Source organism: Streptomyces sp. HNM0645 (assembly GCF_030056615.1).
In the GTDB taxonomy this organism is placed as follows: domain Bacteria; phylum Actinomycetota; class Actinomycetes; order Streptomycetales; family Streptomycetaceae; genus Streptomyces; species Streptomyces marianii.
Map to the genome: position 1 here is coordinate 1 of NZ_JASHLT010000045.1, position 55,309 is coordinate 55,309.

Annotated in this window: 54 protein-coding genes, 1 pseudogene and 1 riboswitch (1 of these 56 cut by a window edge); of the genes and pseudogenes, 27 read left to right on the forward strand and 28 right to left on the reverse strand. The window is 72.9% G+C overall.

Going from position 1 to position 55,309, the window contains the following annotated elements; translation table 11 throughout:
- Positions 1-309 precede the first annotated feature (309 nt).
- The 3 genes from cobC to QMZ92_RS26985 are packed head-to-tail and all read right to left on the reverse strand — an operon-like array spanning position 310 to position 2,671.
- A complete protein-coding gene (gene cobC / locus QMZ92_RS26975; RefSeq protein ID WP_283300109.1) occupies positions 310-1,359 on the reverse strand; it encodes an Rv2231c family histidinol phosphate aminotransferase CobC in 1,050 nt (349 codons plus the stop codon).
- The gene (locus QMZ92_RS26980; RefSeq protein ID WP_283300110.1) at positions 1,356-2,150 is read right to left on the reverse strand and encodes a sirohydrochlorin chelatase; all 795 of its coding nucleotides are present in this window, start codon (positions 2,148-2,150) and stop codon (positions 1,356-1,358) included. The genes cobC and QMZ92_RS26980 overlap by 4 nt, the downstream gene beginning before the upstream one ends.
- Positions 2,147-2,671, reverse strand: a complete 525-nt coding sequence (locus QMZ92_RS26985) for a cobalamin biosynthesis protein (RefSeq protein WP_502962150.1) — start codon at positions 2,669-2,671, stop codon at positions 2,147-2,149. Before QMZ92_RS26985 ends, QMZ92_RS26980 begins: the two co-directional genes overlap by 4 nt.
- A gap of 47 nt (positions 2,672-2,718) precedes the next feature.
- Between QMZ92_RS26985 and QMZ92_RS26990 the strand changes: the two genes are divergently transcribed.
- Positions 2,719-3,462 (forward strand): ZIP family metal transporter, encoded by a 744-nt coding sequence (locus tag QMZ92_RS26990; protein ID WP_283300111.1) that lies wholly within the window; start codon positions 2,719-2,721, stop codon positions 3,460-3,462.
- An 83-nt stretch (positions 3,463-3,545) separates the two neighbouring features.
- On the opposite strand, the gene QMZ92_RS26995 is transcribed toward QMZ92_RS26990, so the two are convergent.
- The 7 genes from QMZ92_RS26995 to QMZ92_RS27025 form a co-directional block, all read right to left on the reverse strand.
- Entirely contained in the window at positions 3,546-4,919 is a 1,374-nt protein-coding gene (locus QMZ92_RS26995; protein WP_283300112.1) for a cobyrinic acid a,c-diamide synthase CobB, read from the reverse strand.
- 19 nt (positions 4,920-4,938) lie between these two features.
- On the reverse strand, positions 4,939-5,547 hold the full coding sequence (gene cobO / locus QMZ92_RS27000) for a cob(I)yrinic acid a,c-diamide adenosyltransferase (RefSeq protein WP_283300113.1): 609 nt from the start codon (positions 5,545-5,547) through the stop codon (positions 4,939-4,941).
- Positions 5,547-7,598: a putative cobaltochelatase gene (locus QMZ92_RS27005; protein ID WP_283300163.1), complete on the reverse strand. Its 2,052-nt coding sequence runs from the start codon at positions 7,596-7,598 to the stop codon at positions 5,547-5,549. Before QMZ92_RS27005 ends, cobO begins: the two co-directional genes overlap by 1 nt.
- Positions 7,599-7,636: 38 nt before the next feature.
- Complete coding sequence (locus QMZ92_RS27010) at positions 7,637-9,190, reverse strand: cobyric acid synthase (protein WP_283300114.1); 1,554 nt, start codon at positions 9,188-9,190, stop codon at positions 7,637-7,639.
- Complete coding sequence (locus QMZ92_RS27015; RefSeq protein WP_283300115.1) at positions 9,187-10,170, reverse strand: cobalamin biosynthesis protein; 984 nt, start codon at positions 10,168-10,170, stop codon at positions 9,187-9,189. Before QMZ92_RS27015 ends, QMZ92_RS27010 begins: the two co-directional genes overlap by 4 nt.
- Before the next feature lie 31 nt (positions 10,171-10,201).
- A riboswitch (cobalamin riboswitch) is annotated at positions 10,202-10,353 on the reverse strand.
- A gap of 136 nt (positions 10,354-10,489) precedes the next feature.
- On the reverse strand, positions 10,490-10,711 hold the full coding sequence (locus QMZ92_RS27020; RefSeq protein ID WP_093653077.1) for a hypothetical protein: 222 nt from the start codon (positions 10,709-10,711) through the stop codon (positions 10,490-10,492).
- A 12-nt stretch (positions 10,712-10,723) separates the two neighbouring features.
- Complete coding sequence (locus QMZ92_RS27025) at positions 10,724-11,980, reverse strand: inorganic phosphate transporter (RefSeq protein ID WP_283300116.1); 1,257 nt, start codon at positions 11,978-11,980, stop codon at positions 10,724-10,726.
- Between the two features lie 396 nt (positions 11,981-12,376).
- On the opposite strand from QMZ92_RS27025, the gene QMZ92_RS27030 reads away from it, so the two are divergent.
- The 3 genes from QMZ92_RS27030 (at position 12,377) to QMZ92_RS27040 (ending at position 16,219) form a co-directional block, all read left to right on the forward strand.
- The gene (locus QMZ92_RS27030; protein WP_283300117.1) at positions 12,377-13,090 is read left to right on the forward strand and encodes a class II aldolase/adducin family protein; all 714 of its coding nucleotides are present in this window, start codon (positions 12,377-12,379) and stop codon (positions 13,088-13,090) included.
- Positions 13,091-13,149: 59 nt separating this feature from the next.
- Positions 13,150-14,277, forward strand: coding sequence for an alpha/beta hydrolase (locus QMZ92_RS27035; protein ID WP_283300118.1), 1,128 nt, complete (start codon positions 13,150-13,152; stop codon positions 14,275-14,277).
- A gap of 571 nt (positions 14,278-14,848) precedes the next feature.
- Entirely contained in the window at positions 14,849-16,219 is a 1,371-nt protein-coding gene (locus QMZ92_RS27040; RefSeq protein WP_283300119.1) for a hypothetical protein, read from the forward strand.
- A gap of 65 nt (positions 16,220-16,284) precedes the next feature.
- Here the strand turns inward: QMZ92_RS27040 and QMZ92_RS27045 are convergent, their stop codons facing one another.
- Both QMZ92_RS27045 and QMZ92_RS27050 read right to left on the reverse strand, forming a co-directional pair.
- A complete protein-coding gene (locus QMZ92_RS27045) occupies positions 16,285-16,689 on the reverse strand; it encodes a VOC family protein (protein ID WP_283300164.1) in 405 nt (134 codons plus the stop codon).
- 129 nt (positions 16,690-16,818) lie between these two features.
- A pseudogene (locus QMZ92_RS27050) lies at positions 16,819-17,109 on the reverse strand (neutral zinc metallopeptidase); the annotation flags it as partial.
- Positions 17,110-17,479: 370 nt separating this feature from the next.
- Between QMZ92_RS27050 and QMZ92_RS27055 the strand changes: the two are divergent.
- From QMZ92_RS27055 to QMZ92_RS27065, 3 genes are all read left to right on the forward strand, one after another.
- On the forward strand, positions 17,480-19,078 hold the full coding sequence (locus QMZ92_RS27055) for an ABC-F family ATP-binding cassette domain-containing protein (protein ID WP_283300121.1): 1,599 nt from the start codon (positions 17,480-17,482) through the stop codon (positions 19,076-19,078).
- A gap of 637 nt (positions 19,079-19,715) precedes the next feature.
- Positions 19,716-19,937, forward strand: coding sequence for a helix-turn-helix domain-containing protein (locus tag QMZ92_RS27060; protein WP_017948860.1), 222 nt, complete (start codon positions 19,716-19,718; stop codon positions 19,935-19,937).
- A 139-nt stretch (positions 19,938-20,076) separates the two neighbouring features.
- Positions 20,077-20,868 (forward strand): enoyl-CoA hydratase/isomerase family protein, encoded by a 792-nt coding sequence (locus QMZ92_RS27065; protein WP_283300122.1) that lies wholly within the window; start codon positions 20,077-20,079, stop codon positions 20,866-20,868.
- A gap of 245 nt (positions 20,869-21,113) precedes the next feature.
- Here the strand turns inward: QMZ92_RS27065 and QMZ92_RS27070 are convergent, their stop codons facing one another.
- Positions 21,114-21,956 carry a hypothetical protein gene (locus tag QMZ92_RS27070; protein WP_283300123.1) on the reverse strand — a complete coding sequence of 281 codons (843 nt, stop codon included), beginning with the start codon at positions 21,954-21,956 and terminating at the stop codon, positions 21,114-21,116.
- Between the two features lie 119 nt (positions 21,957-22,075).
- Here QMZ92_RS27070 and QMZ92_RS27075 point away from each other — a divergent pair, with 119 nt between their 5' ends.
- The 6 genes from QMZ92_RS27075 to QMZ92_RS27100 all read left to right on the forward strand — a co-directional run bounded on the left by QMZ92_RS27075 (position 22,076) and on the right by QMZ92_RS27100 (position 24,835).
- A complete protein-coding gene (locus QMZ92_RS27075) occupies positions 22,076-22,528 on the forward strand; it encodes an Asp23/Gls24 family envelope stress response protein (RefSeq protein WP_283300124.1) in 453 nt (150 codons plus the stop codon).
- Positions 22,529-22,552: 24 nt separating this feature from the next.
- Positions 22,553-22,744, forward strand: coding sequence for a hypothetical protein (locus QMZ92_RS27080; RefSeq protein WP_283300125.1), 192 nt, complete (start codon positions 22,553-22,555; stop codon positions 22,742-22,744).
- A gap of 6 nt (positions 22,745-22,750) precedes the next feature.
- The gene (locus QMZ92_RS27085) at positions 22,751-23,173 is read left to right on the forward strand and encodes an Asp23/Gls24 family envelope stress response protein (RefSeq protein ID WP_502962151.1); all 423 of its coding nucleotides are present in this window, start codon (positions 22,751-22,753) and stop codon (positions 23,171-23,173) included.
- Positions 23,170-23,844, forward strand: coding sequence for a DUF6286 domain-containing protein (locus QMZ92_RS27090; RefSeq protein ID WP_283300127.1), 675 nt, complete (start codon positions 23,170-23,172; stop codon positions 23,842-23,844). The genes QMZ92_RS27085 and QMZ92_RS27090 overlap by 4 nt, the downstream gene beginning before the upstream one ends.
- 5 nt (positions 23,845-23,849) lie before the next feature.
- Positions 23,850-24,428: an alkaline shock response membrane anchor protein AmaP gene (gene amaP, locus QMZ92_RS27095; RefSeq protein ID WP_283300165.1), complete on the forward strand. Its 579-nt coding sequence runs from the start codon at positions 23,850-23,852 to the stop codon at positions 24,426-24,428.
- A gap of 215 nt (positions 24,429-24,643) precedes the next feature.
- The gene (locus tag QMZ92_RS27100; protein ID WP_171053153.1) at positions 24,644-24,835 is read left to right on the forward strand and encodes a DUF6381 family protein; all 192 of its coding nucleotides are present in this window, start codon (positions 24,644-24,646) and stop codon (positions 24,833-24,835) included.
- A 272-nt stretch (positions 24,836-25,107) separates the two neighbouring features.
- Here QMZ92_RS27100 and QMZ92_RS27105 read toward each other — a convergent pair whose 3' ends face one another.
- The 6 genes from QMZ92_RS27105 to QMZ92_RS27130 all read right to left on the reverse strand — a co-directional run bounded on the left by QMZ92_RS27105 (position 25,108) and on the right by QMZ92_RS27130 (position 31,033).
- On the reverse strand, positions 25,108-25,863 hold the full coding sequence (locus tag QMZ92_RS27105) for an SDR family oxidoreductase (RefSeq protein ID WP_283300128.1): 756 nt from the start codon (positions 25,861-25,863) through the stop codon (positions 25,108-25,110).
- Between the two features lie 4 nt (positions 25,864-25,867).
- Complete coding sequence (locus QMZ92_RS27110) at positions 25,868-27,664, reverse strand: glycoside hydrolase family 15 protein (RefSeq protein ID WP_283300129.1); 1,797 nt, start codon at positions 27,662-27,664, stop codon at positions 25,868-25,870.
- A 255-nt stretch (positions 27,665-27,919) separates the two neighbouring features.
- Entirely contained in the window at positions 27,920-28,735 is an 816-nt protein-coding gene (locus QMZ92_RS27115; RefSeq protein ID WP_283300166.1) for an SURF1 family cytochrome oxidase biogenesis protein, read from the reverse strand.
- A gap of 113 nt (positions 28,736-28,848) precedes the next feature.
- A complete protein-coding gene (locus QMZ92_RS27120) occupies positions 28,849-29,082 on the reverse strand; it encodes a metallothionein (RefSeq protein ID WP_017948874.1) in 234 nt (77 codons plus the stop codon).
- A gap of 147 nt (positions 29,083-29,229) precedes the next feature.
- Entirely contained in the window at positions 29,230-30,213 is a 984-nt protein-coding gene (locus QMZ92_RS27125) for a DEDDh family exonuclease (RefSeq protein WP_283300130.1), read from the reverse strand.
- Between the two features lie 193 nt (positions 30,214-30,406).
- Entirely contained in the window at positions 30,407-31,033 is a 627-nt protein-coding gene (locus QMZ92_RS27130) for a TetR/AcrR family transcriptional regulator (protein ID WP_283300131.1), read from the reverse strand.
- A 212-nt stretch (positions 31,034-31,245) separates the two neighbouring features.
- On the opposite strand from QMZ92_RS27130, the gene QMZ92_RS27135 reads away from it, so the two are divergent.
- Together QMZ92_RS27135 and QMZ92_RS27140 are read left to right on the forward strand one after the other, a co-directional pair.
- The gene (locus QMZ92_RS27135; RefSeq protein WP_283300167.1) at positions 31,246-31,917 is read left to right on the forward strand and encodes a VIT1/CCC1 transporter family protein; all 672 of its coding nucleotides are present in this window, start codon (positions 31,246-31,248) and stop codon (positions 31,915-31,917) included.
- A 121-nt stretch (positions 31,918-32,038) separates the two neighbouring features.
- Entirely contained in the window at positions 32,039-33,082 is a 1,044-nt protein-coding gene (locus QMZ92_RS27140) for a zinc-dependent alcohol dehydrogenase family protein (protein WP_283300132.1), read from the forward strand.
- 216 nt (positions 33,083-33,298) lie between these two features.
- Here QMZ92_RS27140 and QMZ92_RS27145 read toward each other — a convergent pair whose 3' ends face one another.
- Complete coding sequence (locus tag QMZ92_RS27145) at positions 33,299-34,837, reverse strand: S8 family peptidase (RefSeq protein ID WP_283300133.1); 1,539 nt, start codon at positions 34,835-34,837, stop codon at positions 33,299-33,301.
- A gap of 275 nt (positions 34,838-35,112) precedes the next feature.
- Here QMZ92_RS27145 and QMZ92_RS27150 point away from each other — a divergent pair, with 275 nt between their 5' ends.
- From QMZ92_RS27150 to moaA, 3 genes are all read left to right on the forward strand, one after another.
- Positions 35,113-35,478 (forward strand): DUF485 domain-containing protein, encoded by a 366-nt coding sequence (locus QMZ92_RS27150; RefSeq protein ID WP_283300134.1) that lies wholly within the window; start codon positions 35,113-35,115, stop codon positions 35,476-35,478.
- The gene (locus tag QMZ92_RS27155) at positions 35,475-37,109 is read left to right on the forward strand and encodes a monocarboxylic acid transporter (RefSeq protein ID WP_283300135.1); all 1,635 of its coding nucleotides are present in this window, start codon (positions 35,475-35,477) and stop codon (positions 37,107-37,109) included. Before QMZ92_RS27150 ends, QMZ92_RS27155 begins: the two co-directional genes overlap by 4 nt.
- Before the next feature lie 214 nt (positions 37,110-37,323).
- On the forward strand, positions 37,324-38,313 hold the full coding sequence (gene moaA / locus QMZ92_RS27160) for a GTP 3',8-cyclase MoaA (protein WP_283300136.1): 990 nt from the start codon (positions 37,324-37,326) through the stop codon (positions 38,311-38,313).
- On the opposite strand, the gene QMZ92_RS27165 is transcribed toward moaA, so the two are convergent.
- Positions 38,296-38,556, reverse strand: coding sequence for a hypothetical protein (locus QMZ92_RS27165; protein WP_283300137.1), 261 nt, complete (start codon positions 38,554-38,556; stop codon positions 38,296-38,298). The genes moaA and QMZ92_RS27165 overlap by 18 nt on opposite strands.
- Positions 38,557-38,758: 202 nt before the next feature.
- Positions 38,759-39,184 carry a DUF3099 domain-containing protein gene (locus QMZ92_RS27170; protein WP_283300138.1) on the reverse strand — a complete coding sequence of 142 codons (426 nt, stop codon included), beginning with the start codon at positions 39,182-39,184 and terminating at the stop codon, positions 38,759-38,761.
- A 215-nt stretch (positions 39,185-39,399) separates the two neighbouring features.
- Here QMZ92_RS27170 and QMZ92_RS27175 point away from each other — a divergent pair, with 215 nt between their 5' ends.
- The gene (locus QMZ92_RS27175) at positions 39,400-39,675 is read left to right on the forward strand and encodes a GlsB/YeaQ/YmgE family stress response membrane protein (protein WP_017948888.1); all 276 of its coding nucleotides are present in this window, start codon (positions 39,400-39,402) and stop codon (positions 39,673-39,675) included.
- Between the two features lie 169 nt (positions 39,676-39,844).
- Here QMZ92_RS27175 and tyrS read toward each other — a convergent pair whose 3' ends face one another.
- From tyrS to QMZ92_RS27190, 3 genes are all read right to left on the reverse strand, one after another.
- Positions 39,845-41,113: a tyrosine--tRNA ligase gene (gene tyrS / locus QMZ92_RS27180; protein WP_283300139.1), complete on the reverse strand. Its 1,269-nt coding sequence runs from the start codon at positions 41,111-41,113 to the stop codon at positions 39,845-39,847.
- Between the two features lie 83 nt (positions 41,114-41,196).
- A complete protein-coding gene (locus QMZ92_RS27185) occupies positions 41,197-42,588 on the reverse strand; it encodes a metallopeptidase TldD-related protein (protein ID WP_283300140.1) in 1,392 nt (463 codons plus the stop codon).
- Positions 42,585-44,108 (reverse strand): TldD/PmbA family protein, encoded by a 1,524-nt coding sequence (locus tag QMZ92_RS27190; RefSeq protein ID WP_283300141.1) that lies wholly within the window; start codon positions 44,106-44,108, stop codon positions 42,585-42,587. Before QMZ92_RS27190 ends, QMZ92_RS27185 begins: the two co-directional genes overlap by 4 nt.
- 201 nt (positions 44,109-44,309) lie before the next feature.
- Here QMZ92_RS27190 and fabG point away from each other — a divergent pair, with 201 nt between their 5' ends.
- The 3 genes from fabG (at position 44,310) to QMZ92_RS27205 (ending at position 46,344) form a co-directional block, all read left to right on the forward strand.
- The gene (gene fabG / locus QMZ92_RS27195) at positions 44,310-45,029 is read left to right on the forward strand and encodes a 3-oxoacyl-[acyl-carrier-protein] reductase (RefSeq protein WP_283300142.1); all 720 of its coding nucleotides are present in this window, start codon (positions 44,310-44,312) and stop codon (positions 45,027-45,029) included.
- A 4-nt stretch (positions 45,030-45,033) separates the two neighbouring features.
- Positions 45,034-45,804 (forward strand): enoyl-ACP reductase FabI, encoded by a 771-nt coding sequence (fabI, locus tag QMZ92_RS27200; protein ID WP_138056042.1) that lies wholly within the window; start codon positions 45,034-45,036, stop codon positions 45,802-45,804.
- A gap of 201 nt (positions 45,805-46,005) precedes the next feature.
- Positions 46,006-46,344, forward strand: coding sequence for a hypothetical protein (locus QMZ92_RS27205; RefSeq protein ID WP_283300143.1), 339 nt, complete (start codon positions 46,006-46,008; stop codon positions 46,342-46,344).
- 254 nt (positions 46,345-46,598) lie between these two features.
- On the opposite strand, the gene QMZ92_RS27210 is transcribed toward QMZ92_RS27205, so the two are convergent.
- Entirely contained in the window at positions 46,599-47,273 is a 675-nt protein-coding gene (locus QMZ92_RS27210; protein WP_283300144.1) for a FadR/GntR family transcriptional regulator, read from the reverse strand.
- A gap of 129 nt (positions 47,274-47,402) precedes the next feature.
- Here QMZ92_RS27210 and QMZ92_RS27215 point away from each other — a divergent pair, with 129 nt between their 5' ends.
- The 4 genes from QMZ92_RS27215 to QMZ92_RS27230 all read left to right on the forward strand — a co-directional run bounded on the left by QMZ92_RS27215 (position 47,403) and on the right by QMZ92_RS27230 (position 50,116).
- Complete coding sequence (locus tag QMZ92_RS27215; RefSeq protein WP_283300145.1) at positions 47,403-48,866, forward strand: CynX/NimT family MFS transporter; 1,464 nt, start codon at positions 47,403-47,405, stop codon at positions 48,864-48,866.
- A 4-nt stretch (positions 48,867-48,870) separates the two neighbouring features.
- On the forward strand, positions 48,871-48,987 hold the full coding sequence (locus QMZ92_RS27220) for an SGM_5486 family transporter-associated protein (RefSeq protein ID WP_267905275.1): 117 nt from the start codon (positions 48,871-48,873) through the stop codon (positions 48,985-48,987).
- 147 nt (positions 48,988-49,134) lie between these two features.
- Positions 49,135-49,488, forward strand: a complete 354-nt coding sequence (locus tag QMZ92_RS27225) for a hypothetical protein (protein ID WP_283300146.1) — start codon at positions 49,135-49,137, stop codon at positions 49,486-49,488.
- A gap of 109 nt (positions 49,489-49,597) precedes the next feature.
- A complete protein-coding gene (locus QMZ92_RS27230) occupies positions 49,598-50,116 on the forward strand; it encodes a SixA phosphatase family protein (protein ID WP_138056047.1) in 519 nt (172 codons plus the stop codon).
- Positions 50,117-50,282: 166 nt separating this feature from the next.
- On the opposite strand, the gene serB is transcribed toward QMZ92_RS27230, so the two are convergent.
- Positions 50,283-51,497 (reverse strand): phosphoserine phosphatase SerB, encoded by a 1,215-nt coding sequence (gene serB / locus QMZ92_RS27235; RefSeq protein ID WP_138056048.1) that lies wholly within the window; start codon positions 51,495-51,497, stop codon positions 50,283-50,285.
- A gap of 726 nt (positions 51,498-52,223) precedes the next feature.
- Here serB and QMZ92_RS27240 point away from each other — a divergent pair.
- Positions 52,224-54,773: an ABC transporter ATP-binding protein/permease gene (locus tag QMZ92_RS27240; protein ID WP_283300148.1), complete on the forward strand. Its 2,550-nt coding sequence runs from the start codon at positions 52,224-52,226 to the stop codon at positions 54,771-54,773.
- A 105-nt stretch (positions 54,774-54,878) separates the two neighbouring features.
- Here QMZ92_RS27240 and QMZ92_RS27245 read toward each other — a convergent pair whose 3' ends face one another.
- Positions 54,879-55,309 carry the 3' portion of a transglycosylase SLT domain-containing protein gene (locus QMZ92_RS27245; protein WP_283300149.1) on the reverse strand. It continues 316 nt past the right edge of the window, so the window shows 431 of its 747 coding nt (coding positions 317-747); its start codon lies beyond the right edge, outside the window — the gene reads right to left on this strand; the stop codon is at positions 54,879-54,881.

Sequence of the window (55,309 nt, forward strand, 5' to 3'; positions counted from 1 at the left end):
GGGGTCGCCCGATCCGGCGACAAGGCGCCACATGGTCGTCGATGAACACGTACAGTGCCGCCAGAAGGGCGTCCAGGTTTGTCTTCACACACTGACCAACGGGCGCCCTTCGCCATGGTTGCGACCAGCACACACATCGGACTCACTCATCTAGCCGCCGCGCCCGCCGGGGCGGGTCCGTGGGGCCTTCCGGGCTCCTCCGATGGGCCCCACGGGGGCGAAGCACACACGCGTCACGCGTCCTCGGCGCAGCCACCCGCACGAAACCGCGACGCCCAGCGACGCCCGTGCCCGCGACCGCGGCGGCGCCTACGTGCCGACGAGGGTCAGTGCCTGGTCCAGCGCCTGGAGGAAACGGTTCGTCGTGGCGCGGTCGCGGACCGCGAGGCGCAGCCAGTCACGGTCCAGCCCCGGAAACGTGTCCCCGCGCCGGGCCGCGAAGCCGAGCGCCCGCAGTCGTCCGCGCACCTCGTCCGCCCGGTCGATGCGGACGAGGACGAACGGGCCGGACGCCGCCGGCACCGCGCGTACCTCGTCGAACTCCGCGAGACCGGCGAGCAGATGCGCCCGGTCCGCCGCGATCCGCTCCGCCGCCTCCGCCGCCTCCGCGAGGGCGTGCGGCGACATGCACGCCTCGGCGGCGGCGAGCGCGGGGGTACCCACCGGCCAGAGCGGCTGGGCCCGTTCGAGCCGGGCGACCGTCCCGGGCTCGGCGAGGACGTAGCCGATCCGCAGCCCCGCGAGCCCCCAGGTCTTGGTGAGGCTGCGCAGCACGACCAGTCCGGGTACGTCGGTCCGCGGTGCGAGGGCTTCCGGCTCGCCGGGGACCGCGTCCATGAACGCCTCGTCGACGACCAGGATCCGCCCCGGCCGGGCGAGCCGGGCCAACTCGCCGGCCGGATGGAGCACCGAGGTGGGGTTGGTGGGGTTGCCGACGACGACGAGGTCCGCGGACTCGGGCACGGCCGCCGGGTCCAGCCGGAAGCCGTCCTCCGCGCGCAGCACCACGCGCGCCACGTCGTGCCCGGCGTCCCGCAGTGCCGCCTCGGGCTCCGTGAACTGGGGGTGCACCACGACCGGCCGGCTCACCCGCAGGGCCCGTGCGATCAGCACGAACGCCTCCGCCGCCCCCGCCGTCAGCAGTACCCGCTCCACGGGCAGCCCGTGCCGCTCCGCGACGGCCGCCCGTGCCGCGCGGCCGTCCGGGTAGGCGGCGAGGGACATCAGCGACGCCGCGATGCGCTCCCGCAGCCACTCCGGCGGGGTGCCGGTGCGGACGTTGACCGCGAGGTCGGTCAGACGGCCGTCGCGTACCTCCGCGTCACCGTGGTGCCGCAGATCGTGGAAGTCGCCGTTCACGGGCGCCCCGCGGGGGCCGGGACCGGCGGGGCGACGGCCTCCCGGTAGCGTTCGACGACCAGATCGGCCAACTCCTCGGCTGCGCCGATCACTCCGGCCGGCCGCACCTCCGTGTCCGGGTGGGCCTCGGCCCAGCCCTCGGCGTGCAGCACGGCCCGTTCGACCGGGCCGCCGTCGAACAGGGCGTACGGGAGGACCACGATCCGGCGTGCCCCGAGCCGTACGCACCGGTCGAGCCCCGTCGGCACGTCGGGCGCGGCCGTCGAGACGAACGCGGTCTCCACCCCCGCGTACCCACGGCCCTCCCAGAGGAGCCGCGCCGCCCGGTACACCTCCGCGTTGGCCTGCGGGTCGGCCGAGCCGGGCGCCACCAGCAGCACCGTCACGTCGGCGCGGTCCCGCGGCGAGCGCGCACCGCCGCCCAGCGCCTCGTCGAGCCGCTGTTCCAGCAGGGCGAGCAGCACCGGGTCGGGGCCGAGTGCGCGGCTCGCGCCCACGGCGAGTCCGGGCCGTTCCTCGCGGACGGCGTCGAGCGCCCTGGACAGGGCCTCCCCGCTCCGCCGGTCCGGTACCAGCGCCAGGGGAACGGCGGCCAGCCGGTCGGCTCCGGCGGCGACGAGTTCGCCCACGGCCTCTTCGATCGGCCAGCGGCCGGTGCCGACGAGGCCGGCCGCGACGGGTATTCCGGGATGGCGGCTGCCCAGGTGCTCCACGAAGTCCAGCAGTGCCGCGGCTCCGGCGTCGTGTTGGACGCCGTCCGCGGCGATGAGCAGGGCGGGCGGGGAAGTCACAGGTTCTCCTTGCGGTGGTGGCGATGCCGCCGGTGCCGGCCGACCGGCCCGCCGTCGTTCACGTCCGAGATCATGTCCGGCGTCACCGGTTCCACGCACGGCGGGACCGGTCCCGGACTCGAAGTATCCGCAAGCCGCACGATGGCACAGGTCACCCCACCGGGTCGCCCCTGACCTCCGGATTTCCGTTTCCCCACCACGAGTTCTCCCCCGTCCGCGAGGGCCGCGGCCTCCGCCACCGAAGGTGTGCCCACCGCGGCCGCCGCCGTGGACGGGTTCGGCACCGGTACCCGGGCGAGCTCCGCGGCGGCGTACGTCCGCAGCGGGACGCCGAGCGCGGCCGCCGCGGCCGCGATGCCCGGTTCGCGCGCCTTGACCGCCACCGTCGCGACCGCCACGACCGAACTCGCCGGCGCCCCCGCCTCCCGCAACGCGTCCCGGACGAGAGCGAGCACCTCGTCCGCGGACGCGCCCCTGCGCGCCCCGACACCGACGACGAACCGGCCCGCGCGGCCGGTCATGGCGTGGCACCCGGTGGCGCGGTGGTGGGATCGGCTAGCAAGAACCCATGGCGGTGTTCGTCGCGCTCGGCGCGTTCCTGATGACGCTGTTCGGCGGCTGGGCGGCGCAGCGCGTCACCGACCGCCGGCACCTCGTGCTCGGCCTCGCCGGGGGACTGATGCTGGGGGTCGCCGGACTCGATCTGCTGCCGGAGGCGATGGCGGCCGCGGGGGAGGAGGTCTTCGGCGTACCGCAGGCGATGCTGCTGTTCGTCGGCGGCTTTCTGCTGGCCCACGTGGTGGAGCGGTTGCTCGCCGGCCGGCAGGCCGCGCACGGGGCGTACAACGGCGGCCGGCACGCCCACGACCACCGCGTACCGCAGGTCGGTATGACCGCCGCCGCGGCCATGGTGCTGCACAGCCTGATGGACGGCATCGCCATCGGCGCGGCCTTCCAGGCGGGCGGCGGGATGGGGCCCACCGTCGCGCTCGCGGTCATCACCCACGACTTCGCCGACGGGTTCAACACGTACACCGTCACCAGCCTGTACGGGAACGAGCGCCGCAGGGCCGTCGCCATGCTGTTCGCCGCGGCCCTCGCCCCGGTGGTCGGCGCCGCCTCGCCCCTGCTGTTCACCATGCCGCCCGAGGTGCTCGGCAGTTATCTCGGCTTCTTCGGCGGCGCGTTGCTCTACCTCGCCGCCGCGGAGATCCTCCCGGAGGCCCACCACGCGCACCCGGCCCGGTCGACCCTGCTGTGCACGGTCTCGGGCGTGGCGTTCATCTGGCTGGTGACCGGCCTGGCGGAGTGACGCGCCGGGGCCTGGGACGTGTGTCGAGAGTTTCGTCTGGGCGGGGGCGGACGACGCTGCTTTCGGAACACGCCCTGGGGCGCCTATACCGCCGCGTCCCACGCCGCGCACCTCTCCGCGAACCGCCGTGCCGCGCCCGGCGCGCCCGCCCAGTGCGTGTGCACATAGCTCGCGTGCACCCCGCCCCGGACGAAGCCCTCCACCCGGGGCTCCGGCTGCCGGAGCCCCCAGGCGGGGTTCGCCCCCGCGCCCGGCTCCGTGACGGTGCGGTGGAACTCGTGGCCGCGCATCCGGGTCCCGGCCTGGGCAAGGACGCTGTCGCTCACTGCCACGGCGTCCCGGTAGCCCAGCGTCAGCCGCTCCGACATCCGCGCGTCGGCGTCCAGCACCCCGCACATGGGCCGGCCGTCCAGGGAGCGCGCGAGGTACAGCAGCCCGGCGCACTCGGCGGCGACGGGTGCCCCCGAGCGGGCCAGCTCCGCGACCGCCTTGCGCAGACGGGAGTTGGCCGACAGCTCCGGCGCGTACACCTCGGGGAAGCCGCCGCCGACGACCAGGCCGGCCGTGCCGGCGGGCAGTTCCTCGTCGTGCAGCGGGTCGAAGGTGACGACCTCCGCGCCGGCGGCCGCCAGCAGCTCCGTGTGCTCGGCGTACGAGAAGGTGAACGCGGCGCCCCCGGCCACGGCGACGAGGGGCCGCCGGTCCCGCGCCCGGACGGCGGGGGAGCCCAGCGCCGTCCCGGGCTCCCAGGGGTGCCCGGGGAGCGGCGGCGCGCTGCGCGCCAGGGCCAGCAGCGCTTCCAGGTCACAGCCCGCGCGTACCTGCTCGGCCTGCGCCGCGACCGCGTCGACCGCCTCACCACGCCGCTCGGCGACCGGCACGAGCCCCAGGTGCCGCGACGGCGTCGCCACCGAGGGCGCACGCCGCAGCACCCCCAGCACCGGCACCCCGGACTCCTCCAGGGCCTCCCTCAGCAGGGCCTCGTGGCGGTCGGTGGCGACCTTGTTGAGGATCACCCCGCCGAGTCGCACCTCCGGGTCCCAGGACGCGAATCCGTGCACCAGCGCCGCCACCGACCGCGACTGCGAGGACGCGTCGACGACCAGCACCACCGGTGCCCTGAGCAGCTTGGCGACCTGGGCCGTGGAGGCCAGCTCACCGGCACCCGCGGCCCCGTCGTACAGCCCCATCACGCCCTCGACCACGGCCAGTTCGCAGCCGCGCGCGCCGTGCGAGAACAGCGGGGCGATCAGCTCCGTGCCGCACATGTACGCGTCGAGGTTGCGGCCCGGGCGCCCGGTCGCGAGCGCGTGGTACCCGGGATCGATGTAGTCGGGACCCACCTTGTGAGGGGAGACGGCGAGCCCGGCGGCCGTGAAGGCCGCCATCAGACCCGTCGCGACGGTGGTCTTGCCGCTGCCGGAGGCCGGTGCCGCGACGACGAGACGCGCTACCACGTTCTGCCTGCCACTCGCTCTACCACTCGATGCCCCGCTGGCCCTTCTGGCCCGCGTCCATCGGATGCCTGACCTTGGACATGTCGGTCACGAGGTCGGCGAACTCCTGCAGCTCCCGCGGGGCGTTGCGGCCGGTGATCACGACGTGCTGGGTGCCGGGCCGGTCGCGCAGCACCTCGATCACCTCGGCCGTGTCGATCCAGCCCCAGTGCAGCAGATAGGCGAACTCGTCGAGCACGTAGAACCGGTACGTCGCGGCGGCCAGATCGCGCTTCACCTGCTCCCAGCCCTCGCGCGCCTTGTCCTCGTGGGACTGCTCGCCCTCGGCCGTCGGGCGCTGGATCCACGACCAGCCCTCGCCCATCTTGTGCCAGTGGACGGTGCCGCCCTCGCCGCTCGCCCCGAGGACCTTGAGCGCGTTCTCCTCGCCGACCTTCCACTTCGCCGACTTGACGAACTGGAACACCCCGACCGGCCAGCCCTGGTTCCAGGCGCGCAGCGCCATCCCGAAGGCGGCCGTGGACTTCCCCTTGCCGATGCCCGTGTGCACCATCACCAGCGGCCGGTTGCGGCGCTGGCGGGTGGTGAGACCGTCGTCCGGAACCACGTCCGGCTTTCCCTGCGGCACTACGCTGCCCTCCTGTTGCGGACCGTGCTGTCGGTTCCCGTCGTCGCCGCCCGTACGTCCCGGACCAGCCCCGCGATGCTGTCGGCGCGCAGCTCGTCCAGGGTGACGGCGGTGCCGCTGAGGTCACGGGCGAGGTTCCCGGCGAGGCCGAGCCGCACCGGCCCCGCCTCGCAGTCCACGACCACCGAGGCCGTGCCCTCGGCCGCGTGCAGACGGGCCGCGCGCCCCGCGACCGCCAGGGCGTCGCCGCCGCGCGCCCCGGTCGCCCGTCCGTCGGTCACGACCACCAGCAGCGGCCGCCGCGACGGGTCGCGCAGCCGCTCCACCCGCAGGACGTCATGGGCCTTCAGCAGCCCGGCGGCCAGCGGCGTCCGGCCGCCCGTCGGCAGTTCCTCCAGCCGTGCGGCCGCGGCGTCCACGGACGAGGTCGGCGGCAGCGCCACCTCGGCGCCGGTGCCCCGGAAGGTGACCAGTCCGACCTTGTCCCGGCGCTGGTAGGCGTCGAGCAGCAGCGACAGCACCGCGCCTTTCACGGAACTCATGCGTCGGCGGGCCGCCATGGAGCCGGAGGCGTCCACGACGAAGAGCACGAGGTTGCCCTCGCGGCCCTCGCGGGCGGCCTGCCGCAGATCGTCCCTGCGCACCACGAGGCCCGGCCCGGAACGGCCGCGGGCCCGCTGGTGCGGTGCCGCGGCACGCACGGTCGCCGCCAGGTGCAGCTTGGTCAGCGCCCCCCGAGGCCGGAGCGCTCCGGTGGTCCTGCCGTGCTCGGTACGGGCCCGGGAGCGGCGTCCCACGGCGCCCTCGCCGAGGCCGGGCACGCTGAGCACCTTCGTACGGAACGGCTCCGCGGCCCGCTCGGCGGCCCGCTCGCCCGTGCCGGCGCTCGCCGCGGGCGGTCCGGCGGCCTCGGACGGCTCGGGCTGCCCGGCGGGCGACTCGGACGGCTCGGGTTGCCCGGCGGGCGGGGCGGAGTCGGGCCCCTGGCCCTGCGGCGGGACGCCTCCGCCGCCGGGGCCGCCGTCCGGGCCGGACGGGTCCGTGTCGGGGTCCGGATCGGGGTCCGGCCGGTCGTCCCCGCCGAACTGCTCCAGCGTCTCGTCGAGTTTGTCCTCGTCGAGGCCGGGCGCGTCGAACGGGTTGCGCCGGCGACGGTGGGGGAGCGCGAGGAGCGCGGCCTGCCGCACGTCCTCCTCGCGTACGTCGGTACGGCCCGCCCACGCGGCCAGCGCCGTCGCGGTGCGGGCCATCACGATGTCGGCGCGCATGCCGTCCACTTCGAACGCCGCGCAGGTGGCGGCGATCTGCCGCAGGGCGGCGTCCCCGAGTTCCACCCGGGGCAGCAGCGTCCGTGCGGCCACGATGCGCTCCCGCAGCGCCGCCTCCTCGTCCGCCCAGCGGGCCGCGAAGGCCGCGGGAGCGTCGTCGTGGGCGAGCCTGCGCCGGACGACCTCCACCCGCTGCTCCGGGTCCCGGGAGGCGGCGACCTCCACCGTCAGCCCGAAGCGGTCGAGCAACTGCGGCCGCAGCTCCCCCTCTTCGGGGTTCATCGTGCCGACGAGCAGGAAGCGCGCGGCGTGCCGTACGGACACGCCCTCGCGCTCGACGTAGGAGGCGCCCATCGCGGCCGCGTCCAGCAGCAGGTCGACCAGATGGTCGTGGAGCAGGTTGACCTCGTCGACGTACAGCACGCCCCGGTGTGCGTCGGCGAGGAGACCGGGCTCGAACGCCTTCACCCCGTCCGCGAGGGCCCGTTCGATGTCGAGCGCGCCGACCAGCCGGTCCTCCGAGGCGCCGACGGGCAGTTCGACCATTCTGGCCGGGCGTGCCGTGGCGGGCGCGGCCTCGTGCGGCCCGTCCGGGCAGCCCGGGTCGGGTGCGCCGGGCGCGCAGGAGAAGCGGCAGCCCGCGACCACGTCGACATCGGGCATCAGTGCGGCGAGGGCGCGCACGGCCGTCGACTTGGCGGTGCCCTTCTCCCCGCGGACCAGCACTCCGCCGACGGCGGGGCTGACCGCGTTCAGCAGCAGCGCGAGCCGCAGGTCGTCCATGCCGACGACCGCCGTGAACGGGTAGTGGGGTGCGTTGCTCACTGTGCGGCTCCAGGGGTTCCGGCGGCGGGCGCACCGGGGAGGTCGGGTGCGCCCGGCGGGATGAACGGCAGGCCCGAGGGCGCGCCGCCCTCGATGAGACGGAGGAGCGCGTCCGTGTCCGCGTGCTCCTCGATCAGGTCGCCGAGGCGGTCGAGCTGGGCCTCGCGCAGAGCGGCGAAGGAGGTGTCCGGGGCGGGGACGAAGCGGCGGCCCGACGCCGCGGCGACGGCCCGAAGGAACGCCCGGCGGAAGCCGTCGCTCTCCAGCGATCCGTGCCAGTGGGTGCCCCACACCTCACCGACCCGGCAGCCGTCGAGGAAGGGCTCGCCGCCGAGCACCTCGGCGACGCCGTGGTGGATCTCGTAGCCCTCGACCGGCTGCCCCAGCGCCGTGCCGGAGGGCCGGGCGAGCGTCTTCTCCGCGGCGAACCGCACCCGGACGGGGAGCAGTCCGAGCGCCGGCACGGCTCCGGCCCGGGACTCGACGTCGTCGTCGATGTGCCGGCCGAGCACCTGGAAGCCGCCGCAGATGCCGAGCACCGGCCGGCCCTCCGCGGCGCGCCGGGCGAGCGCGCCGGCGAGACCGCGCTCGCGCAGCCACTCCAGGGCGCGCACGGTGCCGCGTGTGCCGGGCACGATCACCAGGTCGGCGTCGGCCATTTCCTCGGGGCGGTCGACGAAGCGCACGATCACGCCCGGTTCGGCGGCCAGCGCGTCCACGTCGGTGAAGTTGGACATCAGCGGCACGGCGCACACGGCCACGCGCAGCACGTCCTCGCCGACCGGCGGTGCCACCGCCGACTCGCGCACGGTGCCGCGCAGCGACACCCGCAGTCCGTCCTCCTCGTCGATGCCGAGCCCGTGCGCGTACGGCAGCACGCCGAACGTCCGCCGCCCGGTGAGTCCGTGGAGCATCTCCAGCCCCGGCTCCAGCAGCGTGACGTCGCCGCGGAACTTGTTGACGAGGTATCCCGCGATCAGCTCCTGGTCCTCCGGGGCCAGCAGCGCGGTCGTACCGAAGAACTGGGCGAAGACCCCGCCCCGGTCGATGTCGCCCACGACCAGCACGGGCAGGCGTGCGGCGCGGGCGATGCCCATGTTGACGATGTCCGTGCGCCGGAGATTGATCTCCGCGGGGCTGCCCGCGCCCTCGCAGACGACCGCGTCGTACGTGCTCCGCAGTTCGTCGAGGCAGTCCATCACCGGCTCGAACAGCGCCTTCTGGCGACCTCCGTGGTAGCCGCGCGCGCTCAGCTCGCCCACGGGCCTGCCCATCAGCACGACCTGGCTGGACCGGTCGCCGCCGGGCTTCAGCAGCACGGGGTTCATCAGAGCCGTGGGCTCCACCCGTGCGGCCTGCGCCTGCATGGCCTGTGCCCGGCCGATCTCGGCGCCCTCGCGGGTGACGAAGGAGTTGAGGGACATGTTCTGCCCCTTGAAGGGTGCGACCTTCACGCCCCGGCGCACCAGCCAGCGGCAGATCCCCGCCGTGACCACGCTCTTGCCGGCGTCCGAGGTGGTGCCGGCGACCAGCAGCCCGCCCCCGCTCATGCGCGCCTCCGACTCGGGGCCCCGGCCGCGAGGCGCGCGCCCACGCACACCGCGAGCGCCAGCACCCCCACGCGCTGCGAGAGCCGTACCGCCCGTTCGATGTCCGCGACCTCGACGGCCCGGCCGTCGGCGCCGTTGAGCACGGGCCGGTGCTCGACCCGGCCGGCGTAGGAGAGCGTCCCGCCGAGCCGTACGCCGAGGGCTCCGGCGAACGCGGCCTCCACGGGACCGGCGTTGGGGCTCGGGTGCTTCGCGGCGTCCCGGCGCCAGGCGCGGGCCGCGCCGCGCGGGTCGCCGCCCGCGGCGGTCGCGAGCGCTGCGGTGAGCCGGGCCCCGGGCCAGCCCGCGAGATCGTCGAGCCGGGCCGAGGCCCAGCCGTACCGCCGGTAGCGGGGTGACTTGTGACCCACCATCGCGTCCAGGGTGTTGACGGCGCGGAACCCGACGAGACCGGGCACGCCGCCGATCGCACCCCAGAACAGCGCGCCCACGACCGCGTCCGAGGTGTTCTCGGCGACGGACTCGACGACGGCGCGGGCGATGCCGGGGCCGTCCAGCGCCTTGGGGTCGCGTCCGCACAGATGCGGCAGCCGCTCCCGGGCGACCTCGATGTCCCCGGCCGCCAGCGCCCCGCCGATCGCCCGGGCCTCCCGGCCCAGCGAGGTGCCCCCGACGACGGCCCAGGTGGCGGCCGCGGTCAGGGCGACGGCGGCGCCGCGCGACCGGCGTGCGGAGACGGCGGCCAGTGCGCCCGCGGCGACCGCGCCGCCGGTGCACACCGCGGTGTGCAGGGCGCCCCAGCCGCGGTGGTCGCGCCAGAGTCTCCGTTCGACCGCGGCGGCGGCCCGGCCGAAGGCGGCGACCGGGTGCCCGCGGCGTGGATCGCCGAGGAGCAGGTCGCCGGCCAGCCCGGCCGCGGCGCCGTACGCGAACGTGATGTCCGGGCGCGGCACGCCCGGCCCCCCCGGTTCGGCAGGCATGTTCGTCCTCACTCAGGGTCCGCGCCCTGGCTCGACGTGACCGGCGGGAGAGAGTTCCTGGCTCCGGGGCGCTCCGTGAGGGGGAGCGCACCCGTGACAGTGGCGGGACCGCGCCGGATTCGCACCGGCTTCCTCTTCTGCCGCCGTAAATGGCTCCGGAAGTCCACCACGGTCCCCGAACGCCCGTCAACTCGCCCTTGACCTGCGACGGGACAGTGTGCCGAGGCCCACACGGGTTGGCTGCGGGCACACACACGACAGGGGCCGGACCCACCCGGAGGTGCGCCCGGCCCCTGTGCGAGGAGGTGCCGTACGGCCGTCAGACCACGATCAGATAGATCCCGAAGGCCACCGCCGCCGCGCAGAGCGCGAAGCAGGCGTACGCACCCGTGCGGGCGAGGCCCGCGGAGCCTCCCTGCGCCGCCGCGGCCTCCTGCTTGGAGAGACCCGCGACGCCCAGGGTGAACAGGCCCACCAGGGCGACGGTCACGACGAGACTCACGCCGAAGACGGAGCCCAGAGCTGCCCAGTCGATCTTCATGCTGTTCTTTCCTTACACCGTGGCGGCGGGCGCCGCAGTGGACTCGGATGCCTGGGCCGGAACGGCGGCCTTCGGCGCCTCGGCCTCGGTCACCGAGGTCCCGACGACACCGGCCGGGGGCGGGGTGACGGCCGCGATGGCGGTGGTGACGACGCCCGCGGGTTCGACCTCGTCGTCCGTGACGTTGGTGTGGTCGACCGGCTTGCGGCGCGAGATCACCCAGATGGCCCCGGAGCCCGCGACGAGCAGCACGGCCACGGCGGCGATGCCCCAGGTGCCCTGCTTGGTCAGGAACTCCGCGGCCGCGGCGACCAGGCCGGCGGCGGGCAGGGTCAGACCCCAGGCGACGAACATCCGGGTCGCGGTGGACCAGCGGACCACACCGCCCTTGCGGCCGAGGCCCGCGCCCATCACGGCACCCGAGCAGGACTGGGTGGTGGAGAGGGAGAAGCCGAGGTTCGAGGAGGCCAGGATGACCGTCGCCGCGCTGGTCTGGGCGGCGAAGCCCTGCTGCGGCTGGAGGTCGGTCAGGCCCTTGCCCATCGTGCGGATGATGCGCCAGCCGCCGAGGTAGGTACCGAGCGCGATCGCGACGCCGGCGGAGACGATGACCCACATCGGGGGGTTCGAGCCGGGCGCGAGGACGCCCCCGGTGACCAGGGCCAGGGTGATGACGCCCATGGTCTTCTGCGCGTCGTTGGTGCCGTGGGCGAGGGACACCAGGCCTGCGGAGGCGATCTGGCCGGCGCGGTAGCCCTTGGAGGTGGCCTTGTTCTCGGTCGTGCCACCGATCCGGTACGTCAGCCTGGTGGCGACGAGGGCCGCGAGGCCGGCGACGAGCGGAGCCGCGACGGCGGGGATCAGGACCTTGGTGACGATCGTGCCGCCGTTGACGGCCGAGAAGCCGGCGGACATCACGGCGGCGCCGATGAGGCCGCCGAAGAGGGCGTGCGAGGAACTGGACGGGAGGCCCAGCAGCCAGGTCAGCAGGTTCCAGAGGATCGCGCCGACGAGCGCGGCGAAGATCACTTCTGTGCGGATGCCCTCTTCGTTGATGATGCCGCCCGAGATCGTCTTGGCGACCTCGACGGAGAGGAACGCGCCGACCAGGTTCAGCACGGCGGACATCGCCACTGCTGCCTTCGGTCTCATCGCACCCGTCGAGATGGTCGTCGCCATGGCGTTGGCGGTGTCGTGGAAGCCGTTCGTGAAATCGAACACGAGTGCTGTCACGACGACAATCGCGAGCAGCAGGGTGATGTGCTCCATTTACCGGGTACCCAGGCAATCGTTCGGATGGCAGTGGCTCGGGTGAACGTAGGGTCGCTGAGTGAACGGAAGGTGAACTGGGGCGGGCTTTGGAGTGTCTCCAAGTGGGGTGAGGCTCCTCCGCTTACGCCTGCGGCGGTACGTCGGCAACCCTCGGAGCCGGGGCGCATCGATCGGAATCGGCCAAATTTCGGGCCTTTACCCCTCTCGGGTAGTCGCAGAATGGCTGTTGTGTGATCGGACCCCGTCTTCTGGGTGAACATCGAAAGAGATTCTGGTCACTCCGGACTTTCCGTCGCCGAGTCCGTCACCGCGCCCGGCCGCCGGGGTGCGCGACGGCGGCCCGGCACCGGCCCGCCGTCGCCCCCACCGGTCCGGGCTGACACGATCGGCCTCATGACGGAGCAGGGGCAGCCCGACGAACATTCGGACGAACAGCCGGAGGACGAGGAGCGGGAAGCGATATCCCGGGCCTGGTCGGACCTCGTGGCCACCGCACGCAGAACCGTCACGGACGGCCTGGTCGTCGGAACCTCGGGGAACGTCTCCGTACGCGTCCCCGGACGCGCCGGCGACATCGTGCTGGTCACCCCCAGCGGGGTGCACTACGACCGGCTCACCGCGGCGGACGCCGTCGGTGTCCGCCTCGACGGCCGGCAGGTCCTCGGGGAGCTCACGCCCACCAGCGAGCTCCCGATGCACCTCGCGATCCACCGCACCACCGACGCGGTGGCCGTCGTCCACACGCACGCCGTGCACGCCACCGCCGTCTCCACTCTCGTCGACGAGCTGCCGCTGATCCACTACATGGCTGCGGCCCTCGGCGGCCCCGTCCGCGTCGCCCCCTACGCCCTGTACGGCACCGGCGAGCTGGCGGCGCACATGCTCCGCGCCCTGGAGGACCGCACCGGCTGCCTGCTCCGCAACCACGGAACGGTCACCTACGGATCCTCGCTCGACCAGGCCTTCGACCGCACCGCGCAGCTGGAGTGGATGTGCCGCCTCTGGCTCACCGCCGGCTCCGTCCCCGGACGCACCCCCACCCTGCTCTCCGAAGCGCAGCTCCGGGAGGTCGCCGAGAAGCTCCGCGGCTACGGGCAGTCCCGCTGACGTCACTCCCGCCGCCCGGTCCACTGGCACCCCGGCACGGACCTCACCACACTGGAACGGTGCGCCCGGCAACAGCGACGGCAGCGGCCGTCACCACCCTCATCGGTCTCGGCGCGGCCGCGTTCGCCGCCGGCCGCTACGCCAGCGACGCCGCGTTGAGGGCCCCCGCAGGGCGGCCCCTGCCCGGTGAAGGACGGCTCACCGTGCACGCCACCGGGCCGGGCCGGGTCACCCTCACCCGCAGCCTCGTCTCCCTGCGTCCCGGCACGTACGGGCTCTGCGGGCACGACGTGCACGCCCTCGCGGGCCCCGTCCTGGCCCAGGTGCCGCACGCGGCGGACACCGTGGTCCGCCGGCTGGAGCGGGTCGAGCGCGGCAGCCTCGCCCCCGGCACCAAGGTGCGGCTCACCCCTCAACTGCACGTCGGCGACCCGGACAGCGCGCTCGGCATCGACCACGAGGACGTGGACATCCCCGGCGAACTCGGGCCCCTGCCCGGCTGGTTCGTTCCCGGACCGCGCTCGACCTGGGTCATCGCGGTGCACGGCCTCGGCACCACGCGTGAACTCACGATGAACCTCATGCCGTTCCTCACCGAGCAGCGCCTCCCGGTACTGGCGCCCGCCTACCGCGGCGATCCCGGCGCGCCCGCGTCCCCCGACGGCCTCGGGCACCTCGGCGACTCCGAATGGCGCGACCTCGACGCGGCCGTGCGCTTCGCGGTCCGCGGCGGCGCCGAGCGCGTCATCCTGCACGGCTGGTCCACCGGCGCGTCCATGGCTCTGCACGCCGCCGCCAACTCCGCGCTCCGCGAACGGATCGCCGGACTCGTCCTGGACTCCCCGGTCCTGGACTGGGAGACCACTCTGCGGTCCCTCGCCGCGGCCCGCCGCATGCCGACCGCCCTGCTGCCGCTCGCGGTACGCGCGGCCCAGGGGCGCACGGGACTCCACGGCGACCGGCTGAGGGCGGCCGCCGACCCGGACGCACTGCGCGTACCCACCCTGGTCTTCCACGGCCCGGACGACACCATCGCCCCCTGGGGCCCGTCCCGGGAACTGGCGGCCCGGCGGCCCGATCTGGTCAGTCTGCAGACCGTGGCGCACGCCCCGCACGCGGCCATGTGGAACGCCGACCCGGCCCGCTACGAGGAGGCCCTCCGGCGCTTCCTGACCCCACTGGTCTAGTGCCGCGTCAGGCGACGTTCGCCCCGTCGTGGCGCGGGCACGGCGACTCGCGGCGTTGCCGGATCGACCGGGTGGGCCCACCACGAGGCCGATCCGGCGCCTTGCGATCCTTCCCCCCGGCCCGGAGGGCCGGGGGAGACCTCGTGCACCGGACGCCGCTCCTCGACGGGCAAGCCCTGCCTGACGCGGCACCGGTTGCACTGCCCACGGAGGCCGGGCGAGGGCGGTGGCGATCACGGGCGTGCGAAATCGCGGGGCGGGTTGAGGGGACGCGGGGGGCCGCGCCGACGACCGGCAACGCCGGCGTGAGGGCACCTTCCGTGCCCGAACGGCCACGGGGGAGTGCGCGCGCGGACGGTCCCGCCCTGAGGGACGTCCGACACATGCCCGGTGCCGTGACCGGAGCGGTGTGCCGTCGGCCCGTCCCGGTCGCGGCGCCAGGGACCGCGGCTCGGCCGGGTCCCGGCGGGGAGCCCGCGAACGCCGCTCGGCAGGCCCTCTGACGACCCCTCGGCACGCGTTCCCCGCTTCCGATTGGGCTTTCGGGCCGACAGCGGGGAGACTGCTCCCCGTGACGTCCCGTAACCTGCGCGACTCCAGGCTCCGTCTTGTCCGCCCGCGGCCCACCGCCACGGCTCGCCGCGCCGTGACGAACAGGCGCACGCGACCCGCTCCGCGCCCGCCCGAGGGCACACCGCCGACCGCGGAGCTGGCCGGCCAGGCACGCGAGGTCCTCGCCGACGCGGTGCGCATCGCCCGCTGGGCGGCAGCCCACCATGCCGAGGGCAGCGCCGCCGAGCGGGAACGGGCCGCCGCGGACCTGCGGCTGACACCGGGGCAGGTCCACGCGGGCTGGGACCGCGCCCGGCTCGCCGGGCTCGTGGAACTGCACGGCGGCACGGCACGCCCGGGCTGGCGGCTGAACGCCTGGGACCGCGACGACACCGTCGTCCTGCGCGGCTGGGTCGCCCTGTTCGACGCCTGGCCCCTCGTGCACCCGGCCCCCGCCGATGTGGCGCCCGCCGCCGTCGCCGAGGTGGTGGAGGCCGTCCCCCAGGTGCTCTCCCTCCTCCAGCTCTCCGCCGGGCCCGTGCTTCTGCCGGCCCTGCTCGACCTGCTCCAGCAGCGGGTGGCGGAACTGCGCGAGGAGCGCTGCGAGGTGCCCTACGGGCCCGAGCCCGCCGACGTGGCGGCCGCGGTCCTCGCCGAACCGCCGGAGGCCGTTCTTCCCGCACTGCTCGACTGGGCCCTGGAGGGCCTCGCGGCCGTCGGCGCACTGACCCTCGGCGACGGCCACGCCACCCTCACCCCGCTCGGCAACTGGGCCGTGTGGGTCAAGCTCGAGCAGATCTGCGTCGCCGCGCAGAGCCCCGCGGGCCACATCGAGCAGTCCGCCGAGGAGATGCTCCGGGGCTGCGCGCGGCTCAGCCCCGGGCCCGCCCGCGCCGAGTACCGGGCCTGGCTCGCCGCCCGCACCGTCTCCAGCGCGGTCACCGAACTCGTCGCCGCCGCGCGTGGCGAGGACGCCCTGTTGCGCGGACTCGCGTTCGAAGCCCTCCGGGTCGTCGGTGCGGCCGCCGAGGCCGACGTCCGAGCCGCGGCCGAGGAGCCCTCGCTGCGCCCGTACGCCCTGCTGTGGCTCGCCGAGCACGAGGGCGGCGACCCCGAGCACGCGGCCGAGGTGCTCACGCGCGAGGAGGCGACCTGGCTCTGGGTGGACACCGCCGCCGCTGTCGCGGACCACGGCGAGAGCGCCCTGCTGGTACGCCATCTGGACTCGGCGGTGCAGGGCACCGTCCCCGCCCTGCTCGACGAGATCCGGGCCGTCGGCCATCCGCGCACCGTGCAGGTGCTGGTCGCCCTCGCGGCCGCGCACCCGGACCCGGCCCTGGCGAAGGCCGTGCGGCGGGCGGCCTTCCAGGTGCACACCGGGGGCGCCTGACCGCGCGGGACGGGGCGTACCTCCGGGGCGCAGTACCCCGGAGGTGGACGCGGCCGCGGCGGGCCTCAGGACTCCCCGGCCCCCGGCCGGTACGTGCCGAAGCTCCACACGTTCCCCTCCAGATCACGGGCCATGTAGTCCCGCGCGCCGTAGTCCTGGTCGGTGGGCGGCATCAGGATCTCCACCCCGTGCTCCACCGCCCGGTCGTGGTGCGCGTCCGGGTCGTCCACACGGACGAAGACGCCGGCCGGGCCCGCGGAGGCCATGACCCTGTCGAACTCGCTGCCCGTGCCCTTGCTGCCCAGCATCACCACCCCGTTGCCGTACGCCAGCTCGGCATGCACCACTGAGCCGTCCTCGCCCTCGTGCACCGCGCTCCGGGTGAAGCCGAAGGCCTCGGTGAGCTGTTTGATCGCGGCCCTGGCGTCCCGGTAGAGCAGCGTGGGACAGATGTCCGGTGCCTCAGCCATGTCGATCTCCCCTTCTCCTCGGTCCCGTTGGTCTTTCCTCGGTGCCGTCGGTGCCGTCGGTGCCGTCGGTGCCGTCGGGTCCGGTGCTTCCGGAATCCTGGTGTCGGTGTCGGTGTCGGTGTCGGTGTCGGTGTCGGTGCGGGCCATGTCGCCGGTGCGGTAGCCCTCGTAGAACCACTGCCGGCGCTGGGCGGCCGAACCGTGCGTCCAGGTCTCCGGGGTGACCCGGCCCTGGATCCGCTCCTGGATCCGGTCGTCGCCCACGGCGGCGGCCGCGTCGAGCCCGTCGCGGACGTCCTCGTCCGTCAGCCGTGCGAGCAGCGGGCGTCCGGTCCTGTCGTCCGGCGTGGTCGTCGCGTGCCGTGCCCACACCCCGGCGTAGCAGTCCGCCTGCAGTTCCACGCGCACCGCGTTGCTCCGGGGACGCGGCTGCGGCGCACACCCTGGACCTCCGAGGTGTCCAGGTCGGCGTCGTCGTCGAACTGCATGGCCCGAGTATCGATCAGTACGGTGCCCCTCGCCCCTTTTGATCGCTTGGCCGATGCCTCCGCCCGCCCGCCCCTGCCACGAGGCCGTTCCGCCCGCCCTGCCCGGTTCCGCCCTGCCCGGTCGGACACCCGCCCGCTGCCCCGACCCGGGTGTCCCGGCACCGTGGCGGGCGCCACAGAAATCCGGTTGCCCGGTCCCGGTAGACTGGCCCGCATGGCAATTCTCCTCATGGATCAGACGGCGTAGAAGCCTTCGCGCGCCCCGTCGTCCTTCCGCCGTCCATCCGTCCTGGAGTCTTCCCGTGATCACCGCTTCCGGCGTCGAGCTGCGCGCCGGCGCCCGCGTCCTCATCGAGTCCGCCACCTTCCGCATCGCCAAGGGCGACCGCATCGGCCTGGTCGGCCGCAACGGAGCGGGCAAGACGACCCTCACCAAGTGCCTCGCCGGCGAGGGCATCCCCGCCGGCGGCCAGATCGCCCGTTCGGGCCAGGTCGGCTATCTGCCCCAGGACCCGCGTACCGGCGACCTGGATGTGTTCGCCCGGGACCGCATCCTTTCCGCCCGCGGCCTCGACGTCCTGATCCGAAAGATGCGCGAGAACGAGCACCGCATCGCCACGGGCAAGGGCGCCACCCGCGAGAAGGCGCTCAAGCAGTACGAGCGCCAGGAGACCGAGTTCCTGACCAAGGGCGGGTACGCCGCCGAGTCCGAGGCCGCCACCATCGCCGCCGCGCTCAACCTGCCCGACCGGGTCCTCGGCCAGCCGCTGCACACGCTCTCCGGCGGCCAGCGTCGCCGCGTCGAGCTCGCCCGGATCCTGTTCTCGGACGCCGACACGCTCCTGCTCGACGAGCCGACGAACCACCTCGACGCCGACTCGGTCGTGTGGCTGCGCGAGTACCTGAAGACCTACCGCGGCGGCTTCGTGGTCATCTCCCACGACGTCGACCTCGTGGAGACCGTCGTCAACAAGGTCTTCTACCTGGACGCCAACCGCTCCGCGATCGACATCTACAACATGGGCTGGAAGCTCTACCAGCAGCAGCGCGAGGCCGACGAGAAGCGCCGCAAGCGGGAGCGCCAGAACGCGGAGAAGAAGGCCGCCGCGCTCAACGCCCAGGCCGACAAGATGCGCGCCAAGGCCACCAAGACGGTCGCCGCGCAGAACATGGCCCGCCGCGCCGAGCGGCTGCTGGCCGGCCTGGAGGACGTGCGCCTCTCCGACAAGGTCGCGAAGCTGCGCTTCCCCGAGCCGGCGCCCTGCGGAAAGACCCCGCTGATGGCCGAGGGGCTGTCCAAGTCCTACGGCTCGCTCGAGATCTTCACCGATGTCGACCTGGCCATCGACAAGGGGTCCCGCGTGGTGGTCCTCGGCCTCAACGGCGCCGGGAAGACCACCCTGCTGCGGCTGCTCGGCGGCGTGGAGAAGCCCGACACCGGCGAGGTACTGGAGGGCCACGGTCTGAAACTGGGCTACTACGCCCAGGAGCACGAGACGCTCGACCCGGACCGCACGGTCCTGGAGAACATGCGCTCGGCCGCCCCCGATCTGGACCTCGTGGAGGTCCGCAAGGTACTGGGGTCCTTCCTGTTCTCCGGCGACGACGTCGACAAGCCGGCCGGGGTGCTCTCCGGCGGGGAGAAGACGCGGCTGGCCCTGGCGACGCTGGTGGTCTCCTCGGCGAACGTCCTGCTGCTCGACGAGCCGACGAACAACCTCGACCCGGCCAGCCGCGAGGAGATCCTCGGGGCCCTGCGCACCTACAAGGGCGCCGTCGTCCTGGTGACCCACGACGAGGGCGCCGTCGAGGCCCTGCAGCCGGAGCGGATCATCCTGCTGCCGGACGGGGTCGAGGACCTGTGGGGCGCGGACTACGCGGATCTCGTCGCCCTGGCCTGAGTCCGGCCCGGACTCGCGTCCGGTGGCCGGCCGTCGGACACGGGTCCGTGTGTCCGGTTCCGGGTCCCGGGAACTCCTGTCCGCGAGGCCCGGTCGGTTCCGGTCCGCTGAGCCGGGTTCGAGCGTCCGGACCCGGGAGGCACGGTCGGTTCCGGTCCGCGGGCACGCCCCCGGGCCGCCGTGGGATCACCCCGGGCACGCCCCCGGGCCGCCGTGGGATCACCCCGGGACCGGCCCGACGGTGCCGTGCCGGACGGGCCCGGGAGCCTGACGGGCTCCGACGGGGATCCCCTCCGGGAAGATCCAACCGGACTGATCCACTCCGTATAGATCATTCGGCTCACGCGTGATCCTTCATCTGAGTGAGTGCGTCTCGTACCGCGGCGTGGCGGCGTGGCGAAGCGGCCCGCCACCCTTGTGGCCCAACGGTGCCGGCGAGGGTGCCCCTGACCTGGAATTTCAGCCTCCGGGACGTTGGGGCGGCCCGGAGGCGACCGTCGGAATATCGCATTCCGGTAGGACTCCGGTGCGTACCCAGGTCAAAGCTCGTCGTACGGACCTTGTCGAATGGGTGGCCATGAAGCCCGGTAGGGGTGATCATGAGAGTCCAGAGCGCACTTCCCATGAGGAGGCACGGGTGGCCGAGACTCTGAAGAAGGGCAGCCGGGTGACCGGCGCCGCGCGCGACAAGCTCGCGGCAGACCTGAAGAAGAAGTACGACTCCGGTGCGAGCATCCGGGCGTTGGCCGAGGAGACCGGCCGCTCGTATGGATTCGTCCACCGGATGCTCAGCGAGTCCGGAGTCACGCTGCGTGGACGCGGCGGGGCGACGCGAGGCAAGAAGGCGGCTTCGACCTGACGCCCGAGTTCCCGAGCGTCGTCTGAGGCGTACCGGTCTCCGGTGTCGGCCACCCGGTCGACCCCGCGGTCGACCGGGTGGTTACTGTGCAGTCACTTGATGTTCGCTGCACTGACCGCACCGGAACCGGAGGCGCCTCATGACTTCGCTGGACTCTGTTCTCGACAAGGACGGCGTACGGCTCACCGTCGAAGACGCGGTGGCCACGGTGACCCTCACCAACCCGGCCAAGCGCAATGCCCAGTCCCCCGCTCTCTGGCGGGCGTTGGTCGAGGCCGGGCGGTCGCTGCCGGGTACCGTGCGGGTGGTCGTGCTGCGCGGCGAGGGGAAGTCCTTCTCCGCGGGGCTGGACCGACAGGCCTTCACGCCGGAGGGATTCGACGGCGAGCCGTCGTTCATCGATCTGGCGCGCGGCTCTGACGCCGAGCTCGACGCCGTCATCGCCGAGTACCAGGAGGCCTTCACCTGGTGGCGCCGCAACGACATCGTGTCCATCGCCGCTGTCCAGGGGCATGCGATCGGTGCCGGATTCCAGCTCGCCCTCGCCTGCGACCTGCGGGTCGTCTCGCAGGACGTGCAGTTCGCCATGCGCGAGACCGGCCTGGGTCTGGTCCCCGATCTCACGGGAACGCACCCTCTCGTCTCGCTGGTGGGCTACGCCCGTGCGCTGGAGATCTGTGCCACGGGCCGCTTCGTCCACGCCGACGAGGCGGAGCGGATCGGACTCGCCAACCTCGCCGTGGCCGCCGGGGAACTCGACGCTTCGGCACGTGACCTGGCTGCCGCACTGCTTGCCGCGCCGCGTGACGCGGTGATCGAGACCAAGGCGCTGCTCCGTGGGGCCCAGTCCCGCACCTACGAGGACCAGCGCACCGCAGAGCGCGCCGCGCAGGCACGCCGTCTGCGTGATCTGGCGGGCCTCGCGGACTGAACGGCGCGGGCCGGTCCCGCGCCCGGGCCCTGCCCCCTCCTCGTGCGGGCCGGTCCCGCCTGTGCCGCGGCGCAGAGCCGGTCGGTGTGCGGCTCGTACGGCGCGGGCCGCCCTGTTCGCACGCGTCGGGCGGACCGGCCCCTTCGGGACGGGGCAGGGCCGGGTACGGGGCGGGCCGCGGAGTGCGGCTGCTCGCAGGGCCTCCGCGGTGCGCCGGCGGGCGGGCGTGCACCCGCAGACGGCGCTCATCCGCCGGGGCCGACCTCCGTGACGAGGATTGTGACGGGAAGGGGCGACGGCAGGACCGAGGTGACCGCGGCGCGGACGGCGCGGGCCACCTCCACGGGACGATGGCCCGGCGCCGTCGCGCATTCGACCCGTACGGACGACTCGTCGGCCCGTACGGCCGCCCCGAGTGTGCGGGTGAGCCGGGCGACGCCCGTAACGGCGGCAGCGGCGGCGGCGACACCCCGCGGCTCCCCGGAACCCGCCTCGCCCCGCGGCTCCCCGTCACCGGCCGCGCCCTTCGCCTCAGTGGCGGCCGGGTGTTCCAACTCCTGCGGAGCATCCATGAGGCACGCCGCGTCCGCCGCGTCCGGTTCCGCCTCCCGCGGTCCGGAGGCGACCGGCCGCGAGGCCACGTAGGAGCCGGCGGGCCCCGGCGTCGGCACTCCGGGTGTCTCCGACGGTGCGTCCAGCACGGCCGTCACCCGGAGGTCGACGACCGCGACCGCCAGATCGAGGCGTTCCCGGGCCGCTGTGAACAGGGCCGTGCGCAGCAACTCGGCCAGCTCCGGCAGGGGTACCGCGGCAGCGGCCGCGAACTCCGCCTCGATCCGCAGGGGCCCGGGAGGCAGTGCGGCCGGGGGCGGCGGGACGGCCGGCGTCCCGGCCGAGCCTGGGTAGGCGAGTCCGGTCCGGATGGTGCCCGGCACCACACCGGGCACCTCCCCCGCGGCCCGCCGCAACACCGGCTCCGCCGCCCGTTCCGCCAGCCAGGCGCCGTCCTCCGCGGTACCGAGCGGAAGCAGCCTGCCCAGCCCCAGCCGGGCCCGTACCGCCCCGGTCCAGCCCTCGACCGTCGTCATCCGAACCGCCTCGTGATTGCTCCAGCCTGCCGCATCCACCGGCGCGGGAGCGGGCAAGCGGACTTAGTGTGGTCAGCGTAGTCGGGAGTTCACCACCGCCCGGAAAGGTACGCATGGCGATGACCGACACGGATGTCAGTGTGACCAAGGAACCGGCCGGCCCGGTACGGCGGGGGGGCGGCGACCCGGCCACCCGGGGCCGTACCACCATCGCCGACGGAGTCGTCGAGAAGATCGCCGCGCTCGCGGCCCGTGACGTGGTCGGTGTCCACACGATGGGCAGCGGCCTCTCCCGCACCTTCGGCGCGGTGCGCGACCGGGTGCCCGGGGGCAGACCGCCCGTCACCCGAGGGGTGAAGGCCGAGGTCGGCGAGAAGCAGACAGCCCTCGACCTCGAGATCGTCGTCGACTACGGCGTCGCGATCGTCGATGTGGCCCGCGCCGTGCGCGAGAACGTCGTCGCCGCGGTCGAGCGGATGACCGGACTGGAAGTCGTCGAGGTCAACATCGCCGTCGGCGATGTGAAACTTCCGGACGAGGAAGACGAAGAGACGGAACCGCGGATCCAGTAGCGGAGCTCACGAGAGGAGCCCGTAATGAGCATGGCGGTGGCCGGTCTGCTGGCCGGAATGGCACTCGGATTCGCCGGATACTTCGGTGGGTTCGCGGCGTTCCTGCTGGTGGCGGCTCTGGGGGCGGTCGGGTTCGTCGTCGGGCGCATCCTCGACGGCGATCTCGAACCCGGCGACTTCTTCAGGGGCCGCGAGCACGGCGACCGGCGGGGGTGACCCGGCGTGGCCGCCGAGACACCCCCGTCCCCCGTCCCGTCAGCACCGTCCGCGGGTCCGCGCGCACCGGTGCCCTCGCGCCCCGGAGCGAAGGGCGTCCGCCCCGCCGAACGGGGGGCGACCACGATCGCCGACCGGGTGGTCGCGAAGATCGCCGCCCAGGCGGCCCGTGAGGCACTCAGCCATGTGCCGGAAGACGGATCCGCACCTCACGCGACGGTCGCCGTGCACCACGACCACGCCCGGGTACGGATCAGCCTCGAACTCGACTACCCGTGCGACATCGGGGGCCGGTGCCGTGACGTGCGTCGCCATGTCGCGGAGCGGGTAGAGGCGTTGGCGGGAATGGCGGTGCCGGAGGTCGCCGTACAGGTCGAGCGGCTGCACTCCGTCCACACGCGCCGGGCTGCCCAGGGGAGGCTCCGATGAGCGAACCGGTGAAGGGATCCGTGCGGGGGAGCGAACCGGCCGGAGGCTCCGCACGGGAGCTGGACCAGTCGGCCTCCGCCGCCGCGTACCGGCCGCTGCCCGCGCCCGAGGAGGACGACGGCGGCCCCCGCCGCTTCTGGTCGCGGCGGCGGATTCCCGCCGCGCTGCTCGCGCTGGCCGTGACGGCCGGGGCGGGGCTGCTGCTGTTCGACGTCGTCTCCGTGCGGGCCGAGCGGCCCGGGATGCGCTGGCGGCGGTCGCTCGCCGACGAACTGGCGAGCAGACCGGTGGACGACACCTGGGTGCTGGCGGGCGCGGGGGCGGCCGTCGTGGTCGGAGCGTGGCTGGTGGCGCTCGCCGTGACACCGGGGCTGCGGCATTTGCTGCCCATGCGCCGCCGGGCGGGCGACGAGGACGTACGGGCGGGACTCGACCGGGATGCCGCGGAACTGGTGCTGCGCGACCGGGCGATGGAAGTCTCGGGAGTGCAGTCCGTGCGGGTTCGGGTGAGGCGGTCCCGGGTCGGAGTGCGGGCGGTGTCCCACTTCCGTGAACTCGACGAGGTCCGGTCCGACCTGGACACCGTGCTGGGCGACGGCATCCGCGAGCTCGGGCTGGTGCGGCGGCCGGCCCTGTCCGTGCAGGTGCGCCGCCCGGCGAAGAAGGGGTGAGCGGAATGCTCCGGGTCGTCAACCGCGTACTGATCGGGCTGGCCGGTCTGGTGCTCGTCCTTCTGGGGGGAGCGGTCCTGGCATCGGGGCTGGGGCTGCCGGTCCCGTCCTGGTGGCCGTGGCGGGGGACCGGGACCGTACTGCTGAGCGAGAGCCGGCGGCAGCGGTGGGAGGACCATGGCTGGTGGTGGCCCGTGGTGATCGCGGCGCTGGCAGTCGCCGTCCTCCTCGCGCTCTGGTGGCTGCTGGCCCAGTTCCGCCGCTCGCGGCTGGCCGAGGTGCTGGTGGACAGCGGAGACGGGGAGGGGGCGCTGTTGCGGGGGCGTGCCATGGAGGCCGTGCTCGCGCGGGAGGCCGAGGACCTGGACGGCGTGTCCAGGACCCAGGTCGTACTGCACGGCCGCCGCACCGCCCCGGCGGCCCGTGTGCGCCTTCTCCTCGAACCCTTCGCGTCGCCGGGCGAGACGCTGCACCGCCTGTCGGCAGAGGCCCTGGCGCACGCGCGCGAGTCGGCGGGGCTGGCGTCGCTGCCCGCGGAGGTCCGGCTGCGGGCCCAGAGACACCGGGCGAAGCGTGTGATGTGACCAGGGCCGACGGGTCGGGGCGGAGTGGGCGGCGGGCGGGACGGGCTCGGCAGGTCGCCGCCGTTCCGGGGCGCCCCGCCGGGGCGGTGCCCTTCGGCCGGTGTTCCGGATGCGTCCCCGGGTGAGTTCCGGGTTCGATCGGCGTTCGGGATGCGAGCGGGCAGGTGCACTGGTTCGCTGAGAGGGGTCCGCTGAAAGCGACGTCCGAGGAGGCCATGAGCATGTCAGACGAAGTCGGCGGCCGGGTCCGGCAGATGCGGCAGAAGGCCGAGGAGCTGAAGCAGGCCGCGGATCGCGTGAGCGATCCCGAGGAGAGCCGGCGGCTCAAGGAGAAGGCGCGCAGGCTCCAGGAACAGAGCGAGCAGGAGAGCACGATGGGTTCCGGGGACATCTACCCCATGGAGTGACCGTCCGTGCCGTACACACCGGCCGGTGACCGTCCGGGTCAGCGGCCGGTGAGTACGTCCGGGGCGCGTTCGGCCGGCGTGGGCCCGGGCGTGGTGCTTACGGCCGGGATGCGCTCGGGCGGTGCGGCTCCGGTTGCGTCCGCCCGGGCGGCACGTGACGGCCGGGTGGGTGTCCGGCCGGTTGGGTGTCCGGGCCGTGCCTGCCCGGCCGGGTGACCGCACGGGTCACCCGCCGCTGTGCGCACGGGGCCGGCGGCCTCCCGCACAGCCCGTCAGAAACCGGACCTCGCCCCGCCGTCCACCGGCAGCATCACGCCCGTCAGGTACGACGCCGCGGGCGACAGCATGAACGCCGCCGTGCGTCCGAACTCCTCGGGCGTGCCGTAGCGCCGCAGCGGAATGCGGGACTCGTTGGCGGCACGGGCCGCGTCCACGTCCCCCGACAGCGCGTCGAGCTCGCGCACCCGGTCGGTGTCGATACGGGCCGGCAGCAGTCCCACGACGCGGATCCCGCGCGGGCCCAGCTCGTCCGACAGCGATTTGGCGAAACCGGCAAGACCGGGACGCAGACCGTTCGAGATGGTCAGGCCGGGAATCGGCTCGTGGACCGAGCCGGACAGCACGAAGCCGACGACCCCGCCCTCACCCAGCGCCGCCGCCGCGCCCCGGGCCAGCCTGACCGCGCCCAGGAACACCGACTCGAACGCCGTCTGCCACTGCTCGTCCGTGTTGTCCGCGACGAAGCCCGGCGGGGGGCCTCCGACGCTGATCAGTACGCCGTCGAAGCGGCCGAAGTGCGCCCGGGCGGCGCTGATCAGCCGCTCGGCGGTATCGGGGTCGGCGTTGTCGGCCGCGACGCCGACGGCGTACGGGCCGATCCCGGCCGCCGCGTCCGCGGCGGCCTTCGCGTCCCGTCCGGTGATGATCAGCTTCGCGCCCTCGGCGGCCAGTGCGCGGGCGGCGGCGTTGCCCAGCCCGCGGGTCGCCCCGGTCACGACGTAGACGCGGTCCTTCAGTCCAAGATCCATGGCCCTATCCTGCCGCGCCGCGTGCGGCGAGAGCCAGGGCGGAGCCCACCAGTCCCACATGGCTGAACGCCTGCGGGAAGTTCCCGAGCTGCCGCCGCGCCACCGGGTCGTACTCCTCCGCCAGCAGGCCGACGTCGCTGCGCAGTTCAAGCAACCGCTCGAAGAGGTCCTTGGCCTCCTCCACCCGCCCGGTCGCACGCAGGGCGTCGACCATCCAGAACGAGCAGACGAGGAACGTTCCTTCACGGCCGGGAAGCCCGTCGACGGACGGCCCCTTCGTGCTGTAGCGGTTGATCAACCCGCTCCGGCCCAGCCCGGCCCGCACCGCGTCGACCGTGCCCACGACCCTCGGGTCGTCGGGCGGGAGGAAGCCCACCCGGGGAATGAGCAGTGCCGAGGCGTCCAGCTCGTCCGAACCGTAGTACTGGGTGAAGGTGTTCCGCTCCGCGTCGAACCCCCTGTCGCACACCTCCCGGTGCACCGCGTCCCGCATCGCCCGCCACCGGGTCACATCGCCGGGGAGCCCGGGGTCGTCCTCCAGCGTCCGTACGGCGCGGTCGGCCGCCACCCACGCCATCACCTTGGAGAACACGAAGTGGCGCCGCGGCCCGCGCACTTCCCACAGGCCCTCGTCGGGTTCCCGCCAGGTCGACTCCAGGAAGCCCAGCAGACTCAGCTGGAGGTTCCAGGCGTGCGGCGGGGACTCCAGACCGGCCTCGCGGCCGAGCCGCAGCGCGTCCATGACCTCGCCGTAGACGTCGAGCTGGAGCTGGTCGACGGCGCCGTTGCCGATCCGTACCGGGCCGGAGCCCTCGTAGCCGCGCAGCCAGGGCAGTTCCGTCTCCGGCAGCCTGCGCTCCCCGGCCACCCCGTACATGATCTGCAGCCCCGAGGGGTCACCCGCCACCGCGCGCACCAGCCAGTCCCGCCATGCCGCGGCCTCGTCGACGTAGCCGGTGGAGAGGAGCGCGCGGAGTGTCAGTGTGGAGTCCCGCAGCCAGCAGTAGCGGTAGTCCCAGTTCCGGATGCCGCCGGGATCCTCGGGAAGGGAGGTCGTGGGAGCGGCGACGATCCCGCCCGTCGGGGCGTACGTCAGCGCCTTCAGGGTGATCAGCGAGCGGACCACGGCGTCCCGGTACGGTCCCTCGTAGCCGCACCGCGCCGACCACTCCTGCCAGTCGTCCACGCTCGCACTCAGCGCGTGGAAGGGGTCGACGAGTCGGGGAGCCGGCTCGTGCGAGGGGTGCCAGGTGAGGACGAACGCCAAGCTCTGGCCGGCGCCGACGGTGAACGACGAGACGGTGCTGAACTGCTGGCCCCAGGTCTTCACCGGCACGGAGTCCGGGTTCTCGAGCCGCAGCCACACGGAGTCGGGGCCGGCGACCGCGACCCGGTGGTCGTCCGTCCGCCGTATCCACGGGACGACCGAGCCGTAGTCGAAGCGCAGCCGCAGGGTCGCGTTCATCTCGACGTTGCCGCTGACGCCCTCCACGATCCGTACGACGTCGGGGGCCTTGTCGCGCTGGGGCATGAAGTCGGTGACCTTGACCGTGCCGGTCCGCGTCTCCCAGAACGACTCGAGGACGAGCGTGCCCGGGACGTAGCGGCGGCGGGTGCAGTTCCCGGCGCCCTTGGGCGCGAGCCGCCAGTGGCCGTTGCCGTCGTCGCCGAGCAGTGCCGCGAAGCAGGCTCCGGAGTCGAAGCGCGGCAGGCACAGCCAGTCGACCGAGCCGTCCCTGCCCACCAGACCCGCGGTCTGCAGATCGCCGATCAGGGCGTAGTCCTCGATGCGTTGGGTCACGACATGCCGTTTTCCCTCGCTGACGGCCGCCTAAGCGGTTGCGTCGACCACGTGGGAGACGGGCTTCGCGGGCGGAGAGCGCCCGGGCGGTCCTCGGGGGTTCGGGGGAGGGCGGTGGGCCACGGCTCAGCCGCCTCGGGGCCGTTGGACGGGCCTTCCCGGGGGCGGGGCCCCGCCCCGTGCCGGTCCCGGCCGTCGGGCTCCGCCGGGACGCCCCCGCGAGCCCGGCCGCGTCGCCGGGGCCGGGCCGGCGGCTCAGCTCGCCGTCGCACCCGCCGTCGCGGGCGTCTCCGCGGCAGCCGGTTCGGTAGCCGATCCGGCGGCCGCCGCGGTCCGGTCGCGCTTCTCGCGGCGTACCAGGACGACCCAGCCCACCGGGACACCGGCCGCGAACAGCCACCACTGGACCGCGTACGCCATGTGCGCGCCGATGGAGTCGTGGTCGGGCTCCGCGATCAGCTCGGGGGTGCCACCGGCCGGCTCGGGGGCCGTCTGCTGCAGGTAGCCGCCGAGTACCGGCCGGCCCAGGCTCTTGGCCTGCTGCTCGCTGTCGATCAGCATGATCTGACGCGGCGGCAGCCCGCTGAGGTCCTTGATCCCGCTCGCGTCGGTGGTCTCGTCCGCCATGAGCCGGCCCGTGACGGTGACCCGGCCCGTCGGCGCCGGTGGCACGGCGGGGTACGCGGTCTGGTCGGCCGCCGCGGGCACCCAGCCCCGGTTGACCAGGACGGCACGGCCGTCGGCGAGGACCAGCGGGGTGAGGACGTGCACCCCGACCCGCTCGTCGTTGTCGGTGCGGCGGCGCACGACGACCTCGTGGGCGGTGTCGTACGTGCCCGTGGCCGTGGCGTGCCGCCAGTAGTCCGCGCGCGGGACGGTGTGCCCCGGGGAGGTCAGCTCCGTGACGGGCACCGGCCGTGCGGCGAGGTTGTCCGCGATCAGCTCGTTCTGCGCGACGCGGCGCTCGTGCCGGTGCAGCTGCCAGTAGCCCAGCTCGACCATCACGGGAATGAGGACGAGGCTGACGAGGGTGAGGATCACCCACTGCCGGGACAACAGGAAGCGGTACACCCCACGACCGTACAACTCGGTCATGGGGCGTCCGGCGGCAGGGTCCCGGGCGTGGCCCGGGAACGTGCCGGCGGGGAGGAGGGGGCGCGGCGGGTGCCGGGGAGCCGGCGGGGTCACACCTTGTCGACGATGCCCGTCCTCCCCTCGGCGCGGGCGCAGTGCCCGCCGCAGTACCAGTGGCCCTGGACCTCGACGCCCTGGCCGATGATCTGGACCCTGCAGTGCTCGCAGATGGGGGCCATCCGGTGGATGGCGCAGGAGAAGCAGTCGAAGACGTGCACCGCGCCCTGCGCGTGCACCTCGAAGGACATGCCGTAGTCGTTTCCGCAGACCTCGCAACGTGCCATGCGCCGCATGCTCCGGAGGGCGGCGGACCGGAGCAAGATCCCTCCGGGCGGGTCGGGGCGGCTGCACCCGACCGGCGCACGCGCCGGGCTGCCCGGCCTCCGTCCGCGCCCCGTACGCCCGGCGGACCGAAGGCCGTGGGCGGGGCGTCACGCCTCGGCCGGCGCGACGTCCCTGAGGAGCTGGGTGAAAGCGGCCTCGTCGATGATCGGTGTCCCGTACGACCTCGCCCGGACCGTCTTCGACGTGGGGGCCTCCGGGTCGTTCGTCACGAGGAGGCTCGTCAGCCGGGAGACGCTCGTCGCGACATGGAGGCCGGCCTCGACGGCACGGTCCTCCAGCAGTTCCCGCTCGACCGAGGTGTCACCGGAGAAGGCCACCCGCATGCCCTGTCTGAGCGGCTTGTCCGCCTCGTAGCGCCCCGGGTTCGGGTACGGGCACGGCGGCCTCCTGCGTGACGGTCGCCAGCCGTTCGGCCGGTAGGAGGACCTCGACGCCTGCCGGCCGATCCGCGGCGCGGAGGGTGTCGTGGACCACTCCGTGAGCGGACGGCACTCCAGCAGCGGCAGCCGCACGCCCCGCTCGGCCGCCGTGTGCAGACTCGGCCGGAAGGCCTCCGCCAGCACCCGGGCGTCGTCCAGGGCGTTGTGCGCGTGGCGCTGGACGACACCGAAGTGTGCCGCGAGCGACTCCAGCTTGTGGTTGGGCAGGGGCAGCGACAGCTCCTTGGACAACGCGATCGTGCACAGCCGCTGGCGCACGGGTGCGACGTGCTCCGCCCGCGCGTACTCCCTTGCGATCATGGACCAGTCGAACACGGCGTTGTGCGCGACGAGCACCCGGCCGTCCAGCCGGTGCGCGAACTCCTGGGCGATGTCCACGAAGAGCGGCGCGCCCTCCAGCATGTCGCTCGTCAGTCCGTGGATCCACACCGGACCGGGATCCCGCTCGGGGTTGACCAGGGAGTACCAGTGGTCCTCGACGTTCCCCTGGGCGTCCAGGCGGTAGACGGCAGCCGACACTATCCGGTCGTCACGGGCGAGGCCGGTGGTCTCCACGTCGACGACCGCGTACCCCTGTGGATACGCGGCCGGCCACGTTGCTGCTGTCGTACCGTTGTCGAGCATGGTCACAGAGCTTACGGGCCGCCACCGACACGGAAGCTCCGGCCCGTGTGCCCCCGGTCCGGTGACGGGCGGCGGAGCGCAGGCCTGGGGCCCCGTCAGCCCCGTACGGGAGCGATGGAGTTCACCGCGACCGACTGGTATGGATCCTGCCGGATACGTCCGGAATTCCCTGACGGGGCGTGCACGGCCCGCTCGGGCCTCAGGTGTTCCCCTGGGCCAGCAGGGACTTGGCCAGCGCCCTCAGGGACGCGGTGAACAGCCGCTCGGGGTCGGCAGGGCGCGCCAGCGCACGGGCCAGGGCCGGATCCTTGCGCGCGCTCACGGTCTTCCGCTGCCGCTCCCGACCGGGTTCCTCCGCCGGTGCCGGCCCGCGCGCGCACTCGACCAGGACGAAGCCGGCCACCTGGAACTGCACCGCGCGGACCGCCTCGGCGGCCCGCGCTCCCCGAAGTCCGGCGGTGTGCACCTCGCGGACGAGCGCGCGCTGTGCGGGCAGGAACACCCGCTCGGTCAGGCCACGTTCATGGACCATGGCGATCAGATGGGGCCGGGCGTGCAGTTCGCCGCGCAACTGGCGGGCGACCGAGACGATCCGGGTGGCCGGGGTGCGGCCGGTCGGCCGGATCGCCCCCATCTCCTCCACCGCCCGGTCCATGAGCGCGTCGAGCAGCGACTCGCGGTTGCCGACGTGCCAGTAGATGGAGGTCACGGCCGTGCCGAGCCGGGCGGCGAGCCCCCGCATGGTGAGTGCGTCGGGACCGTGCTGCTTGACGAGGTCGTACGCGGCCTCCAGCACCTCCTCGCGGGTCAGCGCGGTACGTGACATGAAACCCCTATCTCCGGTCGACTCCGCTGTGGAAAAGCCTCTTTGATCTCCATCGGTACTCGGTGTAACCGCGTTACAGGCGTGGCCGTGCGGCACCCCGTGCGCCGGCCCCGTACCCGCTGCCGTGTGGCGGCTGTGTTCGCGGCCCCGCGGGTGAGACCCTCCCTGGCGTGACGCAACCGACACCCCACCACGAGCCCCATGACGCGACCATGGGCACCCGCCTCAACTGGCTCCGCGCCGCGGTCCTCGGAGCCAACGACGGCATCGTGTCGACCGCGGGCCTCGTGGTCGGCGTGGCCGGTGCGACGAGCGACCGCGCGGTGCTGCTCACCGCCGGCCTCGCCGGACTGCTCGCCGGATCGATGTCGATGGCCGCGGGCGAGTACGTCTCGGTCTCGACCCAGCGCGACTCGGAGAAGGCGGCACTGGCCCTGGAGAAGCGGGAGCTCAGCGAACAGCCCGCGGCCGAACTCGACGAACTGACCGCCATGCTGGCGGCCCGCGGCCTCTCCCGCGAGGTCGCCCGCGCGGCGGCGGAGCAGCTCACCGCACGCGACGCGCTCCGCGCCCACGCCGGGGTCGAGCTCGGCATCAACCCCGACGAGCTCGCCAACCCCTGGCACGCGGCCGGCGCCAGCTTCCTGGCCTTCACCGTGGGCGCCCTGCTGCCCCTGCTGGCCATCGTCCTGCCGTCGGCCACCGCCAGGCTGCCGGTGACGGTCGTGTCGGTGCTGTTCGCCCTCGCCTTCACCGGCTGGTGGAGCGCCCGCCTCGGCGCGGCCCCGGCCGGGCGGGCGATGGTGCGCAACGTGTGCGGGGGTGCGCTGGCGATGGGGGTGACGTACGCGGCGGGCTCGCTGCTGGGGGCCGTGGGGATCTGACCCCGCCGTCGCTCGCGGTGCAGGGCCCGCTCACAGGTGGGCGCCCTCGGCCGGGCGTCCGTCGGTGACCGGGGTACGGTGAGGCGGGTACCGACGTCTCAGCAGCGAGGGTCCGTCCGACATGCGCGCCACCACCATCCACGCCCCGTTCGACATGCGTGTGGAGGAGGTGCCCGACGCCCGTGTCCAGGAACCGACCGACGCGGTCGTACGCGTGGTGCGGGCCTGTATCTGCGGCAGCGACCTCTGGGCGTACCGGGGAGAGGCCGAACGGCAGCCCGGCCAGCGCATCGGCCACGAGTTCCTGGGCGTCGTCGAGGAGGCGGGCGCCGAGGTGACCGCCTTCGCGACCGGCGACCTCGTCGTCGCACCCTTCGTCTGGTCCGACGGCACCTGCGAGTTCTGCGCCGAGGGACTGCAGACGTCCTGCCCGCGGGGCGGCTTCTGGGGTTCGCCCGGCAGCGACGGCGGTCAGGGCGAGGCGGTGCGCGTCCCGTTCGCCGACGCGACCCTGGTCCGGCTCCCCGCCGCCGCGCTCTCCGACGAACGGCTGCTGACCGCGCTCCTCGCCCTCTCCGACGTGCTCGGCACGGGCCACCACGCCGCGCTCGGCGCGGGCGTCACCAAGGGCAGCACCGTCGCGGTCGTCGGCGACGGCGCGGTCGGACTCTGCGGCGTCCTCGCCGCCAGGCGGCTCGGCGCCGACCGGATCATCGCGCTGGGCCGTCACCGGGGGCGAACCGACATCGCCCGCACCTTCGGCGCCACGGACGTCGTCGCCGCGCGCGGCGACGAGGCCGTGGCCGCCGTCCGCGAGCTGACCGGCGGCCACGGCGCTCACTCCGTGATCGAGGCGGTCGGCACGGAGCAGTCGATGCGCACCGCCGTCGGGATCACCCGTGACGGCGGCGCCATCGGCTACGTCGGAGTGCCGCACGGCAGCGGCACCGGACTCGACCTCGGCATGATGTTCGACCGCAACATCGCACTGCGCGGCGGCGTCGCCCCCGTCCGCGCCTACATCCCCGAACTGCTCCCGGACGTCCTGGACGGCACGGTCGACCCGGCTCCGGTCTTCGACCTGACGGTCGGTCTGGACGGCGTCCCCGAGGGCTACCGCGCCATGGACGGGCGCACGGCCCTGAAGGTCCTCGTCAAGCCCTGAGCCGCCGGGGAACGCGCCGGCCTGCCGTGCCCGGCACCCGCGCCCCGTCAGCAGGACTCCGGGCCGGCCCCGGCCGGTGACACTGCGTCAGCCGGGGCCGCCCCCGTCCGTCCGGCCGCCCACACGAAGGGGCCCGGGCGTGATTCCCACCACGCCCGGGCCCCTCGTGCGCGCCCACGGCCGCCCGGCGGACCGCCTACCGGACGGCGTGACCGGCTACCAGCGCACCGCGTCCAGCGCGTCCGCCATACCGGCGCCGTAGAAGCCGTTCTTGCCCTTGCCGCCCTCGCACACCGCGTCGACCGTGCCGTCGCCGTTGATGTCGTACGGGTTGGTGCACGGACGGTCATCGGCCTGTGCGTACAGCAGGGCCTTCACCCCGGCCGCCGACAGCCGCGGGTGCTTCGACTTGATCAGCGCGACGACACCCGCGACGTGCGGGGAAGCCATGGACGTGCCCGCCTTGTAGTTCCAGGTGTGGCCGCCCCTGAACGTGGTCGAGAGGATCAGCCCGCTGGTGGCGGGGGCCTCCGGCGGCTGGAGGGCGGTGGAGTCGCCGCCCGGCGCCGTGATGTCCACGATCCCGTTGCCGTAGTTCGAGTACGACGACTTGAGCCCCTTGGCCCCGGTCGCCGACACCGTCACCACACCCGGCAGCATGGCCGGGATATCCGGGCACTCGCGCGGTTTGACGACCCGTGAGACCGGCGTCGTGTCGTTCGGGCTCGTCGTGTCGGTGACCGCGTCGGAGGCGAGGTCGACACGGGAGTTGCCGGCCGCGGCGACGTTCACCACGCCCTTGCGTTCCGCGTACCTGGTGGCCCGGGCGAGGGTCTCGACGAGGGCCTTCTGGTCGTCGTCGTTCTTGCAGTTGTAGAGCCACGGGTCGACGTAGTAGCTGTTGTTGGTCACGTCGGCACCGTGGTCCGCGGCCCAGACGAAGCCGCAGAGGACCGCCTCGGTGTAGAAGAACCCGTCCGGGTTCGCCACCTTGAGGCTGGACACCTTCACGCCGGGGGCGACGCCGGTGACGCCGAAGCCGTTCTTCGCTGCGGCGATGGTGCCCGCCACGTGCATTCCGTGGTCGCTCTCGTCCGCCGCCGGACGCCATGCGTCGTTCTCCGTGACCGGTATGCCGCTCACGCAGTTCGCGGAGGCCCGTCGGTCGAAGTTCGGCGCGATGTCCGGGTGGGTGTCGTCGACACCCGAGTCCAGGACGGCGACCGTGACCTTGCTGCTGCCCAGCGAGCGCTGGTGGGCCTTGTCGGCCTTGATGGCGGGCAGGTCCCACTGCAGGGGCTCCAGCGGGTCCTGCTCGTCGGTCGCCCTGGCCGCGGCCGCCTTCGCCTGCGCGGCGGTCAACGGCTGCTCGGCCTCGATGGCGTTGTCCCGCTGGGGGACCAGCGGGTTGGTACGCGTGGCGCCCGCCGAGGCGACGCCCTTCACGGTGCGGATCTGCCGGGCGAAGTCAGGGTTCTGCGAATGGACGACGACGACGCCGATCCGGTCGTAGGCGATCACCACCGTGCCGCCGGCCTTCGCGACCGCCCGCTTCACCCTGGCGACGGCCGATCGGCCGCCGTCCACGTTGACGACGTACGACAGCTTCGGGCCGTTGGTCGAGACGGCGGCGGGCGTGTCGTCGGCGGGGGCGGCGGTCGCCGCGCCCGCGGGCAGGAATCCGAGCGAGGCCGTGAGCGCCAGACCCGCGGGCAGTGCTATCGCGCGCGTCCGTCTGGGTCGCAGATGAGCCATGGGATCTCCACATCATCCGGTTGGCCGCCCAGACACCCCGTGCGTATGGGCGGGTACATGACGAGTGAAGCTATCGCCGATCATCCTGGCGCATCAATGACTTCGGGAATCCGGTTCCGGAAAACGGGCGGAGAAGCGAGCACGAATGCGCCCGGAGGTGAACCGCTTCGCGGTGTGCGCCGTGCCGTTGTCAGAGAGAGGGGCGAGCCGCCCCGCTCCCCGTACGAGACCCCGTCCCGTCCATGACTGCCGCACCCGCGGCGCGAGGAGAGTCCGTGACCACCGATGCACCGCCGCCCGCAGGGGACAGGGACCTCGGTCCCGCCCAGCCCACGACCGAAGCGTTCGTCGAGGTGCAGGAGAGCGCGGAATTCGCCGAACTGCGCCGCACCTACCGCTCCTTCGCCTTCCCCCTGACCGTCGCCTTCATCCTGTGGTACCTGCTGTACGTCCTGCTGTCCAACTACGCGGGCGGCTTCATGGGCACCCGGCTCTTCGGCAACGTCAACGTGGCCTTCGTCCTCGGCCTCGCCCAGTTCGCCACCACCTTCCTCATCGCCTGGTTCTACGCACGGCACGCGGCCGAGAAGCTCGACCCCAGAGCGGATGCGCTCAAGTCCCGTATGGAGGCCGACGCATGAGCAGCACGACACTCCAGGCCGTCCGGCTCGCCGCGGCGGGCGACGCCGGCGAGCACCGCCCGCTGATCATCACCCTGTTCGCGGCCTTCGTCGTCGCGACGCTGTTCATCACCGTCTGGGCCGGCCGGCAGACCAAGGACGCCGCCGACTTCTACGCCGGCGGACGCCAGTTCACCGGCTTCCAGAACGGACTCGCCATCTCCGGCGACTACATGTCCGCCGCGTCCTTCCTCGGCATCGCCGGCGCCATCGCCCTCTTCGGGTACGACGGCTTCCTCTACTCCATCGGCTTCCTCGTCGCCTGGCTGGTCGCCCTGCTGCTCGTCGCCGAACCGCTGCGCAACTCCGGCCGGTTCACCATGGGCGACGTCCTCGCGTACCGGATGCGGCAGCGGCCGGTCCGCACCGCCGCCGGCACCTCCACGATCGTCGTCTCGATCTTCTACCTGCTCGCCCAGATGGCCGGCGCCGGCGTGCTCGTCTCGCTGCTGCTCGGCATCACCAGCGACGCCGGGAAGATCGCCATCGTCGGCCTCGTCGGCGTGCTGATGATCCTTTACGTCACCATCGGCGGGATGAAGGGCACCACCTGGGTGCAGATGGTCAAGGCCGTCCTGCTGATCGCGGGCACCCTGCTCATCACCTTCCTGGTGCTGTGGAAGTTCAACTTCAACGTCTCCGACCTGCTCGGCAGCGCGGCCGCGCAGAGCGGCAAGGGCGCGGCCTTCCTGGAGCCGGGCCTGAAGTACGGCGCCACCGGCACCTCCAAGCTGGACTTCCTCTCGCTCGGCATCGCCCTGGTGCTCGGCACCGCCGGTCTGCCGCACATCCTGATCCGCTTCTACACCGTGCCCACCGCCAGGGCCGCCCGTAAGTCGGTCATCTGGGCCATCGGCATCATCGGCGCGTTCTACCTGATGACGATCGCGCTGGGTTTCGGCGCGGCCGCCCTGGTCGGCCCGGAGGAGATCACGGCCTCGAACAAGGCCGGAAACACCGCGGCCCCGCTGCTCGCCCTGCACATCGGCGGCGCCGACTCCGCCGGCGGTGCGGTCCTGCTGGCCGTGATCTCGGCGGTCGCGTTCGCCACCATCCTCGCCGTCGTCGCCGGGCTCACCCTGGCCTCCTCCTCGTCGTTCGCGCACGACATCTACGCCAACGTCATCCGAAAGGGCCAGGCCACCGAGAGGGAGGAGGTCCGCGCGGCCCGCTGGGCGACCGTCCTCATCGGCGTCGTCTCCATCGGGCTGGGGGCCATGGCCCGCGATCTGAACGTGGCCGGGCTCGTGGCGCTCGCCTTCGCCGTCGCCGCGTCCGCGAACCTGCCGACGATCCTCTACAGCCTGTTCTGGAAGAGGTTCACGACCTCCGGTGCCCTGTGGTCCATCTACGGCGGTCTGGTCTCGTCGGTGGTGCTCGTGCTGTTCTCCCCGGTCGTCTCCGGCAAGCCCTCGTCGATGTTCCCCGCGGTGGACTTCGCCTGGTTCCCGCTGGAGAACCCCGGGATCGTCTCCATCCCGCTGGGCTTCCTGCTCGGCTGGATCGGCTCCCTGCTGTCCGGGGAGGAGCCGGACCGGGGCAAGTACGCGGAGCTGGAGGTCAAGTCCCTCACGGGCGTCGGCGCCCACTGAGGAACCTCACGGGCGCCGGCCTGCGTCGAGGAGGAGAACGTCATGCGCCCGTACGCGGCCGCGTCGTAGGGTCCTACGACGCGGCCGCTCCGTACCTCGTGGCAAATGGCCCCTGCCGTTGTCGGAGGTCTCGCGTAGGCTCGCTCCCAGGACGAGTTCCTCACTCATGGGACGAGTGCCAGTAAGACTTCCGAACACGGGGAGGGGGCCGACAGTGCTCATCGACACCTACGGCCGTGTGGCCACCGACCTGCGGGTCTCGCTCACCGACCGCTGTAATCTCCGGTGCTCGTACTGCATGCCGGAAGAGGGCCTGCAGTGGCTGTCCAAGACCACCCTGCTCACCGACGACGAGATCGTCCGGCTCGTCCGCATCGCGGTGACGCGGCTCGGGATCACCGAGGTCCGCTTCACCGGCGGTGAGCCGCTGCTGCGGCCCGGGCTCGTCGGGATCGTGGAGCGCTGCGCCGCGCTGGAGCCGCGCCCCAAGATCTCGCTGACCACGAACGGCATAGGACTGAAGCGCACCGCGACGGCCCTGAAGGCCGCCGGGCTGGACCGGGTCAACGTCTCGCTGGACACGCTCCGCCCCGACGTCTTCAAGACCCTCACCCGCCGCGACCGACACCACGACGTCGTCGAGGGCCTGGAGGCCGCCCGCGAGGCCGGGCTGACCCCCGTGAAGGTCAACACGGTGCTGATGCCGGGGCTCAACGACGACGAAGCCCCCGAACTGCTCGCCTGGGCCGTCGAGCACGCCTACGAGCTGCGTTTCATCGAGCAGATGCCGCTGGATGCCCAGCACGGCTGGAAGCGCGACGGGATGATCACCGCGGGTGACATCCTGCAGTCCCTGCGTACCCGTTTCGAGCTCACTCCCGAAGGCGAGCAGGCCCGTGGCTCCGCGCCCGCGGAGCGCTGGCTCGTGGACGGCGGCCCGCACCGCGTCGGGGTCATCGCCTCCGTCACCAGGCCCTTCTGCAGCGCCTGCGACCGCACCCGTCTGACCGCCGACGGGCAGGTCCGCACCTGTCTGTTCGCCCGCGAGGAGACCGATCTGCGCGGCGCGCTGCGCTCCGGCGCGCCGGACGAGGAGATCGCCCGGATCTGGAAGCTCGCGATGTGGGGCAAGAAGGCGGGATCGGGCCTGGACGACCCGCAGTTCCTCCAGCCGCAGCGCCCCATGTCAGCGATCGGCGGCTGAGCCCCGTCCGTCGCCGGACGCCGGGCCCTCCCACTCGTCGAGCGTCACGACGTCCTTCAGGAAGCCCCGCACCCCGAGGAACCGGGACAGGTGCTCCCGGTGCTCCTCGCAGGCCAGCCATGTCTTGCGGCGCTCCGGAGTGTGCAGCTTCGGGTTGTTCCAGGCCAGTACCCACACCGCGGCGGCTCGGCAGCCCTTCGCGGAGCAGACGGGGGTCTCGGCGCTCACCGGGTCGGTACTCACCGGATCATTCTCCACAACGAGGCGACGCCGAGCAGCCACGGGGGGAGCTGCCCGGCGTCGGTCCGTCGCTCCGACGGGGGATGCGGAGCGCACTGGCAGTATGTCACGCGGAACGGGCCGTGGTGCACCGGAACTTCATGATTGATCTGAGCTTTTCCTGAGCCTGCCGGCGCGCCCGCCGCCGGCCTCGCCGAGCCGCCGTTCAGCCCCGCCGGGACTCCCGCGCCGGGGCGTCCTCCGCTCGGCATTCCGCATCGCCCTCCGCCTGCTCCGTCCATGCCGCGCGCCGGGGGTGCGCCGCGTCCTCCGGTGCCGGCCGAGGCGCCGGCGCACCGCTCTCGAGTGCGGGCCTCGTGGGTGCCGGTACGAAGGTGGCGAGCGGCTTCGGGGCGCTCTCGCGGCCCGCGTTGGCGATCACCACGGCGATGTAGGGAAGGACCGCACCGAGCACCAGCGCCACGACCGCCACATGGCGCTCGACGTTCCAGAGGACCGCGGCGAGGACCACCGCGAGGGTGCGGACCGACATGGAGATCACATAACGGCGCTGGCGGCCGCGCACGTCCTCGGCCAGCCCCTGACGGGCGCCGGTGATCCGGAAGACCTCGGTCTCCTTGTGCTTCCGCATGTCGTTCCGCCGCTCAGCCGCCGCGCCGGGCCCTCCCCGGTGCGAACCTGTTTCCACGGTACGCCGCGGCTCCGTCGCGTTCGAGACCGGGTCCGGGGTGTCGGGTCCGAGTCGGCATCGCGCACCACGTACACCTCTGTCCGACATGCGCTGTATAGCGGATACATCGAAACTGTCCGTAACTGCTTACGTCGATCCGAAAGCGGGAGGAAGCCATGGGCTGGTTGTGGGCGATCATCGTCGGATTCGTGCTGGGGCTGATCGCCAAGGCGATCCTGCCGGGGAAGCAGCACAGTCCGCTCTGGCTGATCACGATCTTCGGCATCATCGGCGGCATCGTCGGCAACGCCCTCGCGGGAGCCTTCGGGATCGGGGAGACCCCCGGTATCGATTGGGGCCGTCACGCCCTCCAGATCATCGCCGCCCTGGTCGTCGTCGGCGTGGGCGACATGCTGTACATCGCCGTCCGCGGCAGGAAGAAGGTGGCCTGAGGGGCCCGAGCGCTCCGCGAGCCGGACTCCTGCGAGAACGGAAGCGACGGACCCCGGGCAGCACGGCGGCCGGACGGGAAGGTACCCGCCCGGCCGCCGTCTTGCGTACCGCTGTGTGCTGTGTGCTGTGTGCTGTGTGCCGTGCGGTGCCGTGCCCGGGGCCGTGGGCTCAGCCGCCCGTGACCTCCACCGCGGCCAGGTTCTTCTTGCCGCGCCGCAGCACCAGCCAGCGCCCGTGCAGCAGCTCGTCCGCGGCCGGGACCGCGTCCTCCGCGGCCACCTTCACGTTGTTCACGTAGGCGCCGCCCTCCTTGATGGTGCGACGGGCGGCCGACTTGCTCGCCACCAGCCCCACCTCCGCGAAGAGGTCCGCCACCGGAGCCGGCTCCGCCACCCGGGCGTGCGGCAGCTCGGACAGCGCCGCCGCCAGGGTCGCCTCGTCCAGGTTCCCGAGCTCGCCCTGGCCGAACAGCGCCTTCGACGCGGCGATGACGGCGGCGCACTGGTCGGCGCCGTGCACCAGCGTCGTCAGCTCCTCGGCCAGCGCCCGCTGTGCGGCTCGGGCCTGCGGCCGCTCCTCGGTGAGCCTCTCCAGTTCCTCCAGCTCCTCACGGCTCCGGAAGCTCAGGATCCGCATGTACCCGGAGACGTCGCGGTCGTCCACGTTCAGCCAGAACTGGTAGAAGGCGTACGGCGTCGTCATCTCCGGGTCGAGCCAGACCGCGCCGCCCTCGGTCTTGCCGAACTTGGTGCCGTCCGCCTTGGTCATCAGCGGTGTGGCGAGCGCGTGCACGCTCGCGTGAGGCTCCAGGCGGTGGATCAGATCCAGACCGGCGGTCAGATTGCCCCACTGGTCGCTGCCGCCCTGCTGCAGGGTGCAGCCGTGGCGCCGGAACAGCTCCAGGAAGTCCATGCCCTGCAGCAGCTGGTAGCTGAACTCGGTGTAGCTGATGCCCTGGTCGGACTCTAGCCGGCGGGCGACCGAGTCCTTGGTCAGCATCTTGTTGACGCGGAAGTGCTTTCCGATGTCCCGGAGGAACTCGATGGCGGACATGCCCGCCGTCCAGTCCAGGTTGTTGACCATGACCGCCGCGTTCTCGCCCTCGAAGGACAGGAACGGCTCGATCTGGGCGCGGACCCGCTCCACCCAGGCCGCGACGGTCTCCGGGTCGTTCAGGGTGCGCTCGGCCGTCGGCTTGGGGTCGCCGATCTGGCCGGTCGCCCCGCCCACCAGTGCCAGCGGGCGGTGGCCCGCCTGCTGGAGCCGGCGCATGGTGAGCGCCTGCACCAGATGTCCGACGTGCAGGCTGGGCGCGGTCGGGTCGAAACCGCAATAGAACGTGACGGGACCGTCCGCGAGCGCCTTGCGCAAAGCGTCCTCGTCGGTGGACAGGGCGAACAGCCCGCGCCACTTCAGCTCGTCGACGATGTCCGTCACGGTTCCGGTTCTCCTCGAACAGTGGGAAGAAGGTGATGGCCGCCCGAAGGGGCATCCAGCAGTCTATGGGTTCGCCCGAAGGCTCAGACGCCCTGGCTGACGGAGCTCATGTTGAAGTCCGGGACGCGCAGCGCAGGCATGGCCGCCCTGGTGAACCAGTCGCTCCACTCCCGCGGCAGCGTCTTCTCCGTCCGCCCGGCCTCCTGGGCCCGCGACAGCAGGTCGACGGGTGACTCGTTGAAGCGGAAGTTGTTCACCTCGCCGGTGACCTCGCCGTTCTCCACGAGATAGACGCCGTCCCTGGTCAGTCCGGTCAGCAGCAGCGTGGCCGGGTCCACCTCCCGGATGTACCACAGGCAGGTCAGCAGCAGTCCCCGCCCGGTCGACGCGACCATCTCCTCCAGCGACCGCCCGCCGCCCGCGTCCATGATCAGATTGTCGGCGGCGGGGGAGACCGGCAGCCCGGTCAGCCCCGCGCTGTGCCGGGTGGTGATCAGCCGCTCCAGCGCGCCCTCCCGCACCCACTCGGTCGAGGGCACCGCCAGACCGTTGTCGAACACCGACGCGTCGCCGCCGGAGGCATGCGCGATCACGAACGGGGCGCACTCCAGCCCCGGCTCGTCCGGATCGCTGCGGAGCGTGAGCGGCAGCTCGGACAGCCGCTCGCCGATGCGGGTTCCGCCGCCCGGCTTGGAGAAGACCGTGCGGCCCTCGACCGCGTCCCGGCCCGAGGAGGACCACAGCTGGTAGATGAGCAGGTCCGCGACGGCCGTCGGCGGCAGCAGCGTCTCGTAGCGGCCCGCGGGCAGTTCGATCCGGCGCTCCGCCCAGCCCAGCCGGGTCGCCAGCTCGGCGTCCAGGGCCGCCGGGTCGACGTCCTTGAAGTCCCGGGTCGCGCGCCCCGCCCATGCGGAGCGGCTGCGGTCCGGCGACTTGGCGTTGAGCTCCAGTGTCCCGTTGGGCTGGTCGTGACGCAGCCGCACCCCCGTTGACGTGCCGAGGTACGTCGAGGTCAGCTCGTGGTTGGCGAAGCCGTACAGCTCACGGCCCCCCGCGCGGGCGCGTGCGAAGGACTCGCCCAGCGCGGGCGCGAAGTCGGCGAAGACGGCGGAGGAGGTCTCCGCAGGGGCGTCGGTGAAGTCGCCCGCCGCCGGGACGCCGCTCACCAGCGGCTGAGCGTCCTCTGCGGGTCCCGCGGCCCGTGCGGCCGCCTCGGCCGCCCGCACCAGCGGCTCCAGGTCCGCGGCCGTCACGGCCGACCGGGACACCACTCCGGAAGCGGTGCCCTGCGCCCCGTCCGCGGTCGCGATCACGGTGAGGGTACGGCCCCGGGTCACGCCGTTCGTGGTGAGGGTGTTCCCGGCCCAGCGAAGATTGGCCGAAGAGTGCTCGTCGGCGATGACGACACAGCCGTCGGCGGTGGACAGTTCGAGGGCACGCTCGACGATCTCGTGCGGCTTGCTGACGGGGCTCATCGACCGGCCTCCTGGGTGGTGTTCAAGATGTTGACGCCGCGGAACAGTGCGGACGGGCAGCCGTGCGAGACGGCCGCGACCTGGCCCGGCTGGGCCTTGCCGCAGTTGAAGGCGCCTCCCAGGACATACGTCTGCGGGCCCCCGACCTTCTCCAGCGAGCCCCAGAAATCGGTCGTCGTCGCCTGGTAGGCGACATCGCGCAGCTGCCCCGTCAGCCGGCCGTTCTCGATACGGTAGAAGCGCTGGCCGGTGAACTGGAAGTTGTACCGCTGCATGTCGATCGACCAGGACCGGTCCCCGACGACGTAGATGCCGCGCTCCACCCCGCCGATCAGGTCCTCCGTCGACAGCCCGCCCGGTTCGGGCCGGAGCGACACGTTCGCCATCCGCTGCACCGGGACGTGCGACGGCGAGTCCGCGAAGGCGCAGCCGTTGGAGCGGCCGAGGCCCGTGAGGCGCGCGATCCGGCGGTCGAGCTGGTAACCGACGAGCGTTCCGTCCTTCACCAGGTCCCAGCTCTGCGCCTGCACGCCCTCGTCGTCGTACCCGATCGTCGCCAGCCCGTGCTCCGCGGTCCGGTCCCCGGTCACGTTCATCACCGGTGAGCCGTAGCGCAGCCTGCCGAGCTTGTCGAAGGTGGCGAAGGAGGTGCCCGCGTACGCCGCCTCGTAGCCCAGCGCCCGGTCGAGCTCGGTGGCGTGCCCGATCGACTCGTGGATCGTCAGCCACAGGTTCGACGGGTCCACGACAAGGTCGTACCTCCCCGCCTGGACGCTCGGCGCGCGCATCTTGGCGGCCAGCAGTTCCGGGATCTCCTCCAGCTCCGAGTCCCAGTCCCAGCCGGTGCCGGTCAGGTACTCCCAGCCCCGTCCCACCGGCGGCGCGATGGTGCGCATGGAGTCGAACTCGCCGGTGGTCTCGTCCACGGCGACCGCCGTGAGCTGCGGATGCAGCCGGACCCGCTGCTGTGTGGTGACCGTGCCCGCCGTGTCCGCGTAGAACTTGTTCTCGTGCACGGTCAGCAGCGAGGCGTCCACGTGCGCCACGCCGTCCGCCCGCAGCAGCCGCGCGCTCCAGTCCGCGAGCAGCGCGGACTTGTCCTCGTCCGGGACGGCGAACGGGTCGGTCTCGTACGAGGAGATCCACGTGCGGTCCGCGTGCACCGGCTCGTCGGCCAGCTCGACCCGTTCGTCGGAGCCGGCGGCCGCGATCACCTTCGCCGACAGCTTCGCCATCGCCACGGCCTGGCCCGCCACCCTGGCGGCACCGTCCATGGTCAGATCGACTCCGGACGCGAATCCCCAGGCCCCGCCGTGCACGACCCGCACCGCGTATCCCAGGTCGGTGGTGTCGGACGAGCCTGCCGGCTTCGCGTCGCGCAGCCGCCACGCGGCACTGCGCACCCGCTCCAGCCGGAAGTCGGCGTGCGCGGCGCCGAGCGCGCGCGCCCGCGCGAGCGCCGCGTCGGCGAGCGCCCGCAGCGGCAACGCCGTGAAGGCTTCGTCGATGGAATGAGCCACGAATGTCTCCTGTCATGGTGGGACCGGTCGGCACAGGACCGGCCGCCCCGATCATGTCGCGCCCGGATGCCCGCTGCCTACCGCTTTCTGTAGGGACCCGACAGTGCATCCGTGACGCCACTGTCAGGGGTCGATCCCCTGCACAAGGGGCGGTACCGATAGGTTTTCGCAGTGTCAGACCTCTATGGAAAGGGTGATCCGTTGAGCCGCTCGGTTCTCGTCACCGGAGGAAACCGGGGCATCGGCCTCGCCATCGCCCGCGCTTTCGCCGAGGCCGGAGACAAGGTCGCGATCACGTACCGGTCGGGTGAGCCGCCGGCGGACCTGGTGGAGCTGGGCTGCCTGCCCGTCCGCTGCGACATCACCGACGCCGAACAGGTGGAGCAGGCCTACAAGGAGATCGAGGACCAGCACGGCCCCGTGGAGGTGCTCGTCGCGAACGCCGGCGTCACCAAGGACCAGTTGCTGATGCGGATGTCCGAGGAGGACTTCGTCACGGTCCTCGACACCAACCTCACCGGCACCTTCCGTGTCGTGAAGCGCGCCAACCGAGGCATGCTCCGCGCCAAGAAGGGCCGCGTCGTCCTGATCTCGTCCGTGGTCGGCCTGCTCGGCTCGGCCGGCCAGGCCAACTACGCCGCCTCCAAGGCCGGACTGGTGGGCTTCGCCCGCTCCCTCGCCCGCGAGCTCGGTTCGCGGAACATCACCTTCAACGTCGTCGCGCCCGGCTTCGTCGACACCGACATGACCAAGGTGCTCAACGAAGAGCAGCGCGCGGGCATCGTCTCGCAGGTCCCGCTCGGCCGCTACGCGCAGCCGGAGGAGATCGCCGCCGCGGTGCGGTTCCTCGCCTCCGACGACGCCTCGTACATCACTGGAGCCGTCATCCCGGTTGACGGCGGATTGGGCATGGGTCACTGATCACATGAGTGGAATCCTCGCCGGCAAGCGCATCCTCATCACCGGTGTGCTGATGGAGTCGTCCATTGCCTTCCACGCCGCGAAGCTGGCCCAGGAGCAGGGTGCGGAGATCATCCTGACGGCCTTTCCCCGGCCCACGTTGACCGAGCGCATCGCCAGGAAGCTCCCGAAGCCGACCAAGGTCATCGAGCTCGACGTCACCAACGACGAGCACCTCGGACGCCTGGAGCAGGTCGTGCGCGACGAGCTCGGCGGTCTGGACGGAGTCGTCCACTCCATCGGTTTCGCCCCGCAGGACGCGCTCGGCGGCAACTTCCTCAACACGCCGTTCGAGTCGGTCTCGACCGCGATGCACGTCTCGGCGTTCTCGCTGAAGTCGCTGACGATGGCCTGCCTGCCGCTGTTCCCGCAGGAGGGTGCCTCGGTGGTCGGTCTGACCTTCGACGCCCAGTTCGCGTGGCCGCAGTACGACTGGATGGGTCCGGCGAAGGCGGCGCTGGAGGCCACCTCCCGCTACGTCGCCCGTGACCTGGGCAAGCAGAACGTCCGCTGCAACCTGATCTCGGCGGGCCCGCTCGGTTCGATGGCCGCGAAGTCCATCCCGGGCTTCAGCGACCTCGCGGACGTGTGGAACCACCGCTCCCCGCTGGAGTGGGACATGTCCGACCCGGATCCCGCCGGCCGCGGCATCGTCGCCCTGCTGTCCGACTGGTTCCCGAAGACCACGGGCGAGATCATCCATGTCGACGGTGGCGTGCACATGATGGGTGCGTGACGCAGCGTCATCCTCGGACGGCATTCACCCGGTCGCCTTCGATGCCCCGGTCACCCGCTGTGCGCGGGGGGCCGGGGCATCGCCCGTTCGGGTCAACGCAACGGGCGGGCCGGCGTCCGGCCGGGGGACCCTGGAGTGGCAATCCCTCCCTTGTGGTGCAGCAGCGGCGCGAGTCGCAGTACGGCCGAGGAGGTCCTGGTTGTGCTTACGTCGTGGCGATCCGCGTCCGTGCTCGGGGTGCTCGCGGCCCTGGTGTGGCCCGCCTCCACGGCGGCCGTCTCCGAGCCGCCGGGCGAGCCCGCGCCCCGGCCCTTCGGGGCCGCCTGCAGCGTCTACGTCGAAGGCTCCAGGGCCACGGCCCACTGCCACAATCCCTACCTGGACACCGACCGGGTCCAGCTCCACGTCGAGTGCGAACGCTGGTGGGACGTGGACGCGGACAGCACGCCCGTCGACCTCGGCCCGACCGGTCGCGCCACACTCAGCGAACGCTGCTGGAAGGAGATTCGCAGCGTGCGGGTGAGCCATCTGCGGCGCTGAGGTGTCCGGGGCGGCGGCGTCCGGTGCGTCCGGGACCCCACACGACGAAGACGACGGCGAGCGCAGCCAGGACAGGGCCTGATGTCCGGCGGCCGGACGCGGGCGCGGTCGTTCCGGTGCGTTCACCGTGTCCCACGTGTACGAAGCGGGGGCCGGCCGGCGGGTCGGCCCGGTCTCCGCGCACCGCTCACGCTCCGCCGCTCGCCCGGCGACGGCCGCGGGGCGTGCGTGCCGTGCATCCCGCCGTGTGCGGCTCAGGTCCCGCCGCGCATGCACTGGAACGGGTAGCCCGCGGCCTCTGCGGCCGCCGTACCGCCGTCGTGGGCGCGGATCGCCTCGACGAGCCGGCCGTGGTCCATGTGGCTCTCCGGGCGCAGCTCCCGGCCCACGTCGTCCCGCAGCCAGTCGCGCAGCAGATCGCCCAGGTCGGCGTAGAGCGCGGTCAGCACGTCGTTGTGGGAGGCCGCGACCACGGCCAGATGGAAGGTGGCGTCGGCGGTGACGAACCGCTCGGCGTCGCCGGACTCCCACGCCTCCTCGCGCCGTGCCAGCAGCGCGTCCAGTTGCCTCAGGTCCTTCTCGGTGCGCCGCTCCGCGGCGAGCCGCGCCGCCGAGGACTCCAGCGTGGAGCGCAGCTCGGCGATGTGGCGCGGATCGGCGTCGGCGAACCTGCGGTGCATCACCCCGGCCAGCTCGCTCGTGGCCACCACGTAGGTGCCGGAGCCCTGGCGGATGTCCAGCAGTCCGTTGTGCGCCAGCGCCCGGACCGCCTCACGGACGGTGTTGCGGGCGACGCCCAGCAACTCGACCAGCTCCGGCTCGGTCGGGATCCGTGAGCCCACCGGCCACTCACCCGAGGTGATCTGGTTCCGCAGCTCGGTGATGACCTGGTCCGAGAGGGCGGACCGCCGGGGAGAGGTCAGCGCCATGGTGCTCCTTGTCCGGGGGAGGGTCCACGACCCGGCCGTCCCGCGTCGGCTCCGGTGCTCCCGCAGCCGGGCCTCGCGCGATGGTCCGGGATTGGACAACCAATCATCCCATGATTCTATGATGGGTCCATGTCGGACGAGACCCAGACCCTGAGCCCCGCCGCCACGGCGATCCGTACCACCACCGATTCTTCCGCGTCCCCCGCCGGAAGGACGCCGGCCTGGGTCCTCCGGCTCGTCGTCGCCGGTCTCGTGCTCGCCGCACTCAACCTCCGGCCCGCCATCACCAGCCTCGGCGCCCTCCTGGAGGAGGTCCAGGGCGGGCTCCGCATGAGCGGCAGCGTGGCCGGTGTGCTCACCGCCGTGCCTCCGCTCTGCTTCGCCGTCTTCGGGCTCACCGCACCCAGGCTGGCCCGCCGCTTCGGGCCCGCCGCGGTCGTCTGCGCCGGCATGGTGGCCGTCACCGCGGGCCTGGCGCTCCGCCCCTTCGCCGGAGGAACCGCGGCCTTCCTCGCCGCCAGCGCGCTCGCCCTCATGGGCATCGCCGTCAGCAATGTGCTGATGCCGGTGATCGTCAAGCGCTGGTTCCCGGACCGTATCGGCAGCGTCACCGGTCTCTACTCCATGGCGCTCTCCCTCGGCACCGCCGTCGCGGCGGCCGCGACCGTGCCCATGACCCAGGCGCTGGGAGGCAGTTGGCGCACCGGTCTGGCGGTCTGGGCCGGGCTCGCGGCCACCGCCGTACTGCCGTGGATCCCCCTGGTCCGCGACCGGGGCACGGGCACCTCCGGCACGACCGCGGCCATCGGCCCGTGCCAGGAGTCGCCGGGCTCGACCGCGACCGCCGCCTCGGGCAGCAGCGCGGCGCGAGTGCCCGGTCGCACCCGGTACGCTGCCATCGCGCCGGGCCCGGGCCCCGCCACCGGATCGCCCGCTCCGTCGCCCGCCGGGCGCCCGGCCCGGACCGCGCCCGCCCGCACCGGTGCCGACCAGGCGTTCGCGCCGCGCATCGCCCGCAGCCGTACCGCCTGGGCCCTCGCCTGCTTCTTCGGCCTCCAGGCCACCGGCGCGTACATCACCATGGGCTGGATGCCGCGGATCTTCCGCGACGCAGGCGTCCCGGCCGGCACCGCGGGCGTGCTGCTCGCGGTGACCATGGTCATGGGCGTGCCACTCGCCTTCGTGATCCCCCGGCTCGCCGCCCGGCTGAGGACACAGGGTCCGATCGTCCTCGCGCTCGGGCTGTGCGGAATGACCGGCTACGCGGGCCTGTTCCTCGCCCCCGCCGCCGGTGCCTGGGCCTGGGCGCTGCTGCTCGGCATCTCCAACTGCGCCTTCCCCCTCGCGCTCACCATGATCGGAATGCGCTCCCGCACCGGCACCGGGGTCGTCCGGCTGTCGGCCTTCGCCCAGAGCACCGGCTATCTGATCTCCATCCCCGGGCCGCTGCTCGTAGGCGTCCTCCACCAGCACAGCGGTGGCTGGGGCCTGCCGCTGGCGCTGATGGCGGGGCTGACCGTGCCGCAGATGGCGGCCGGTGTCCTCGCGGGCCGGGACCGCACGGTCGAGGACGAAGCCGGGATGCGACACTGACCCCATGCCTGTGCTCGACCCGAACCCCCCGAACGGCCAGAAGAAGCTCCTGCTCGTCTTCGGCACGATGATCGGCATCACCGTGATCATCGGAATCATCGCCTCGATCGCCTCGCCCTGACCGCGGCGACGGGGGTTTTCCCCACCGTCCCCTAAGGGCGCGTGTCAGGGGGAAGTGGGTGGCCCACCGGATGGGCGGCCCGGTCCATGATCCGTAGGTTGGAAGCAGCTCAGCAGGAGCCCAGCTTCGGACCTCACGGAGGCGGCCATGTCGGCCCGTACGCACCCCCGGCACCACGCACCGGCGGCGGCCGACGGCGGTGATGCCTGCGCGGGGAGCGGCGGTACCCGGCCGGGGAAAGCCGGTACCGGGCCGAGGACCACCGGCGGCCCGGAACGGCGCGAGGCCGTCGGCCCGCGGAGCGCCTGCACCGGCCCGCGGGGAGCCGGAATCGGCCCGTGGGCTGTCGGCACCGGGCTCAGGTGGTGGGCCCTCGTCCCGCCGGTGATCGCCTTCTCCGCGCTCTTCCTGCTCGCCACCGCCGCGGGCCGGGCACAGGCCGCCGACCATTCGCCGGTGGTGTTCCTCGGCTGGATCCAGCTGGCACTGACCGGCCCCTGAACCGGGCGCCACCACCGCCTTGCCGGCCGCCGCGGACGTGCTCCCGCTTCGTGCGGCGACCCCTCAACACCCTGCGCCCGCTGGCTGATTTCATGCGAAGCTGGGGAGCATGAGCGCCGATACACCGCGAAGGATCGTCCTACTCCGCCATGCGAAGGCCGACTGGCCCCAGGTGTCCGACCACGAGCGGCCGCTCGCCGACCGGGGCCGCACCGACGCCCCCGTCGCCGGCCGCAAGCTCGCCGACACCGGCATCCCCTTCGACCTTGCCCTGTGCTCGACCGCCACGAGGACCCGCGAGACCTGGAAGCTCGCCGTCCAGGAGTTGCCCGAGCGGCCCAGGACCGTGTACGAGGAGCGGCTCTACGAGGCCTCGCTCGGAGATCTGCTGGCGCTGCTCAACGAGACCCCGGACGAGGTCACCGATCTGCTGCTCATCGGTCACAACCCAGGGATGCACGCCCTCGCCGACGCCCTCGCGGGGAAGGCGGAGGGCGACACCCTGCAGCGGATGAGCCGCGGCGGCTTCCCGACCGCGGCGTTCGCCGTGGTCGGCTTCTCCGGTTCCTGGAAGTCCGTCGAGCACGGCGTGGGCACGCTCATCGACTACTGGGCCCCGCACGACTGACCGGGGTACGCCGCCGGGAAACGTTCCGGTGCGCACTCGTTGCACCGGGGCCCGTCACTCCTCGCCGGCCACCGGCGCCGACCGTTCCGGGCGGCCCGTACCTGCGGCCGGGGCCGTCCGTCCGCAGGTACCGGTGCGGTGGCACCGGCCGGTCCCGGTCCCCGTCTCAGTCCTCGTGGGCGTCCGCGGCCTCGACCTCTTCGCGGGTGATCCCGAGCAGATACAGCACCGTGTCCAGAAAGGGCACGTTGACGGCCGTGTCGGCGGCCCTGCGCACCACGGGCTTGGCGTTGAAGGCGACGCCGAGCCCGGCCGCGTTCAGCATGTCCAGGTCGTTCGCGCCGTCGCCGATGGCCACGGTCTGGGCGAGCGGCACCCCGGCCTCCGCCGCGAAGCGCCGCAGCAGCCGGGCCTTGCCGGCCCGGTCCACGATCTCGCCGGTGACGCGTCCGGTCAGCCTCCCGTCCACGATCTCCAGGGTGTTGGCCGAGGCGAAGTCGAGGCCCAGACGCTCCTTGAGGTCGTCGGTGACCTGGGTGAACCCGCCCGAGACCACGCCCACTTGGAAGCCCAGCCGCTTCAGCGTACGGATCAGGGTGCGCGCGCCCGGGGTGAGCCGCACCTCCGTGCGCACCTTGTCCACCACCGACGCGTCCAGGCCCGCCAGCAGCGCGACCCGGGCGTGCAGCGACTGCTCGAAGTCCAGCTCCCCCCGCATCGCGGCCGCCGTGACCTCGGCGACCTCCGCCTCACAGCCCGCGTGCGCGGCGAACAGCTCGATGACCTCGTCGGTGATCAGGGTCGAGTCGACGTCCATGACCACAAGGCGCTGCGCCCGGCGGTGCAGTCCGGCCGAGACGACGGCGACATCCACCCCGATCTCCGCCGCCTCGGTCGCCAGTGCGGTGCGCAGCGGTTCGGTCTCGCAGCCCGAGACCGCGAACTCCACGGCGGTGACCGGGTACTTGGCGAGCCGGTGGATACGGTCGATGTTGCCGCCCGTGCCGGTGATCCTGGCCGCTATGGCGGCCGTGGACTCCGCGGTCAGCGGATGCCCGAGCACGGTCACATGCGAACGCCCGCTGCCCCGGGGCCGGTTGTCCCCGAGACCCGAGATGATCTCGGCCTGCAGTCTCAGCGACTCGGCCCAGCTGTGCACGGTGGCCCGCAGTTCGCCCTCGGTGCCGGCGGTCGGCTCGGTGACGAGTGCGCAGAGGGTGATGCGCCCCCGCGTGACGACCTGCTCGATGTCGACCACGTCGACCGAGAAGGCGGCGAGGGTGTCGAAGAGCCCGGCCGTGATACCGGGACGGTCCTTCCCGAAGATCTTCACCAGCAGGGTGGGGACGTCGGGCGTCTGCGGGGGCTGCGATGCGCTCATGGTGCTCCCACCGTATCGGGCACTCCGTGCCGGGCGCCGCCCCGTCCCGCGTACCGGACAGCCCCGCCCCTGCCAGGCTACGTGCAGGTGGCGCCGGGATTGCCGCAGGGCCGACGGGGGCCGAACGGGGGACCCGGAAGGGTGGGATCCCGCACGCCCGGCGGCCCGGTCCCGTCCGCGCCGGGGCGGGAGGGCGGACCTCCTCGCGCCCGGTGCGCGGAGCCGCCCGGCGCCCGTCGCCGTCCACCCCTCGAGCGCCGTACCACCGGCGTGCCGCTCGCGCCGTCCCGTGCGCCGGATCGCCGGTGCGCCAGTCGTCCCCGCGGGTCACCCGCGGCGGGGACCGCCGGGCGGACGGCTTGGCCCGCGGTCCTCCCACGGGGCCGCGCCCGCGGTTGCCTACGGCCCCCCGCCCGGCCCGACCCGTGGCGCCGCCCGAGCGTCCGCAGCCTCGCAGGCCTCGTCGCCCGGAGCCCGTCTGTGCCGGGCCCACGATCCGCCCCGACTTGCCCCCTTCACGCATGATCCGTGGGTGCTCGTGGGTGCATGCCACGCTCCGGACGTTTTTCTCCACCCTCAACGGCGCACGGGCGGACGGGCGGTGGCCGTCTTCACAAGGCCCGACTTTCGGATACGCGACCGTGCCTGGAATAGTTCCCCACGATGTTCGCCATCCCTAGACTCCCGTCGCGGGGGTAGCTCGGGGGACAACTAGTGGGGCATGGAGTGCCGGAACTCGTACTGGAATTGAACGGAAGGACCTGGACCCTCGATCCGTCCAGGTCGTACACCCTGGGGCGGGATCCCCAGGGTGACGTGGTGATCGACGACGCCAGGGTGTCGTGGCGCCACGCCACGATCAGCTGGGGCGGCCGGAGTTGGGCCATCGAGGACCACGGCAGCACCAACGGCACGTATGTGCAGGGCCGGCGCATCCACCACATGGAGCTCGGCCCCGGCTCCGCGGTGCACCTCGGCAACGCCACCGACGGCCCGCGGCTGAGCCTGTCCGGCACCGAAGCCGGCGCGTACAGCGCGCAGGGAGCCGTACCGCAGCAGGCCGCCCAGGCCCAGCCGTCGCCGCAGGCCCCCGCCCAGCAGGGCTGGGCCCAGCAGCAGGCGCCCCAGCCCCAGGCCCAGCAGCAGTGGCAGCAGCCGGCCGCCGCCCAGGTGCCGCACCAGCAGGGCCCGCGCGACCACTACGTCCAGAAGACGCCCGGCGGTGCCGCGGGGGCCCCGCCGGTCCACGGCGACCGCAGCCCCACCACGTTCCACCAGCTGTCCCTGGGCCGTGTGATGCGCATCGGCCGTGCGCTGGAGAACGATCTTGTCGTCTCCGACCTCCAGGTCTCCCGCCACCACGCCGAGTTCCGTGCGACGCCCGACGGCCGTTTCGAGATCCACGACCTCGGTTCGCACAACGGCACGTACGTCAACGGCCAGCCGCTCGCCAAGTCCGGCACCGCGCTCATCGGCCCGAACGACACCGTCGGCGTCGGTCACTCGACGTTCCGGGTCGTCGGCGACCGCCTCGAGGAGTTCGTCGACACCGGTGAGGTCTCCTTCTCCGCCCGCCACCTCACGGTGACGGTCGACGGCGGCAAGCAGATCCTCAAGGACGTCTCCTTCGGCGTCCCGGAGAAGTCCCTCATCGCGGTCATCGGCCCCTCCGGCTCCGGAAAGTCGACCCTGCTCAAGGCGCTCACGGGCTACCGTCCGGCCAACGAGGGCGATGTGCTCTACGACAACCGGAACCTGTACAAGCAGTTCGCCGAGCTGCGCCAGCGCATCGGTCTGGTCCCGCAGGACGACATCCTGCACAAGGAGCTGACCGTCAAGAAGGCGCTCACGTACGCGGCCAAGCTGCGTTTCCCGGCGGACACCACGGCGGTCGAGCGCGAGGCCCGCATCGACGAGGTGCTGCGCGAGCTCAAGCTCGACATCCACAAGGACAAGAAGGTCACCTCCCTCTCCGGTGGCCAGCGCAAGCGCGTCTCCGTCGCCCTGGAGCTCCTGACCAAGCCGTCGCTGATCTTCCTGGACGAGCCGACCTCCGGCCTCGACCCGGGCATGGACCGCGACGTCATGCAACTGCTGCGCGGCCTCGCCGACGACGGCCGCACCGTCCTCGTGGTCACGCACTCGGTGGCCGAGCTGGCGCTGTGCGACAAGCTGCTGGTGATGGCGCCCGGCGGCTCGGTGGCGTACTTCGGCCCGCCGGAGGAGGCACTGAACTTCTTCGGCTACGAGACCTGGGCCGATGTGTTCTCCGCCTTCGAGAACTACCGCGACTACGACTGGGCGGGCCGCTGGAAGGGCTCGCAGCACTTCCAGGTGTACGCCGCGGACATCGACGCCGTCGCCCCGCAGTCGGTGCACATGCCTCCGCCGCAGGCGATGAGGCCGCCGAAGCCGCAGGGCTGGTTCTCCCAGCTCGGCACACTGATGCGGCGCTATGTCTCGGTGGTCTCCTCCGACCGGGGCTTCCTCGCGCTGACGGTGCTCCTGCCCGCCGTCATCGGCGCGGTGAGCCTGCTCATCGATCCGGACAAGGGCCTGCTGCCCAACGGCGTGAACCCGCAGAGCGGGAGGATCATCCCGAACGGCACGGCCACGACCGTGCTGCTGATCCTCGCGGCCGGTGCCTGCTTCTCCGGTGCCGCCAACTCGGTCCGCGAGCTGATCAAGGAACGGGTGATCTACGAGCGGGAGCGGGCGACCGGCCTGTCACGCTCCGCGTACCTGATGTCCAAGGTGATCGTCCTCGGTCTGATCACCGTGTTCCAGGGCGCCCTGGTCGGCGCGATCGGCTTCGCCGCCCGGGAGATCCCCGAGGAGGGGCTGGTCCTCGGCTCGGCCGCGCTGCTGGAACTCTCGCTGCCGATCATGGCGCTCGGTTTCGCCTCGATGATGTTCGGCCTGGTCATCTCGGCGCTGGTGAAGACGGCCGAGAAGGCCATGCCGCTGCTGGTGATGTTCGCGATCGTCCAGATCGTCTTCACCGGCTGCCTGTTCACTCTCAACGGCACCATCGGTGTGAACGAGTTCTCGTACCTGATGCCGTCCCGCTGGGCGGTCGCCGCGGCCGGCGCCACCCTGGACCTCAACAGGATCAGGCCCGACCAGGACGACCCCGGCAACACCGACCCTCTCTGGGACCACGAGATCGGCGCCTGGGGCCTGGACATGGCCGCCCTCCTGGCGCTCGGCGCACTGTGCGGCTTCTTCGTGGCGCGCTTCCTGCGCCGCCACGAGCCGGAGGTCATGCGCAAGTAGCGGACCCCTCCGCCCGGCCTCCGGGCGGTACGGACGACGCCGGAGGGCGGCACCCGCGATCGGGTGCCGCCCTCCGGCACGTGTGTGTCCCTGTCGTCGCGTCCGTCAGTAGGCGCTGTTGACGTTGTCGATCGTGCCGTAGCGGTCGGCCGCGTAGTTGCAGGCGGCGACGATGTTGGCGACCGGGTCGTACTGGTCCTTGGCGGTGCCGGGGACGTGGTAGGCGTCGAAGGTCGGCTTGATGACCTGCAGCAGGCCCTTCGACGGGACGCCGTTGACGGCGTTGATGTCCCAGTTGTTGATCGCGCGCGGGTTGCCGCTGGACTCACGCATCACGTTCTTGTAGATGCCGTGGTAGGTGCCCGGGATGTTGTGCTTCTTCATGATGTCCAGGGCCTCGCGGATCCAGCCGTCCAGGTTGTTCGCGTAGACGGGCTTGCGGGCGGCGGCACGGCTGGCGGCCTGCTCGGCGGCGCGCTTCTTGGCGGCGGCCTCGGCCTTGGCGGCGGCGGCGGCCTTCGCCTTCGCCCGGGCGG

What these genes read in the sequence shown, in the direction of transcription:
- QMZ92_RS26985 (WP_502962150.1), bottom strand. Translation starts at nt 2,671, where the DNA reads ATGACCGGCCGCGCGGGCCGGTTCGTCGTCGGTGTCGGGGCGCGCAGG.
- QMZ92_RS26990 (WP_283300111.1), top strand. Translation starts at nt 2,719, where the DNA reads ATGGCGGTGTTCGTCGCGCTCGGCGCGTTCCTGATGACGCTGTTCGGC.
- QMZ92_RS27005 (WP_283300163.1), bottom strand. Translation starts at nt 7,598, where the DNA reads ATGGACGACCTGCGGCTCGCGCTGCTGCTGAACGCGGTCAGCCCCGCC.
- QMZ92_RS27010 (WP_283300114.1), bottom strand. Translation starts at nt 9,190, where the DNA reads ATGAGCGGGGGCGGGCTGCTGGTCGCCGGCACCACCTCGGACGCCGGC.
- QMZ92_RS27015 (WP_283300115.1), bottom strand. Translation starts at nt 10,170, where the DNA reads ATGCCTGCCGAACCGGGGGGGCCGGGCGTGCCGCGCCCGGACATCACG.
- QMZ92_RS27020 (WP_093653077.1), bottom strand. Translation starts at nt 10,711, where the DNA reads ATGAAGATCGACTGGGCAGCTCTGGGCTCCGTCTTCGGCGTGAGTCTC.
- QMZ92_RS27025 (WP_283300116.1), bottom strand. Translation starts at nt 11,980, where the DNA reads ATGGAGCACATCACCCTGCTGCTCGCGATTGTCGTCGTGACAGCACTC.
- QMZ92_RS27030 (WP_283300117.1), top strand. Translation starts at nt 12,377, where the DNA reads ATGACGGAGCAGGGGCAGCCCGACGAACATTCGGACGAACAGCCGGAG.
- QMZ92_RS27045 (WP_283300164.1), bottom strand. Translation starts at nt 16,689, where the DNA reads ATGGCTGAGGCACCGGACATCTGTCCCACGCTGCTCTACCGGGACGCC.
- QMZ92_RS27065 (WP_283300122.1), top strand. Translation starts at nt 20,077, where the DNA reads ATGACTTCGCTGGACTCTGTTCTCGACAAGGACGGCGTACGGCTCACC.
- QMZ92_RS27070 (WP_283300123.1), bottom strand. Translation starts at nt 21,956, where the DNA reads ATGACGACGGTCGAGGGCTGGACCGGGGCGGTACGGGCCCGGCTGGGG.
- QMZ92_RS27075 (WP_283300124.1), top strand. Translation starts at nt 22,076, where the DNA reads ATGACCGACACGGATGTCAGTGTGACCAAGGAACCGGCCGGCCCGGTA.
- QMZ92_RS27080 (WP_283300125.1), top strand. Translation starts at nt 22,553, where the DNA reads ATGAGCATGGCGGTGGCCGGTCTGCTGGCCGGAATGGCACTCGGATTC.
- QMZ92_RS27090 (WP_283300127.1), top strand. Translation starts at nt 23,170, where the DNA reads ATGAGCGAACCGGTGAAGGGATCCGTGCGGGGGAGCGAACCGGCCGGA.
- amaP (WP_283300165.1), top strand. Translation starts at nt 23,850, where the DNA reads ATGCTCCGGGTCGTCAACCGCGTACTGATCGGGCTGGCCGGTCTGGTG.
- QMZ92_RS27100 (WP_171053153.1), top strand. Translation starts at nt 24,644, where the DNA reads ATGAGCATGTCAGACGAAGTCGGCGGCCGGGTCCGGCAGATGCGGCAG.
- QMZ92_RS27105 (WP_283300128.1), bottom strand. Translation starts at nt 25,863, where the DNA reads ATGGATCTTGGACTGAAGGACCGCGTCTACGTCGTGACCGGGGCGACC.
- QMZ92_RS27120 (WP_017948874.1), bottom strand. Translation starts at nt 29,082, where the DNA reads ATGGCACGTTGCGAGGTCTGCGGAAACGACTACGGCATGTCCTTCGAG.
- QMZ92_RS27130 (WP_283300131.1), bottom strand. Translation starts at nt 31,033, where the DNA reads ATGTCACGTACCGCGCTGACCCGCGAGGAGGTGCTGGAGGCCGCGTAC.
- QMZ92_RS27135 (WP_283300167.1), top strand. Translation starts at nt 31,246, where the DNA reads ATGGGCACCCGCCTCAACTGGCTCCGCGCCGCGGTCCTCGGAGCCAAC.
- QMZ92_RS27140 (WP_283300132.1), top strand. Translation starts at nt 32,039, where the DNA reads ATGCGCGCCACCACCATCCACGCCCCGTTCGACATGCGTGTGGAGGAG.
- QMZ92_RS27145 (WP_283300133.1), bottom strand. Translation starts at nt 34,837, where the DNA reads ATGGCTCATCTGCGACCCAGACGGACGCGCGCGATAGCACTGCCCGCG.
- QMZ92_RS27155 (WP_283300135.1), top strand. Translation starts at nt 35,475, where the DNA reads ATGAGCAGCACGACACTCCAGGCCGTCCGGCTCGCCGCGGCGGGCGAC.
- QMZ92_RS27170 (WP_283300138.1), bottom strand. Translation starts at nt 39,184, where the DNA reads ATGCGGAAGCACAAGGAGACCGAGGTCTTCCGGATCACCGGCGCCCGT.
- QMZ92_RS27175 (WP_017948888.1), top strand. Translation starts at nt 39,400, where the DNA reads ATGGGCTGGTTGTGGGCGATCATCGTCGGATTCGTGCTGGGGCTGATC.
- QMZ92_RS27185 (WP_283300140.1), bottom strand. Translation starts at nt 42,588, where the DNA reads ATGAGCCCCGTCAGCAAGCCGCACGAGATCGTCGAGCGTGCCCTCGAA.
- fabI (WP_138056042.1), top strand. Translation starts at nt 45,034, where the DNA reads ATGAGTGGAATCCTCGCCGGCAAGCGCATCCTCATCACCGGTGTGCTG.
- QMZ92_RS27210 (WP_283300144.1), bottom strand. Translation starts at nt 47,273, where the DNA reads ATGGCGCTGACCTCTCCCCGGCGGTCCGCCCTCTCGGACCAGGTCATC.
- QMZ92_RS27215 (WP_283300145.1), top strand. Translation starts at nt 47,403, where the DNA reads ATGTCGGACGAGACCCAGACCCTGAGCCCCGCCGCCACGGCGATCCGT.
- QMZ92_RS27220 (WP_267905275.1), top strand. Translation starts at nt 48,871, where the DNA reads ATGCCTGTGCTCGACCCGAACCCCCCGAACGGCCAGAAGAAGCTCCTG.
- QMZ92_RS27225 (WP_283300146.1), top strand. Translation starts at nt 49,135, where the DNA reads ATGTCGGCCCGTACGCACCCCCGGCACCACGCACCGGCGGCGGCCGAC.
- QMZ92_RS27230 (WP_138056047.1), top strand. Translation starts at nt 49,598, where the DNA reads ATGAGCGCCGATACACCGCGAAGGATCGTCCTACTCCGCCATGCGAAG.
- serB (WP_138056048.1), bottom strand. Translation starts at nt 51,497, where the DNA reads ATGAGCGCATCGCAGCCCCCGCAGACGCCCGACGTCCCCACCCTGCTG.